This window comes from Methanoculleus sp. SDB (assembly GCA_001412355.1).
Classification (GTDB): domain Archaea; phylum Halobacteriota; class Methanomicrobia; order Methanomicrobiales; family Methanomicrobiaceae; genus LKUD01.
This window is the reverse complement of record LKUD01000006.1, coordinates 1-51,148: the sequence shown is the minus strand read 5'-3', so window position 1 is coordinate 51,148 and position 51,148 is coordinate 1. Positions and strand designations below refer to the sequence as shown.

Annotated in this window: 54 protein-coding genes, 2 tRNA genes and 1 pseudogene; 17 read left to right on the top strand and 40 right to left on the bottom strand. The window is 54.0% G+C overall.

The window, feature by feature from the left end:
• Positions 1-11: 11 nt before the first annotated feature.
• The 7 genes from APR53_07070 to APR53_07040 form a co-directional block, all read right to left on the bottom strand.
• Positions 12-179: a ribosome biogenesis protein gene (locus APR53_07070; protein ID KQC05687.1), complete on the bottom strand. Its 168-nt coding sequence runs from the start codon at positions 177-179 to the stop codon at positions 12-14.
• Positions 176-964: a translation initiation factor IF-2 subunit alpha gene (locus APR53_07065; protein KQC05686.1), complete on the bottom strand. Its 789-nt coding sequence runs from the start codon at positions 962-964 to the stop codon at positions 176-178. The genes APR53_07070 and APR53_07065 overlap by 4 nt, the downstream gene beginning before the upstream one ends.
• Before the next feature lie 201 nt (positions 965-1,165).
• Positions 1,166-1,444: a 50S ribosomal protein L44 gene (rpl44e, locus tag APR53_07060; protein KQC05685.1), complete on the bottom strand. Its 279-nt coding sequence runs from the start codon at positions 1,442-1,444 to the stop codon at positions 1,166-1,168.
• 38 nt (positions 1,445-1,482) lie between these two features.
• Positions 1,483-2,136 carry a hypothetical protein gene (locus tag APR53_07055; protein KQC05684.1) on the bottom strand — a complete coding sequence of 218 codons (654 nt, stop codon included), beginning with the start codon at positions 2,134-2,136 and terminating at the stop codon, positions 1,483-1,485.
• Positions 2,129-3,277 carry a DNA primase gene (locus APR53_07050; GenBank protein KQC05683.1) on the bottom strand — a complete coding sequence of 383 codons (1,149 nt, stop codon included), beginning with the start codon at positions 3,275-3,277 and terminating at the stop codon, positions 2,129-2,131. The genes APR53_07055 and APR53_07050 overlap by 8 nt, the downstream gene beginning before the upstream one ends.
• Positions 3,274-4,848 (bottom strand): radical SAM protein, encoded by a 1,575-nt coding sequence (locus tag APR53_07045; protein ID KQC05682.1) that lies wholly within the window; start codon positions 4,846-4,848, stop codon positions 3,274-3,276. Before APR53_07045 ends, APR53_07050 begins: the two co-directional genes overlap by 4 nt.
• Positions 4,849-4,851: 3 nt before the next feature.
• The gene (locus APR53_07040; protein KQC05681.1) at positions 4,852-5,088 is read right to left on the bottom strand and encodes a metal-binding protein; all 237 of its coding nucleotides are present in this window, start codon (positions 5,086-5,088) and stop codon (positions 4,852-4,854) included.
• 84 nt (positions 5,089-5,172) lie between these two features.
• On the opposite strand from APR53_07040, the gene APR53_07035 reads away from it, so the two are divergent.
• Positions 5,173-6,057 carry a hypothetical protein gene (locus tag APR53_07035; protein ID KQC05680.1) on the top strand — a complete coding sequence of 295 codons (885 nt, stop codon included), beginning with the start codon at positions 5,173-5,175 and terminating at the stop codon, positions 6,055-6,057.
• A gap of 6 nt (positions 6,058-6,063) precedes the next feature.
• Here APR53_07035 and APR53_07030 read toward each other — a convergent pair whose 3' ends face one another.
• Both APR53_07030 and egsA read right to left on the bottom strand, forming a co-directional pair.
• Positions 6,064-6,513, bottom strand: coding sequence for a hypothetical protein (locus tag APR53_07030; GenBank protein KQC05679.1), 450 nt, complete (start codon positions 6,511-6,513; stop codon positions 6,064-6,066).
• A gap of 10 nt (positions 6,514-6,523) precedes the next feature.
• Positions 6,524-7,603: a glycerol-1-phosphate dehydrogenase gene (gene egsA, locus APR53_07025; protein KQC05678.1), complete on the bottom strand. Its 1,080-nt coding sequence runs from the start codon at positions 7,601-7,603 to the stop codon at positions 6,524-6,526.
• 13 nt (positions 7,604-7,616) lie between these two features.
• On the opposite strand from egsA, the gene APR53_07020 reads away from it, so the two are divergent.
• Genes APR53_07020 through APR53_07010 form a run of 3 tightly spaced genes read left to right on the top strand, consistent with a single transcriptional unit; the run spans position 7,617 to position 10,469 of the window.
• Positions 7,617-8,462, top strand: a complete 846-nt coding sequence (locus tag APR53_07020; GenBank protein ID KQC05677.1) for a hypothetical protein — start codon at positions 7,617-7,619, stop codon at positions 8,460-8,462.
• Complete coding sequence (locus tag APR53_07015; protein KQC05676.1) at positions 8,455-9,021, top strand: hypothetical protein; 567 nt, start codon at positions 8,455-8,457, stop codon at positions 9,019-9,021. Before APR53_07020 ends, APR53_07015 begins: the two co-directional genes overlap by 8 nt.
• Positions 9,022-9,035: 14 nt before the next feature.
• Entirely contained in the window at positions 9,036-10,469 is a 1,434-nt protein-coding gene (locus APR53_07010) for a proline--tRNA ligase (GenBank protein KQC05675.1), read from the top strand.
• 28 nt (positions 10,470-10,497) lie between these two features.
• Here APR53_07010 and APR53_07005 read toward each other — a convergent pair whose 3' ends face one another.
• The 8 genes from APR53_07005 to APR53_06970 form a co-directional block, all read right to left on the bottom strand.
• Complete coding sequence (locus APR53_07005) at positions 10,498-10,977, bottom strand: hypothetical protein (GenBank protein ID KQC05674.1); 480 nt, start codon at positions 10,975-10,977, stop codon at positions 10,498-10,500.
• 81 nt (positions 10,978-11,058) lie between these two features.
• Complete coding sequence (locus tag APR53_07000; GenBank protein KQC05673.1) at positions 11,059-11,553, bottom strand: pyruvoyl-dependent arginine decarboxylase; 495 nt, start codon at positions 11,551-11,553, stop codon at positions 11,059-11,061.
• Positions 11,554-11,777: 224 nt separating this feature from the next.
• Positions 11,778-12,002: a hypothetical protein gene (locus tag APR53_06995; protein ID KQC05672.1), complete on the bottom strand. Its 225-nt coding sequence runs from the start codon at positions 12,000-12,002 to the stop codon at positions 11,778-11,780.
• A gap of 30 nt (positions 12,003-12,032) precedes the next feature.
• Positions 12,033-12,560, bottom strand: coding sequence for a ferritin (locus tag APR53_06990; protein ID KQC05671.1), 528 nt, complete (start codon positions 12,558-12,560; stop codon positions 12,033-12,035).
• Between the two features lie 87 nt (positions 12,561-12,647).
• Positions 12,648-13,502, bottom strand: a complete 855-nt coding sequence (locus tag APR53_06985; protein KQC05670.1) for a 2-oxoglutarate synthase — start codon at positions 13,500-13,502, stop codon at positions 12,648-12,650.
• Positions 13,499-15,166 carry a pyruvate ferredoxin oxidoreductase gene (locus APR53_06980; protein ID KQC05669.1) on the bottom strand — a complete coding sequence of 556 codons (1,668 nt, stop codon included), beginning with the start codon at positions 15,164-15,166 and terminating at the stop codon, positions 13,499-13,501. The genes APR53_06985 and APR53_06980 overlap by 4 nt, the downstream gene beginning before the upstream one ends.
• A gap of 93 nt (positions 15,167-15,259) precedes the next feature.
• Positions 15,260-16,003 carry a hypothetical protein gene (locus APR53_06975; protein ID KQC05668.1) on the bottom strand — a complete coding sequence of 248 codons (744 nt, stop codon included), beginning with the start codon at positions 16,001-16,003 and terminating at the stop codon, positions 15,260-15,262.
• A gap of 74 nt (positions 16,004-16,077) precedes the next feature.
• Positions 16,078-16,299, bottom strand: a complete 222-nt coding sequence (locus tag APR53_06970) for a hypothetical protein (GenBank protein KQC05667.1) — start codon at positions 16,297-16,299, stop codon at positions 16,078-16,080.
• A 147-nt stretch (positions 16,300-16,446) separates the two neighbouring features.
• Here APR53_06970 and APR53_06965 point away from each other — a divergent pair, with 147 nt between their 5' ends.
• Positions 16,447-16,917: a hypothetical protein gene (locus APR53_06965; GenBank protein ID KQC05666.1), complete on the top strand. Its 471-nt coding sequence runs from the start codon at positions 16,447-16,449 to the stop codon at positions 16,915-16,917.
• Between the two features lie 67 nt (positions 16,918-16,984).
• Here the strand turns inward: APR53_06965 and APR53_06960 are convergent, their stop codons facing one another.
• Positions 16,985-17,986, bottom strand: coding sequence for a hypothetical protein (locus tag APR53_06960; protein ID KQC05665.1), 1,002 nt, complete (start codon positions 17,984-17,986; stop codon positions 16,985-16,987).
• A complete protein-coding gene (locus tag APR53_06955) occupies positions 17,983-18,663 on the bottom strand; it encodes a 5-amino-6-(5-phosphoribosylamino)uracil reductase (protein ID KQC05664.1) in 681 nt (226 codons plus the stop codon). The genes APR53_06960 and APR53_06955 overlap by 4 nt, the downstream gene beginning before the upstream one ends.
• A gap of 231 nt (positions 18,664-18,894) precedes the next feature.
• Here APR53_06955 and APR53_06950 point away from each other — a divergent pair, with 231 nt between their 5' ends.
• Positions 18,895-20,727, top strand: coding sequence for a hypothetical protein (locus tag APR53_06950; protein ID KQC05663.1), 1,833 nt, complete (start codon positions 18,895-18,897; stop codon positions 20,725-20,727).
• Entirely contained in the window at positions 20,717-21,079 is a 363-nt protein-coding gene (locus APR53_06945) for a histidine kinase (GenBank protein ID KQC05662.1), read from the top strand. Before APR53_06950 ends, APR53_06945 begins: the two co-directional genes overlap by 11 nt.
• Before the next feature lie 55 nt (positions 21,080-21,134).
• Here the strand turns inward: APR53_06945 and APR53_06940 are convergent, their stop codons facing one another.
• From APR53_06940 to APR53_06905, 8 genes are all read right to left on the bottom strand, one after another.
• Positions 21,135-21,413, bottom strand: coding sequence for a molybdenum cofactor biosynthesis protein MoaD (locus tag APR53_06940; protein KQC05661.1), 279 nt, complete (start codon positions 21,411-21,413; stop codon positions 21,135-21,137).
• Positions 21,410-22,165, bottom strand: a complete 756-nt coding sequence (locus tag APR53_06935; GenBank protein KQC05693.1) for a hypothetical protein — start codon at positions 22,163-22,165, stop codon at positions 21,410-21,412. Before APR53_06935 ends, APR53_06940 begins: the two co-directional genes overlap by 4 nt.
• Before the next feature lie 16 nt (positions 22,166-22,181).
• Positions 22,182-23,954 (bottom strand): aldehyde:ferredoxin oxidoreductase, encoded by a 1,773-nt coding sequence (locus APR53_06930; GenBank protein KQC05660.1) that lies wholly within the window; start codon positions 23,952-23,954, stop codon positions 22,182-22,184.
• Positions 23,955-24,067: 113 nt separating this feature from the next.
• Positions 24,068-24,541: a peptide methionine sulfoxide reductase gene (locus tag APR53_06925; GenBank protein KQC05692.1), complete on the bottom strand. Its 474-nt coding sequence runs from the start codon at positions 24,539-24,541 to the stop codon at positions 24,068-24,070.
• A gap of 152 nt (positions 24,542-24,693) precedes the next feature.
• Entirely contained in the window at positions 24,694-25,881 is a 1,188-nt protein-coding gene (locus tag APR53_06920; protein ID KQC05659.1) for an MFS transporter, read from the bottom strand.
• Positions 25,882-26,026: 145 nt separating this feature from the next.
• Positions 26,027-27,307 (bottom strand): amino acid transporter, encoded by a 1,281-nt coding sequence (locus APR53_06915; protein ID KQC05658.1) that lies wholly within the window; start codon positions 27,305-27,307, stop codon positions 26,027-26,029.
• A gap of 655 nt (positions 27,308-27,962) precedes the next feature.
• Positions 27,963-29,255 (bottom strand): hypothetical protein, encoded by a 1,293-nt coding sequence (locus APR53_06910; protein ID KQC05657.1) that lies wholly within the window; start codon positions 29,253-29,255, stop codon positions 27,963-27,965.
• A 109-nt stretch (positions 29,256-29,364) separates the two neighbouring features.
• Positions 29,365-29,438, bottom strand: a tRNA-Phe gene (locus APR53_06905).
• A gap of 220 nt (positions 29,439-29,658) precedes the next feature.
• Here APR53_06905 and APR53_06900 point away from each other — a divergent pair.
• Positions 29,659-30,630, top strand: coding sequence for a phosphoesterase (locus tag APR53_06900; GenBank protein ID KQC05691.1), 972 nt, complete (start codon positions 29,659-29,661; stop codon positions 30,628-30,630).
• A gap of 282 nt (positions 30,631-30,912) precedes the next feature.
• On the opposite strand, the gene APR53_06895 is transcribed toward APR53_06900, so the two are convergent.
• Positions 30,913-31,701: a hypothetical protein gene (locus tag APR53_06895; protein KQC05656.1), complete on the bottom strand. Its 789-nt coding sequence runs from the start codon at positions 31,699-31,701 to the stop codon at positions 30,913-30,915.
• A gap of 44 nt (positions 31,702-31,745) precedes the next feature.
• On the opposite strand from APR53_06895, the gene APR53_06890 reads away from it, so the two are divergent.
• Positions 31,746-33,734, top strand: coding sequence for a methionine--tRNA ligase (locus APR53_06890; GenBank protein KQC05655.1), 1,989 nt, complete (start codon positions 31,746-31,748; stop codon positions 33,732-33,734).
• A 29-nt stretch (positions 33,735-33,763) separates the two neighbouring features.
• On the opposite strand, the gene APR53_06885 is transcribed toward APR53_06890, so the two are convergent.
• The 4 genes from APR53_06885 to APR53_06870 all read right to left on the bottom strand — a co-directional run bounded on the left by APR53_06885 (position 33,764) and on the right by APR53_06870 (position 35,604).
• The gene (locus APR53_06885) at positions 33,764-34,282 is read right to left on the bottom strand and encodes a hypothetical protein (GenBank protein KQC05654.1); all 519 of its coding nucleotides are present in this window, start codon (positions 34,280-34,282) and stop codon (positions 33,764-33,766) included.
• Between the two features lie 50 nt (positions 34,283-34,332).
• A tRNA-Arg gene (locus APR53_06880) sits at positions 34,333-34,407 on the bottom strand.
• Between the two features lie 85 nt (positions 34,408-34,492).
• A complete protein-coding gene (locus tag APR53_06875; GenBank protein KQC05690.1) occupies positions 34,493-34,885 on the bottom strand; it encodes a hypothetical protein in 393 nt (130 codons plus the stop codon).
• Between the two features lie 5 nt (positions 34,886-34,890).
• A complete protein-coding gene (locus tag APR53_06870) occupies positions 34,891-35,604 on the bottom strand; it encodes a proteasome assembly chaperone family protein (GenBank protein KQC05653.1) in 714 nt (237 codons plus the stop codon).
• Between the two features lie 58 nt (positions 35,605-35,662).
• On the opposite strand from APR53_06870, the gene APR53_06865 reads away from it, so the two are divergent.
• Positions 35,663-35,980 (top strand): hypothetical protein, encoded by a 318-nt coding sequence (locus APR53_06865; protein KQC05652.1) that lies wholly within the window; start codon positions 35,663-35,665, stop codon positions 35,978-35,980.
• 7 nt (positions 35,981-35,987) lie between these two features.
• On the opposite strand, the gene APR53_06860 is transcribed toward APR53_06865, so the two are convergent.
• The 8 genes from APR53_06860 to APR53_06825 all read right to left on the bottom strand — a co-directional run bounded on the left by APR53_06860 (position 35,988) and on the right by APR53_06825 (position 43,777).
• The gene (locus APR53_06860) at positions 35,988-38,765 is read right to left on the bottom strand and encodes a leucine--tRNA ligase (protein ID KQC05651.1); all 2,778 of its coding nucleotides are present in this window, start codon (positions 38,763-38,765) and stop codon (positions 35,988-35,990) included.
• A gap of 37 nt (positions 38,766-38,802) precedes the next feature.
• Complete coding sequence (locus tag APR53_06855) at positions 38,803-40,671, bottom strand: ATPase (protein ID KQC05650.1); 1,869 nt, start codon at positions 40,669-40,671, stop codon at positions 38,803-38,805.
• Positions 40,672-40,695: 24 nt separating this feature from the next.
• Positions 40,696-41,061, bottom strand: coding sequence for a phosphoribosyl-AMP cyclohydrolase (locus APR53_06850; protein ID KQC05689.1), 366 nt, complete (start codon positions 41,059-41,061; stop codon positions 40,696-40,698).
• A 4-nt stretch (positions 41,062-41,065) separates the two neighbouring features.
• The gene (locus APR53_06845) at positions 41,066-41,854 is read right to left on the bottom strand and encodes a peptidase A24 (GenBank protein ID KQC05649.1); all 789 of its coding nucleotides are present in this window, start codon (positions 41,852-41,854) and stop codon (positions 41,066-41,068) included.
• A 92-nt stretch (positions 41,855-41,946) separates the two neighbouring features.
• Positions 41,947-42,750: a hypothetical protein gene (locus APR53_06840; protein KQC05648.1), complete on the bottom strand. Its 804-nt coding sequence runs from the start codon at positions 42,748-42,750 to the stop codon at positions 41,947-41,949.
• The gene (locus APR53_06835; protein KQC05647.1) at positions 42,747-43,127 is read right to left on the bottom strand and encodes a hypothetical protein; all 381 of its coding nucleotides are present in this window, start codon (positions 43,125-43,127) and stop codon (positions 42,747-42,749) included. The genes APR53_06840 and APR53_06835 overlap by 4 nt, the downstream gene beginning before the upstream one ends.
• A gap of 45 nt (positions 43,128-43,172) precedes the next feature.
• Complete coding sequence (locus APR53_06830; protein KQC05646.1) at positions 43,173-43,400, bottom strand: hypothetical protein; 228 nt, start codon at positions 43,398-43,400, stop codon at positions 43,173-43,175.
• Between the two features lie 26 nt (positions 43,401-43,426).
• Positions 43,427-43,777, bottom strand: a complete 351-nt coding sequence (locus tag APR53_06825) for a hypothetical protein (GenBank protein KQC05645.1) — start codon at positions 43,775-43,777, stop codon at positions 43,427-43,429.
• A 483-nt stretch (positions 43,778-44,260) separates the two neighbouring features.
• Here APR53_06825 and APR53_06820 point away from each other — a divergent pair, with 483 nt between their 5' ends.
• The 7 genes and pseudogenes from APR53_06820 (at position 44,261) to APR53_06790 (ending at position 51,148) form a co-directional block, all read left to right on the top strand.
• Entirely contained in the window at positions 44,261-44,824 is a 564-nt protein-coding gene (locus APR53_06820) for a hydrocarbon binding protein (contains V4R domain) (protein ID KQC05688.1), read from the top strand.
• Between the two features lie 9 nt (positions 44,825-44,833).
• Positions 44,834-45,748, top strand: coding sequence for a F420-nonreducing hydrogenase (locus APR53_06815; protein KQC05644.1), 915 nt, complete (start codon positions 44,834-44,836; stop codon positions 45,746-45,748).
• Positions 45,748-47,163: a F420-nonreducing hydrogenase gene (locus tag APR53_06810; protein ID KQC05643.1), complete on the top strand. Its 1,416-nt coding sequence runs from the start codon at positions 45,748-45,750 to the stop codon at positions 47,161-47,163. Before APR53_06815 ends, APR53_06810 begins: the two co-directional genes overlap by 1 nt.
• The gene (locus APR53_06805) at positions 47,157-47,504 is read left to right on the top strand and encodes a dynein regulation protein LC7 (protein ID KQC05642.1); all 348 of its coding nucleotides are present in this window, start codon (positions 47,157-47,159) and stop codon (positions 47,502-47,504) included. The genes APR53_06810 and APR53_06805 overlap by 7 nt, the downstream gene beginning before the upstream one ends.
• A 5-nt stretch (positions 47,505-47,509) precedes the next feature.
• Positions 47,510-48,166 carry a hypothetical protein gene (locus tag APR53_06800; protein KQC05641.1) on the top strand — a complete coding sequence of 219 codons (657 nt, stop codon included), beginning with the start codon at positions 47,510-47,512 and terminating at the stop codon, positions 48,164-48,166.
• Between the two features lie 133 nt (positions 48,167-48,299).
• Positions 48,300-48,932 carry a hypothetical protein gene (locus tag APR53_06795; GenBank protein ID KQC05640.1) on the top strand — a complete coding sequence of 211 codons (633 nt, stop codon included), beginning with the start codon at positions 48,300-48,302 and terminating at the stop codon, positions 48,930-48,932.
• A 565-nt stretch (positions 48,933-49,497) separates the two neighbouring features.
• A pseudogene (locus APR53_06790) lies at positions 49,498-51,148 on the top strand.

Here is a 51,148-nt window from a genome sequence, read left to right as displayed (position 1 = left end):
TTGTAAAAAATTTACGCATATTGGTTCCATTGTTTCATCCTCCGACGGTAGTCCCGATACCGATCCTGCGGAGAAAAGCGTGCCGGATGCGCACTGCCCGTGGGACCGCCGCAGGCAGGACAGGCGGGGGCAAGTGTGTACGTGCCGTCACGGGTGCACCGGCGGATACGTCCGGTCATTGGGTTTTACCGGACCGCTGTTTTCGTACGAACTTTCCGGTGCCGTCTGCCCGTTCCACGACGCCGATTGCAGCACTCGCCGCCTTCTCTATTGCTTTTTCCGCCTGTTTGTAATCGGGAGCCGTTACCTTGATGGCGTATTTCGGTGCGCCGATATAGTTGATGTCAATATCAACGCCTTCGATCTTGGGGGTTGCGCTCCGGAGAGCCCTTCGGATAACGTTAACGCCGTCAGGCTTGTACGATGTGAGAATCAGGTTTCCGGTGATGGTCACCTTGGAGAGCTTGACATTCTCGTTCGCTACGGTAACGAGCGCCTGTGCAACCTTCGGATCAAGTCCGAGCCTGTGCAAGGTTCCTTTTTCGTCGAGAAGCACATCTTCAAAAACCGGATAGAGCATCCCGAATTCACGGTAAAAAATGTCTTCGATGACTGCGGGTTCAGCACCGGACGCTTCGGCGATAAAACCGATCCACATGTGGGCTTTCTGTTCGTTCTTCCACTCGTGGATTTTTTCCCGCCGCTGGTGCTCGTTGACATCCTTCAATGAGAGATCGATGTGGCCACGGTCTTTGTTGACGTGAAGGACTTTACAGACTACCTTCTGCCCTTCCCGTACAAAGTCCCGGATATATTTGATCCATCCCCGGGCAATTTCAGCGATGGGGATGAGTCCTTCGCGACCATTGTACTCGTCAAGGGTGACGAATGCGACAAAATCCTTCACATTCGTGACAGTGCAGACGACCAGTTCCCCGGTATCGGGCCAGTCTCTCTCATGCATACGGAATCACTCGAGGGTGGCCAGTATTTCAGCCTTTAATTGTGCATTTCCGCCGCGCGGTTCGGAAAGGACGTGACCGCACACGCTGCAGTCAACGACTGTGCTGGCACGCTCAAAGATTATTTGTTCGTTCTCGCAATCCGGGCATTTCACCCGGAAGAATCTGCTCCTGTTTTCCCTGTGCTGTCGTACCATAATCCCTCACTCCGTCAGTTCAAATTTACCTGCCCTGAAACCTTTCCGCAGGTGCGCTTTTCCGCATGTCGAGCAACGGTACCGTACATTAATTTTCTTGGTGGGTTTGTCGCCGCCCGGTACCTTGTTGAATTTGCCCATGTTGCCGACAGTGCTCCTCCGTGCCTTCTGCCGATCAATCCAGTTCAGGTGAAGGGTTTTCCCTTTCTTGACCTTCTCGACCTCATGGATCTCGTGTTTTCTGCAGAAAGGACAATACGTCTTGAATTTACCTGGCATTTTCATGAAATGTGCCCCGTTACATTGGATAATAAATCCCAATATTATTTACTAAGCCTGATATTTAAGGCTATGTCGCGCCCACAGAGCACTTGTGCGTTGCTCTCCGGAAGTGTTACTATATCTTCTTTCATGAGATTATATACTCTCCCGTCTTCGCCCATAAAAGGCTCCACATCCTCAAGAATACGGACGATTGAGTATCCCCACTCGCCGGCGGGCGCGTCGGCATCGCCGGATTCCCGGGTTTCTGCAGCCGGTCGGCTTTCGGGCACGGTCTCGTCCGCCCCCTCCTCCTCTTCGTCCGCAGCCTCTTCCGTGGCAGCGGGAAACGAACCGATGAGCGAATCCCTGCACTGGTGTATGGCATGGACAACGTCATCGAACAGTACCCGTTCGGGGGGCAGCATCTTTTTCAGTTCGTCGCTGTTTTCCGTCCCGTAGAGGGCGAGCGTCAGGATTTTACGGCACCTGAGCGTTACAATCTCCTCAAGAGTTTCGGCCATGCTGTGCAGTTCGGAGACGGCGTCGCGCGGCCTGCCGGCAAGAAAACGATCGAGTGAAGGCGTTTCCCGCTGCACCTCCTGGTACAGCTGTTCAACGTATTTATGCGCCCCGGAAAAGGCCTCGTGCCGAATCTGGCTCAGCCGCCCGCTTTCCCGTTCATTGAGAACAATAAGACGGAGTTCATCAAGCACGACGGGACAATCCTCCTTCCGAGAGATCGGCAATGCCCCGACAGCAGAGGAACACGGCAAGTGCTTCCGGGACGGTATTCTCACCTTTTTTCAGCGTATAGCCGGTTCCGAGCATCGGCATCGAGAGAGGAAAAGCGAGATCCACCCGGACATCCGCGTCACCGAACACAACAGCATCGTCAAGAGGGTCGAAATCATGGAGTTCGCCGACAGTGAGCGGTATGACACGCAGGCCGCTCCCCCCGTGGAGGGAAGACGGCAACCGGATCAGCCGCTTGATATCGGTCGTGACGGGTTCATCGGCACGTGCCGCCTGTTCATGCAGGATCGCCGTGAACTCGCTGTTTTCGGGGCCGGTCAGCACACGGAGCATCCGGTCGTTCAGTGCAATGCGGCGACCTGATTCAAGCGCTCCGATAAGTACTTCGAGCCCGTCACAGAGAGTTTCGGGACGTTTCGAACGGCTCATGCCCTCGAGGGTCCGGAGGCGCGATACTGCCTCCTCGCGGTCAAGCTTATGTAATCCTTTCAGATATGTGGCGAGCGCCTTCCGGTACCGATGGCCCCAGCCCGGTTGCGTGCACGGCTGTTTTATCATAACAGACGGATCGATGCCGATACCGCATACGTAATCGACGAGCTCCCTCCGCTCCTGGCTTCCCCATTCACGGATGTCAGACCGCCTGATGTGCACATGGTACCCCCGTCCGCCCGAAAAAGCGATGAATATCTCCTTCTCAGTAAATCCGAGCTCTTCGATCAGCATCCCAAGGAGTTTGATCGTTTCTTCCTTCACCCGAACCAGCATGGTGTCATACGGTCCCCGCATGAGATGATCGGCATCGAGATCGAAGATCAGGTCTGCTCCGCTCCAGACTTTATCGTTCATTGTCGCCGCGCCGGGAAGGGCATAGTACGCGGTTGAGTAGTAGACATGGGCGGGCACCATGCTTCTCATGTATGTGATCGCTTCGTCCGGTGTCTCAAACGCCATATGCCGGCGCATGCGTACTTCGGAGGATACGTCGAAGAATATGAAACCCCACTCCCGCTGTTCGATAGACGGCGGTGTCATCAGGGTACCCTTCCGGTAATACTCCGAGAAGCGCTGACGAAGAAATTCCAGCGTGGCGTGATTCATGCGAGCCTCTTTACCATATATGGTCCTGTGCGCTCATAGCCCTGCCTCTCGTAATACGGGCGGACGCCGATCCCGCTCATGACGGCGATCTTTTCGAATCCTTCCCTGATAGCCGCCTCCTCCGCATGATGCAGTAGGCGGTTTCCGAACCGCCGGTGCTGCCATTCGTCCTCGTCGGCACTGTTCCCGACGGGAACCAGCTCTCCGTAGACATGAAGTTCACGGATGAGCGCCGTGTCGATGAGCTCCTGCCTCCAAACGTCGCCGGGGAACCGGAGCCGTAGAAAACCGATCAACGCCTCGCCGGCCGTGTACGAGAGGAAGTGCTCCTCCCCTCCCGCACAGGCGTACCGGAGATCCCGGCGCCCGGGCTCTCCCTCTCCGGATGTCCTGCCGATTTCGCGGCACCTGATGCACCGGCACCTGCCCCCCGTCTCCTTCAGCCGGGCTTCGGCGAGTTGGCGAAAATTGCTGTGTCGTGATCCGGCAACAATCAATTTCGCCGGAATATCGCGCTGGATTCGCTGGAGCCGCACGTATTCGGGGAGAAGGGATTTTGCATAGGCGATGAGATCGATGAGTTCCTTCTCCTCATACGGGGCGTATTCTCCCCGTTTCCAGAGATCTTCGATTTCGGAACCGGGAGTGACGAGGGTCGGGTAAATTTTCAGGAAGTCCGGTTTATAGCGTTCGTCCGAAAACAATGTCTCGAACATCCGGCGGTCATCCTCAATCGTCGCTCCCGGCAGATTGGGCATCACGTGAAAGCCGACTTTCAGGCCGGCGTCATGCAAAAGGCGGTTTGCATCCGCCGTCTCGGCAACGCCGTGCCCGCGCCGGTTGTAGTCAAGAATCCGGTCTTCGAGCTGCTGGACGCCGATTTCCACTTTCGTAACGCCGAGGGACAGCATTCTGTCAATGTGCTCCCTCCGTGACCAGTCGGGCCGCGTTTCGAAGGTGGTGGCGATACATCGCACGTCCGCCGTCTCATTCTCCGTGCAGAGCGCCTCAAACGAACGCGTATCGCCACCATTTGTGCCCCGGTACTCGTTCATTGCCCTAATACAGGACCGCATGAACCAGTCCTGGTACCCGGGATCACGCGCCGTCATGGTCCCGCCCATGACAATTAGCTCTGCCTTGTCCACGTGATGCCCCAGCTCCTCGAACTGGGACAGGCGCGCCTGAACCTGGGAGTACGGATCATAGCCGTGCTCCCTCGCCCGCAGTGCGGCCGGTTCTTCTCCCGTATAACTCTGCGGGGATTTGAACGGATGATCCGGTCCGCCCGGGCAGGGGAGGCATTTTCCGTGGGGGCAGGGAAACGGCGATGTCATGACAGCCACCGGCGCAACCCCCGATAGTGTGCGGCTGGGTTTAATACGGAGAATCTTACGCAGCCACCTCCGTTCGTCATCAGTAGCCGCAGCGAGGATTGCAGAATTTCTGGGAATGGAAGGTAACCTGAACGTGCGGGAAACAACGATTTTTATGTGCTGGACGTCCACCGTGTCGGGATCCTCGGTGGAAAGACGGGAGATAATTTCCCGAAAAACAGTGAATTCATTCATGGATTAATGTTCAGCCGCAATCTCTCCGGATGCGGTTTCCTTGGCGTAATGTACCACGGGTGAATGGTTTTGCCTGATGTGCTGAACCAGCTCCTCACCCAGTGTCAGGATAGCCTTTTTATGACAGATTTTATTTTTATGGATATGAACAGGTGATATTTCAAGCGTGTTGTACTGTTCGGTTGAAATTTCCTCGCCGGTCACACCTTCGTAATATTTACGTACGTGAACCAGCAGCATGTGTAGATGAAGAAGCTCTTCTTTTTGCACTGTATCACCAATCCTCAAAACTTACTACTTTGCGAGACGAGATATAGTTTATTGGTGATCTTTATATTCGCTATTTCGAGGGTTGCGGGTTCTCTAATCGGATTGGCCATCGGCGACGCTTTGGGTGCGCCCCTTGAAGGCTATCCTCCTCCCCGCCGCCTGATTTCAGGGATGCGTGGTGGCGGTGTCAGCCCGCGGCGCCGGGGAGGGGTAACCGACGATACCCTTCAGGCGATTGCGATCGCCGAATCGCTGGTTATCCGGGGAGGGTTCGATCCAGCGGACATCGTGCAGCGATTCCTCGGCGGATATATCGCTCATCCCGAATATTACGGTCCGACATCAGGCGCGGTCTTCGAACTGATACGGCACGGGATGCCCGCCCCTGAAGCGGCGAGGTGTGTGCACGAGCGAACCGGCGGTTCACGGACGAATGGGAGCGTGATGCGGGGTGCCCCCCTTGGCCTCTTCTATCCGCCGCCCGTGGTTGCGGGTGTGAGTATCGCCTGTTCCCGCCTGACGCACTTTGATCGCACCGCTGCGGAGTGCTCAGCATTTTTAAACCGCATGATCAGTGAGCTCTGCAGGGGGGCCGACCGGGATGCCGCTTATCGCCATGCGCTGTCCGGCTGTCTCGACAGGCACGTACGGCACGTAATGGCGTCGCCGCACCGTCGCCCCCTTGTTTCGTCCCTCGATGCGCTCGATACGCTCCATTGCGCCGTATCCGTATTTCTCGGAGCGCCGTCATTTTCATCTGCCGTAAAAACCGCCGTCAACCTCGGCGGAGATTCTGATACTGCGGGTGCGGTCACCGGCGCGCTGTCAGGGGCATACTGGGGTATTCTCTCGATCCCGGGCGACTGGCTTGCTGCGCTTGCCATCCGCGAGGAGCTGCTGGTCCTGTCCCTGCACCTGTACCACGCCGCAATTGCCTGAAATTGTTTATACCGGCCGGAGTTCTACGAGTTTGAGGGTTCGGCCCCGCTCACACCCCTCGGGAGCATTGCCGAGGATCTCCCCTACGATGTAGTACGCTCCTTCGATAATGCCTTCGGGATGGCAGAGCTCAAAACTTTTACATTCCATTTCGGAGCAGGACGTATCAAAAAGGATCTTTGAGTTCACTATGGCCCGTTCCGATTTGATCAGGGCAATAATGGGGGCCTCGATCACTTCGACGGCACAGGCACCGTCATGGTGGACGTGGCATTCGTGAATAGTGCTCCCCCGGATCCCGACGATGCGATACCGTTTATGCGGTTGCAGATTTGTGCATACCCGCTGGAGTTTACAGCCGTTGCACTCGGGAAGAGGTCCCTCGTAGACAAACTCGAGGTCCGGCCGGGCTAGGTCTCTGCCGATGAGGGTAATTTTAACTTTATTTTCGCTCATAGACACTGTGTCACTCCTTGTAGAGCATCCTGATTAATTCTCGTGCAGATTCTTCGGTCAGGCCCATATCGAGGATCGTGAAACGCTCGGGCCGGATGTCCCGTGCCGCCATGAGCGCCCGCACCGCTGTTTCGTCATCGATTCCGAGCTCTCTCGGTGTTGTCGGCGCCCCGATTGTCCGGAGCGAATTCCTGATTCCACGCCAGTCCCCGCTGTGGAGAAACATCGTAATAATGGAACCGATCCCGCACTGTTCTCCGTGAAGCCCCTTTCCCGGGGCAAGCCGGTCGAGTGCGTGGCTGAACTTGTGTTCGCCGCCGCTCGCCGGGCGCGAGGATCCGGCTATACTCATCGCGACTCCCGACGAGACGAGCGCCTTTGTCACGATCCAGGCGCTCTCTTCCTGGTGCGGTTTGATAAGAGCCGCGTTCTGCACCAGCATCTCTGCGGTCATGCGGGAGAGTGCAATGGCATATTCGCTGATCGTTTCCCCCCTGATGCGATGTGCGAGTTCCCAGTCAAGGATTGCCGTGTAGTTGGAGATGATATCGGCGCAGCCTGATGCGAGGAGGCGGTGCGGTGCCTGTGCGATGATCCCCGTATCTGCAACGACCGCAATCGGGGGGTGCGCCTGAAGGGATACGCTTCCGTCATCCATCGGCACCGATGCCCGTGCGGAGGCGATGCCGTCGTGGGATGCCGCAGTCGGAACGCTGATAAACTGGGAGTCGCGGTTATAGGATGCAATTTTCGCGGTATCGATGACTTTTCCTCCGCCCACGCCGATGATGAAATCAGCCTCCTTCGCGGCCTCTTCGGCCTCCAGAATGACCTCCGGGGAGATCTTTTCCACGGGAAAGTGATTCACCGTATACTGGCGGGCAAGCATTTCATTGACCTCCCTGCCTGCCACTTCCTGCGTTCGCGGGCCGGAGATGATGAGCACAGAGTCACCGAGTTTCAGATCCTCGCAAACCTTTGGAATATGTGACAGGGCATCATGCCCGATCACCACATCCCGCGGAAGTTGCATCCATTTGGATTTATCGAATATTTTTGTTTTAAGTACTTTTATACCGTCTGCACTCATTTTACTATCATACATGATTGGGGATTTTATATACAAATATTACGTGGGTCCCATTGTCAACGGCGAAGCCTATACTATTGTCGACACCCTGACATATGCCGCCATCCTGATCGTATCGGTATATCTGGTGTACCGGTGGCTTAACCGCACCGGATTACCGATTGACAGGGAATTCACCTATGCAACAATACCCTATGTCATTCTGGGAGGCCTGCTTCGGGTGGTCGAGGACACCGGCATGATCCCGTCACCCTGGCATGTCCTTCTGGTAACCCCGCTAATCTTCTTCGTTGTTTTCTTTATTGCGGTGATTGCACTCATTCTGTCGCGTACGTGTGCCCTGCGCGGCTGGATCCGGAACTACTGGATCGGATACGGGGTCACCGGTGGTGTGGCGTGCGGCATTGTCCTTCTTGTTCTGGCTGCATTTGGTCTTACCGTTACCCGGATCGCTCCCGAGATCTTCCTTATTATTACAGGCATGGCTGTGGTTGCCACGCTCGTCGTTCTGGCGATTCTCATGCGCGGAGTCGGCTGGACTTTCCTCTCCGATCCTCTCTACATACTGCTGATCTTCGGCCATATGCTTGATGCAAGCGCGACGAGCTACGGTATCGATCTGCATCCTCTCATATATATTGAACAGCATGTGGTTGGATCGGCCCTCATTCAGGCGACCGGCACGGCCTTTTCGATGTTTCCCCTGAAACTTGCTGTCGTGATACCTGCGCTCTACGTACTTGAACTCTATCGGAAAGACGGGAACAGAGCGCTCTGGCACCTCGTAATCCTCGCCATGATTATGGTTGGCCTTGCTCCGGGCATCCGCGATATGATGAGAATGGTACTGTATGTATAACAGGCAGCTCCTTCGCGCGTTGACAGTTTCAGTTCTTTGCTTTACTGTGGCGGTCGCAATGGGGGTGGTTGTCGTTCTGCAGGATCCAACCGTCGGAGAACAGCTGATCGAGACGATTGGACGAGAGATCGTCTCACAGATTATGGACGACTCGCCATGGATTGTTGCGGGTAAAATTTTCATCAATAACATACAGGTAAGCCTGATTCTGTTTGCAGGGGGGGCTACGTTCGGTGTGCTCACGTGTGTTCTCCTTGTATCAAACGGCCTCGTTGTCGGTGGCGTGATAGAGCTTGTGCGACAGCAGCACGGCCTTCTGTATGCCGCGGCCGCGATCCTGCCCCACGGCATCTTTGAATTGCCGGCGATTCTCACTGCCGGTGCGCTCGGTATTCGCCTTGGCGAATTGTTATGGCGCGAACTGCAGGGGAGTGGCGATGCAGCCGCCGGGGCGATCGTGCTGGCACGCATTTTTTGTACTGTCATTATTCCGGTTCTCGCCGTTGCTGCTTGTGTAGAGGCATTTATTACTCCGGAAATCATAAAATTAGTAATTTGAGGTGTGTCTGTACAATGGAAGAAGAGGGCGGCTCGCTTCCCGCAAAGAAAGACTTCAGCGCATGGTATAACGATATTTTGTGGCGGGCAGAAGTGATGGATGTCCGCTATCCCGTCAAGGGGCTGTATGTCTGGTATCCGCATGGATTTGCCCTGCGACGTGCCGTCTACCAGTCGCTCCGCGATCTCCTTGATGTCGACCATCAGGAGGCGCTATTCCCCCTTCTCATCCCGAAAACGGAGTTTATGAAAGAGGCGGAGCATATCAAGGGCTTTGAGGAAGAGGTGTACTGGGTTACTCACGGAGGTCTTAACGAGCTGGACATCCCTCTTGCACTTCGCCCCACAAGTGAAACGGCCATTTACCCGATTTATGCCCTCTGGGTGCGATCCCACGCAGATCTGCCGATGAAACTCTATCAGATTGTCAACACCTTCCGGTACGAAACGAAGCATACCCGGCCGCTGATCCGGCTGCGGGAGATCACGTCGTTTAAGGAGGCGCATACCGTTCATGCCACGTGGGAGGACGCCGAGCGCCAGGTTGAAGCTGCAGTGGAACTGTACCGGACCTTTTACAAACGGCTGTGTGTCCCTGTCATCGTGTCACGGAGGCCGGACTGGGACAAGTTTCCGGGTGCCGACTACACGCTTGCCACCGATACCGTCATGCCGGACGGGCGTACACTGCAGATAGGCACCGCACACCATCTCGGCGATCACTTCTCCAAAACGTTTGACATTACATACGAGGATCCCGACGGTAATCAGCAGTATGCGTACCAGACCTGTTACGGCATCTCAGAACGGTCGATTGCCGCGATAATCAGCATCCACGGCGATGACCGCGGACTGGTCCTTCCTCCCGACGTGGCTCCGGTACAGGTTGTCATCGTCCCCATTATTATCGGGAAGCGCGGCGAAGAAGTGCTTGCGCACGCCGCGGCATGCGAGGAGGAGCTGAAGCGGGCAGGATTCCGTGTCAGGACCGATTCCCGGTCTCTCCGCCCCGGTGCAAAATATTACCACTGGGAGATGCGCGGGGTGCCGCTCAGGATTGAAATCGGGCCCCGTGACATAGATTCCGGTTCTGCCGTCACCGTCACCCGCCTTGGAGAGAAAACCACGGTGGCGAGGACGGGGCTTTGCGACAGTATCGCCCGGTTGCTCGACAGTTTTGCGGCAACCCTCCGGAGCCGTGCCGAAGAGCGGATGAAGGAGTGCATCACCCCCGTGACGTCGCTGGATGAGGCGGCGTCAGCCATCGAATCGGGCATCGCAGTGGTGCAATGGTGCGGCGCCCCGGACTGCGCGGAAGAGGTCGAACAGAGAGTAGACGCGAGCATTCTCGGTACGGATGTTCGATCGCCCTATATCTCCGACACCTGCGGGCCCTGCATCGTCTGTGGAAAAGAGGGAAAACCGGCCATTCTCGGCAGAAGTTACTAAAAAAGTGTTCAGAAGGTACGGATCGCAGTTATTCCTGCGTTCCGGACGTTCTGCTACATGCCGGGCAGAGGTACCTGACGTCCTGTGACGGTGACCTGAGCAGACCGGAGATATGCTTTTTTCCGGATCTCACGAAAAGTTTCCCGCAAACGGAACAGCGTTTCGGACGGAGTGCATCCGAGAGCCGCATCGGAATCTCCAGATCAAAGGGGATGTCGCGGGTTGCCGCTTCGCCCGATGCGAGCTGCTCTTCGTACCGGGAGATCAGGTGCATTATCTGGACCGGCTGAGCCCCGAGGCAATCCAGTTTTCTGAAAAAGAAATATTGAAACACCATCCAGGTAAGATCCGACCGGCCTATCAGTTCATCGAATTCCGAGTCGATTTCTTCTCCGTTTTCCAATGAACATCCGCAAAGGGGGCATCGCCCGCCCACCAGTTCGTCGAGATAGACTTCTTCCTTGCAGCTGGGGCATGTTGTATGGGGGGCATGTATGCGCGTTGTCATAGGGAAACTCCATGATCACTGGAGATTGCATACGTAATAAACGCCGGGTAGTGGGCAGTACCTGCAGCACTCCCGGTGTGGTTACTCCATCAGAAATATGGCGGCGGCAATAACGGTGGTCCATTCACCTTCATCGCTGACTTCCGCGGATTCGGTAATATTCAGGGTTTTCTGGGGCAGTTTATCGGTAATACTCTCATACATGTCATACGCGAGTTGTTCGGCATACGCGCCCGCCCGCTTTTTATCCTGTCCGAAAGAATGGTGTTCCGCGAAATAGCCCCACTGAACCTCCATATTTTCCGGGATTGCCACTCCGACTGAAGTAGCAACGCGACGGGATGGTTCATTTGATGAGAGGCGTGACATGACGGTAAAGACGATACTGCCGGCTTCCAGCTGTTTGAGCCCCTCTTCCTTTGAGATTATCTGGCATTTCGGCGGGAGAATCGAGCTGACTGTGACAAGATTGTAGCATTCGATTCGGGCATCACGAAGTGCCATCTCAAAGGAAGCAAGACGTTCCTTGTGTTTACCAGCTCCGGATGTGAAAAAAACTTTCTTCGGCACGAACATTCCCGTCACTCATACATCACCTAACAATTTGCCACATAGGTTTTCTGCTGGCTACTTAAATGTAAGTATCGTACCTTGTTTTAAACGGTTATTATTCAATTTGAACTTCTTTAATCGAATTATTACTAATTTTGCCCTTAATTATGCTTTTAATTTCATTTTAAGCTTAATTAATTCAGTGGATTTACATTTGGGGAATTTTTAGAAGACGGTCAAAACTGCCCTTAATCATTCGGTTGCACAAGAAACGGCTCCTTCCGGTGGCGGTTGTTCACGGTGTGAAGGGTGAAATGGTATCTGCCGGTGTATCTATGCCGTTTCATGCTTTCAATTCCCTCAAATTCGCAATATCGGCCGTTTTTCATACAAATCAGGCGCGCGTGGCCGGGTGCATGTAACGATCCGAAAAATTCGGTATAACACCGGCATTCGGTGATCAGTTCGCACATTTCCGTCCCGAAAAAAAGGATCTCGTGTCGTTACGGCGTGCCCTTCACCGGTGCGGGAGGCGTGAAGACACGTGTCGCCAGCTCTTTATCCAGCATGTAGAGCATCCCGCTTCCCCCGCCATTCTCTATCATCCTGAGTTTTTCGAGGATTTCAGTTGCATTTGCCTCCTCTTCGATCTGTTCGTCGATAAACCATTGAAGCATGTTGTAGGATGCATGATCCTTTTCCTTGAGGGAAAGATTAACGAGATCATTGATACGTTGGGTAACAAACCGCTCATGTTCGAGTGATTGTTCGAATGCCTTGGTTGGTGACGTCCAGTCTGCAGCAGGCGCATCGACGGGCTGGAGGATGACTCTCCCACCCCGGGAAATGACATAGTCGAAGAACTTCATCGCATGCGCAAGCTCCTCCTGTGCCTGTATACGCTCCCAATTTGCAAAACCACGGAGTCCGATGGATTCATACCACGAGGACATCGACAGATAGAGGTACGCGGAATAGAGCTCCCAGCGAATCTGCACATTTATTTCCTTCTCAACCTTTGCGTTCATCATGTCGCATCACTCCCCTCCGGCGGGGAATGATTGCAGTGTTGCGAAAAAATTGTATTTATGCATTGTGCCGCACAAAGGACGGATTGGTTATCGGCCGATACGGCGTTCCAGCAGCTTCCTGACTGCCTGTTCCCTCCCCTCACCGGGTTGCCGTGTGATCCGGAACTTATCATTAAACACCGGTTCCACCGATTTATAGAAAGTACCCAGAGCAATCGGTGCATCGGCGGAATAGTCCCATTCCCGTACCTTCTGCCACGCTCTCCAGAAGTCAGAGCTGTCGTGTTCTTTAATGGTATAAACGCGTTCGTTGTAGTAATCTGTCATATTAAAGAAACTCGCGCAAATCTGGAGTACGTCAATAAATGCAAAGCCCGGATGTTCCATCCCCTCACGGATGACCGCCTGCAGATGATCGAGCTTTCGTGTATAGGCCCGTGCCACCATCGTCGCGCCTGAAGCGAGCATGAGCGCAGGCGGATTGAGCGGTTTTTCCTCTGTTCCGCCGGGAGTTGACCGCCCCTTGAAGTGTAGCGGCGATGTCGGCGTATATTGTCCGGTCGTGAGGCCGTATACGCGGTTATTATGAACGATCATCGTCAGATCGATGTTCCGTTTGGCAGCGAAGATGAGGTGGTCGAGCCCTTCTGCGTAGCAGTCACCGTCACCCGCACAACAGATGACACAGAGGTCGGGATTGGCCAGTTTGATCCCGGTTGCGACGGGTATCGTTCTTCCGTGAATGGCATAAAAACTGTTTATATCGAGATAGTCGGCAATTTTCGCGTGACACCCGATGCCGGTGACGAGAACAAACTTTTCGGGGGGGAATCCTTCCTCTATCCGTGCTGCGATGACGGTTTTCAGCGCATGCTCGATGGCAAAATTCCCGCATCCCGGACACCACGTATTCCGGGCTTCAGTGATCAGTGAACGGCTCATGCCCCCACCTCCAGGACACGGTCGCGCAATTCTTCGAGTGCGTGGGGCCGCCCGTCATACCTGAGGATCTGCGCACTGATATCAATTCCGTGAGCACCGGCGAGGGAGGCGAGCTGCCCTTCCGCGTTATCTTCGACGGAAATGATACGGGAGACACCCGCAAGAGCATCCCGAAGAGCCCGGGCCGGGAACGGGGAAAGGACGACAGGCTGAACTACCCGCAGCCCGATGATATCCGCAACTTCCCTGCAGGTTCCGGCCGTGGAGCCCCAGCAGAGAATTGCAGTTGAAGCGGTCGGGTCTCCCGATATGCCAACAGGATGTAACGCTTCGACTTCCGCCAGCATACCCGGGCTTTTTTGCATTCGCTTCTCGACAAGCCGTGCAATCAGATCCCGGTCCTCTGTAGTAATGCCGTCCTCGTCATGGGCGTAACTGTTTACCTTAACGACGGCACCTGCGGTTGGCACGTGACAGATTGGTGAAACTCCGCCCTCGCTCTCTGCATACCGGCGGTAGGGGTGCGTTCCGTCCCAACACGGAATCGGGTCCTCACCTGTCCATTCGGGCTCTTCGGGATCAAAGCTGAATGTCCCTTCGCTCAGTGTTTTATCGACGAGAATAAACGACGGAACCTGATATTTCCACGAGAGGTTAAGCGCTCGTCCCGCCCATTCGAATGCCTGTGCCGGATCAGCGGGGGCAAAAACAAACCGGGGGAACTCTCCCTGTCCTGCACTGAGTACAAATGCAAGATCTCCCTGTGCGGTATATGTGGGAACGCCGGTGCTCGGCCCCGGACGCTGGGAAACAACGATCGTAACGGGCACCTCCGTCATTCCGGCCATGGAAACTCCTTCTGTCATCAGGCAGAAACCTCCTCCGGAGGTACCGACGGCCGTGCGGCTGCCGGCGAATGCAAATCCCTGTGCCATGAGTATCACGGCTATCTCGCTCTCCGGATGGATGACTTTCAGCCTGGTTTCACCGGCAACTTCTGCAAGAAAATGCAGAATGCCCGAGGAGGGGGTCATCGGGTACGAAACGTATGCATCAAGTCCGGCCTGAAGCAGACCGAGGCTGATGGCCTCATTGCCGGTTATGAGGGGCACTTCCGGCGCTTCCCTCTTCGGCAGGATGTACCGTTCCTGTACCGCATCGAAGCCGCGCCGGGCGATTGACAGGTTTTTTTCCGTTTCCCGGGGCATTTCCTCGCCCAGTACCGTGGCGGCTATATCCCACGGGATGCCTGTTGCACGGCAGAATGCGCCAATGAGGCACGAATTGGCCATAATGGAAATGCCGTCCTCTTCCTTTGTGATCGTTTCCAGGGGCACTGCCAGACCGGCTGCGGGAGCCCCGGCTTTCACCGAGTCGCTGTTGAAGATGGCTATTGTCGCGGGCGTTTGTCTCCCCGCATGCCTGAGGAGAGTAGCCTGATCAAGGGCAAGAATGCAGTCGACCGTAAAGTGGTGAGATGCAATCCCGGTATGTCGGGATGCCCGAACGATCGCAAAATTATGTCCTCCGCGGATGAGGGACGGATAATCGTAGTACATATAGATGCGATAGCCCATTCGGGAAAGGATTCTGCCTATTACAAAGCCTGCCCGGTTGATCCCGTCCCCTGCTTTACCGCCGATAAGAACTGAAAAATCCTCCATTATTGCTCACACAACCGATGATGATGCTTAAGAAGGTGATAAGGATTGCGCACTCTCTGCCGGAAATGCCGGCAGAGGTATGTCAGCGGACGTTTATTGCCTGACGATAGCGGATGCCTCACTGTCGAAGGGATTGGTACGCATTGCAAGCGAAAAGAGGTACGGATAATTGTCTTTCAGGTGATGCATGTAATCGACCCACTGGCGGACGAGAAGTCCGTACACCCGTGTAATGTCCCCTGAGAGGTGAGCGTAATCGGACTCGGGAAGGCCGGCTAGCGTATCTCTTCGTTCCAGCTCTTCGGTAAGATGAAAAACGGCACGCAGGAGTTCGGTGAATGATTCGTGCTCCAGCAGCACGGGATTTTCGAGAAGCCGGAGCAGGAAGTTACGCTTCTCCTGGAGGTAATCCTTCATTTCCTGCAGACGCACCCGCGTGATATCGATCTCATAGGGATGGACGGTGAGACATTCGTTTACCCTGTCGAACTCCTGCTGCACCCAGTCCGATTGTACGACCAGCTTCTCCCTGATATCGGAACTGCAGGGATCATACTCGGACAGAACAGTCAGCAGACCTGTTCCGACTTCTGAAAAGAACGTCCCGATGACCATATTGAGTTTCTGAAGTTTTTCCCGTCTTGACCGGATCGAGAGCAGAGAATTCAGAACGATGGTCACGAGAAGCACATTGATCGGCAGGAATCCGAGCGCATTAAACACGTAATAATACGTATTCTCCGGATCGCCCAGAAAAATAAATTTTATCGTGTAAATCGCCGCTGATATCGCTACAAGGAATATTCCGAGTTTCATTTCCCAGCTCATTCTGGTCATTGCTATCACATCCTGATATTGATGGGGGCACCGATGCGCATAAATGATTCCCAAAACTGTGCAGCGAAGCGATCTCATACGATATGCACGGAGAGGCCGAGGGCACCGTGCAAGAGTGCAAGGGCGATAGATATTTTTGCCATGGTAAAATGCCAGCGAATAGGGATTGTCCGCATGCCGCGGCGGTTCATACCAGCTATCGCGGCAGTCGCACATAAACAGAGCAGCGTGATAATGCCCATCACGACAAGAAACGGAAGCCCGAATACGGAGTAATATGCCAGTTCATGAATCATATCGATCCAACCGATACGGGGATATCCACAGGATGTCTATTTATTCCTTACCCGGGGGGGCACGCGGTTCATCGGGAGGTCAGGTATTCGTTCTTATTCCAGCTGACTGCCACAATCCTCAAATATGTGGTCTTCATATGACTTCGTATGAATAAAATGGCAACTCTGCTGCTAGTGCTTTTCGTCGCAATGCTTACCCTCGGGGCGGCATGCACCACTTCGTCAGACACCCAGACGCAGACTCCCACACCCGTAGCGCCGACGCCTGCACCCACCTCGGTGCAGACACCGCAATCACCGGAGCTCCAGCCGCAACCTACCGATATTGTCCCGACACAGAAGGCCGTTACGGTCGATGTCAGCAAGGATCCCATCTACGGGACGATTACCGTCACGTTCCGTGGGGGAAAAGGACAGTACGCCGTATCGACCCTTACCGTGAAAGCGACGCTTGCGGATGGTGAGATGCATATCCAGGACCTTGTTCCCGAAGTGAATATGGAAGCTGAATTCCCCGGAACGACAGGAGCCGACCGGGTCGAAGTGACCGCTTTTTTCAACGACGGCACGTCGTATAAGATCTACGATGACATTCTGGAATTGAGACCGCGTCAGTAAACCATTTCTTTTTTTTACGTGGTATGCCGGGGCGGCATAAAGCCATGCAGATACTCTGCCGGAACGACTACCCGAGATCCCGAACTGCCCGTCTCGCGGGAGGCTTATCCCGGAACTCCCGACATGCAAGCAGTGCCAGAAAAGGAACAATCAGAATCCAGTAATGCAGATACTGCCGTATCAGCAGTGTTGCCATGAATAATGCTGCAAGGAATGCGACAGTACGTTCTTCGGGCGTCGCAAGCCCGTTTCTGATGATGCTCCCCGCTGCAAAGACCAGTGTGGGAAGGACTATCGTAACGCTCAGTATCAGGTTCGCGGCAAACGAGAGGATATTGTCGGGCAGGTAATCGGGGACGGCCGACAACGAGCCGGTGAGATATGCCGGACTCACTCCGAATGTCCAGTATAAAGCGGCCACAACGGCTTCGGGGCCGTATACGATGAAAATGACCAGAAAGGGTATCCCGAGGGCGGCGATGAATCCCCCTACCATGGCAGCATGATTCCGGTCTCCGCGGATCCACATGAGGTAGAGCAGCGGTATGAGCGCAACCAGAGCATACTGCTTGAATCCGCCTGCAAGTCCTGCCATCACACCCGCCCGGGTGTAATGGCGGCCGATGGCACAGTGCAGGCCGAGGAGGAGAAACAGAGCGGCAAATTGTTCACTGAAGAGAAGGTAACCCTGTGCTGCTGCCGCTGCAACGAGAAAAAGAAGCCCCGATGTGAATCCCGATACCCATCCGTACCGGTCATGCCCGATTGTGAAGAGCACCATTGCCGAGAAGATGTTCACACCGGTTACCAGGACTATGTCCGGTGTACCCGGAGGAGCGAGTCCATCGAATGCGGCAACGGTTCCAAACAGAAGCGGCGGTTTGGGATCCACGAAATCCAGGTACGGGGTCAGCCCCGCAATGATTGCCGCCGCCATCGCATGAAACCGGTGAGCGTCATAGGTGAGCCAGATACAGTCGCCATGGGTGAGTACCATCATCAGTGCCGCGATAGTCGCGGCAACGACCGTATAGACGCTCAGCACCGGCCATGTTTCCCGGCTGATCAATCGTGCGAAACAGCCCACGTTATGAGCACCCCGTCGTCACAGGGACAGATATCCGTGAGGGTAAGTTTCGGGAAGAGCGCCTCCCGGATAAATCCTGCTCCGTCCGCTGGGGTCGGCGCGTCCTTGCCGCCGATCACCATATTCCCTATGTAGGTAATGAATTCATCAACCAGGTCGTCGCGAAAAAGGGACCATATCAGAGTTCCGCCTCCCTCCACCATCACTCTCTGTACTCCCTCTTTATGGAGGTATGCAAGAAGAGCGGGAAGATCAACTTCCTGATCCCCGAACGCCATGACGTCGGCACAGCGGGCGAGATCACGAGTCCTTTCGGCGGGTGCCTGGTGCGAGACGGCAATAAGCCGTTTTCCGGGTCCCTTGTGAAGGATATCGGCATCTGATGGAGTTCGTCCGCGACTGTCCACAACAATCCTGAGCGGATTTTCAAAAACACCCATGTCCCGACGCATGTGCCTGAGTTCGGGGGACTTCACGGTCAGCGACGGATTATCAGCGAGCACCGTGCCGATTCCGATCATAATCGCATCGCTTGCAGCCTTTATCCGGTCGACCCGGGCAAAATCCTCCCTGCCGGAGATACGCACCTGCCTTCGCTCCCGGGTTGAGAGTTTGCCGTCTGCACTCATTGCGAGATTGACAACGACGAACGGGCGCATACCACTAGGTATGCCTGATTCGTTTTTGAATGTTTTTAATTCCCGGGACGCGATTTATCGGGTGGGATCACCTCGGGGTGTGACCATCTCAATCCGATTCCGAAGGTCCACACAACGGATTCCGGAATTCTCGATTAGTGCTTTTTATCGAATCCTTTCAGCAAAATTCGCTATTATTTCGCTTCAAATCAAAAGTCATATATATGTCTGCCGGAATAAACTATTATTATCATGCCTTCCGGGGTTTTTCCGACGCAATCGTTGCGGGATCTTGGTCTGAAGGAGGCCGATCTGGTAAAAATCTGGGTTATTGCATGTTTTATCATGGTTTCCATGCTGGTGACCGTATTCTCCTTTGCGGTCCCGGTCGGAGCGATGTACCCGGCGCTGATGTTTCTCTTCCCCCAGCTGTATTACATCCCGATTATCCTCATATCCATCTGGTATCCGAGACACGGGCTGCAATGTACGATATTGCTGGTGGTTGCATTCCTGGCGATTACCTCGTATTATTATCTCGTCGGGGCACTCGTGGATCCATTCATATTCGGCGTGAATGCGGCGATGTACCTCTGGGTCGTCATCGCGACGACACAGCTTGCCAAGGAAGGCGGCCTTCTCAATGTTAAATACTGGAATGTGTTTAAAAACGCCGAAGCAGGGATGTTCCTCCTCAAAGACACGAATATGAAAATCGTCGATGCGAACCAGAAGCTCGGCGAAATACTGGGATACGATCCTCTGGAATTGAGGGGGCTTCCCGCCGGGGAGCTCTGGGAAAACCCGAGGGACGGCGTGAACGTACTGGAGGAGTGCAACGGTCAGGGACCGGTGTTCGAACGCAGGATGCGGTTCCTCGGGAAGTCAGGAAATATAAAAACCGTGCTTTTTTCATGCAAACAAACTGCTGAACAGCCATTTATCGAATGCACGGTTTTTGACATTACAAAGATTGAACAGAAAGAGACCAATCTTATCGAGGCGAAGGAACAGCTCCAGTCTCTCGTCAATTCGTCGCAGGATCTTATCTTTATGCAGGACAGTGCCGGACGGTTCCTGCAGTTCCACTGGGCAAAGGCCGAAGATTTCGGGATTGATCCCGTGAATATGATCGGAAAAACACTCTCAGATTTCTTTCCCGATACCGTTGCTGAAGCCCACAGCCGGCGTATCCGGGAGGTGTTTAAGAGTGGCGAGACAATAAATTACGAATTTTCCGTCACACTGAATGGATCCGAGCAGACATTTTCCACGCTCCTCGGCCCGGTACTTGACCCCGGAGGCAAAACGATCGGTGTCATCGGTACGATGCGGGATGTCACGAACGGTCTCCAGCAGGATCTGACGTATATGCAGCTGGAACGCGAGCTTGATCGCTGGCGCAACTTCATCAACACCGCCGCACATGAGCTGAGGACACCGCTCCAGCCAATTCTCGGCTATCTCCACCTGATTCTTGAAGATCCGTCAAGTTATGCTCTGGATTCGGAAACGGTAAAGCTTCTGCGGCTCTGCCTTGAAAACGTGGAGCGCGAGCGCAGGGTTGTGGACCGTATGCTGGAGCTCGGTATTATGGACTCCTGCAAGATAAACCTCAACCTGACTGATTTTTCACTCCGACAGCTCATCAGTACGGTGACCCGGATTGGCGGCTATGATCTTCAGGCTGAAATCAAATGCAGGATGTCACCGGATTTGATGATCTGTGCCGACCGTGACCGGATCTATCAGGTTCTCGACGGAATTATCTCAAATGCCGTCCGGTTCAGCGAGCCGCCCCGTATTGTGGAGATTACATATCGTGGTGATGAGCAGTATCACTACATTTCAATCAGGGATAACGGCATAGGCATCGCACAGGAATCGCTGAATAATATCTTCGAACCGTTTTATCTTGCCGACTCGGAAAAACTCGCCCGGGAGTACGGGAGAATCGGTCTCGGCCTCTCGATTGCACAGAAATACGTTGATATGCATCAGGGCAAAGTCCTCGTGGAGAGTGAGCCCGGAGTCGGAAGTACATTCACCGTGAAGTTGCCGAAGGTGGTGTGTAATGAGCCGTAAGGTCATGGTCATCGATGATGACCTCCCGACTCTTGAAGTGATGAAACTTCTCCTCCCCCGCCTTGGCTGGGAACCGATAATGGTGAACAATGCGCTGGAAGCACTTGAAATACTCGAGAAGGAGCAGCCGCGTCTCATCCTCCTCGATATTATGATGTCGCCCTTAAACGGCTGGGAGTTCTTAAAAAGGCTTCGTGGGAATCCGGCAATGAAGGATATCCCCGTGCTCCTTTTTACGGCAAAGCATATCTGGCCCGAGGAATTCTCCCTGTACGCTGATGGCGTGGTGGGCGTGCTTGAAAAACCTGTACTTCCTTCTGATCTGCGCCGGGCTCTTGAGCCGTTTGCATGATCCGGCGCGGGCAACCAGCCGCGGTATGGTCTTCACGACTCGGTACCGCCCTCCCCTAACCGCCGCCGGTGGGAGGGAACAGGGCGATAATATCGCTCTCCCTGAGCCCGGTATTAAGATTGTCGATGAAATGGATATTCCTGCCGTTTATAAGGATATTTACATAAGGCAGGAGCACGTCCGGGGATTCAAAGAGAGCTGCCGACAGATCCGGATACCGTCCTGACAGTTCATCCAGCAGGTTTTTTATTCTCGCTCCCTCCGGAAGCGTAACAAGGACTTCCCTCTCCATAATATCTCGCAATCCCGCAAAAACCTTCACTGATACCTTTATGGCGTCCCCCCCCTCCCCGCGGAAGCATGCTCTCCGCCGCAGCCGATGCAGCGGGGTGCCCGGTCGACGACGAGTGTATCCGTTTCACTGCGAAGCCCGTCCCAGAACAACAACCTCCCCGCGAGCACGCCGCCGATGCCCAGACGCAGTTTGATTGCCTCTGTCGCCTCGATGCACCCGATGATGCCTGTCGTCACCCCGATAATCGGGACCGGGCCCGCAGGCGGGGGGACCGGTACAATACACCTGAGACAGGGTGTTTTATAGGGAATGATTGTTGAAACCTGCCCGTAAAAGCCGTTAACTCCTCCGTGGACGAACGGAATGCCATATTCGAGTGCTGTCCCGTTGAGTATGTACCGGGTGGGGAAGTTGTCCATGCCGTCAAGAATCAGGTCCATCCCCGCGGCAAGATCGCGGATGGTTTCCTGACTGATAACCTCACATATCCCTTCCACACGAATCCGGGGATTGAGTGCGCAGAGTTCTTCCCCTGCCACATCGGCCTTGAAGCGGCCGATGTCTTCATCCCGGTACAGGATTTGCCTGTTCAGATTATGTTTCTCGATGCGGTCACTGTCGACAATGCGGATATGCCCGAAACCCGCTCCGGCCAGACATGCTGCAATTGTTGAGCCGAGACCTCCGGCACCGGCGACGAGGGCATGGGATCGGGAAAGGATTCGCTGCCCCTCAGATCCGGTGACGGGCAGCTGCCGCGCATATCGTTCGTCATCTGCTGGATCGGGCATGGGCATGCAGCTCTTTTCACAGGCCCAGCTCGGCACGTTTTTCAGGCGTCGGAATTCCCTCGCTGTCCCATCCTCTGGCGCTGTAGTACTCATCCAGCAGTGGCTGGCGCTCCCACACGCGCCCGGCGGGCGCCCCTTCCTTCAGCGGTTCTGTCAGGAACCGTTTGGGGAGCGTATCGTTCTCCTTCGTATATCCCACCTTCAGATTGAAGAGTTTCTGCATATTCCAGATGCGCTCTCCGATGCGGAGCAGCTCCTGTGCATCGATATCCATGCCCGTCGCAGCAGCAATTGCTTTCGCATAGTCGGCTGCATCAAGTGCAAAGGAGGAGAAAAGGCACATTCCACTGGAATCAATCGCAGCGGTGAGATCCTGGAATGTCTTCGTCCATTCCGCCTTACCTTCGCTTGTATAGGGATCCAGTTTTTCGGGGGAACCGAGAATTTCCGGTGAGATCATGTACCCGTACACGTGATCGCCGCCGCGGACCGAGGTCGCATACTGCAGTCCGTGCCCCTGCAGCCCCCGCGGATCGTATGCGGGGAGCTCCTGCATTTTCACGCTCATGGAGAGTTCCGCATGCCCGTGCTTTTCCGCAAAACGGTACGAACCCTCTGCCAGTTCGTCACCGATGCCCTCCCGGTATCCTATCTTGCTCACCATCTCCAGCATTGCATTGGCATCTCCAAAGCGGATAGGCTGGCTGACATACCCTTTTTCAGCCATCTCCATCAGGCAGGCGATGGTCGCTCCGGCTGATATGGTGTCAAGGCCGAGTTCGTTGCAGAGATAGTTTGCCTTTGTTATCATTTTTATATCTGAAATTCCGCAATCCGCCCCGAAAGCCCAGTCGCTTTCATATTCCGGCCCTTCACCGGTAACGCCGTCCACTTCGCTCAGCCGCCCGCACTGGACGATGCAGGCATAGCATCCTTTCGGTTTTTTCAGGATCGTCTTAGCGATTTCCTCGCCGGATATCTTATCCGCCTCGGTGAAATGAGCGCTCTGGAAGTTCTTCGTCGGCAGGATGTAGTTTTCATTGATGATATTGACAAGGACAGCGGTACCGTAGGTATGCAGCGCCTGTTCGATTCCGTTTTCGGTGATCTTCTTTCTGAAGTCTTCTTTTACGGTATTAAAGCGTTCTTCATCTGCTTCGGCGATAATCTGCGTCCCGGTCGCAGCAATGGCCTTGAGGTGTTTGGAACCCCAGACAGCGCCGATGCCGCCGCGTCCTGCCGCCCGTGTTTTCTCGTTGATTACGCACGAAATACGACTGAGCTTCTCGCCCGCGGGGCCGATGCAGGAAACACGTGCACCTGCGTCCCCCATGTCCCGTATGATGGCGTCGGTTGTCTCACCCGTTTTCATACCCCAGTAAGACGTCGCATCTTTAATCTCGGCATTGCCGTCTGTGAGCAGGAGATAGACGGGTGTTTCGGACTTACCGGTTATTACGATGGCGTCGAATCCTGCTTTTTTCATCTTCCACCCGAATACCCCGCCGCTGTTTGCGGATGTCAGCGTTTCATTGAGTGGGGATTTCGTAATAACCTCGTACCTGCTTCCCAGCGGAACCCCGGTGCCTGTCAGGGGGCCCGAGGCGACTACAAGCACGTTATCGGGACTGAACGGGTTGGTTGACGGGTCCATCATGTCTGTGATTATCTTAACACCGAATCCCCGTCCTCCGAGCCAGAGTCGTTTGATATCCTCCGGATAGGGTTGGATTTTAAGGGTTTTTTTTGTCAGATCCACAGTCAGTATCTTTCCGGCATAGGCATCCATGCACATCACCACCCGAGACTTATCATCAGATGATTTATAAGTTTGTACACCGGCAATCCCGGGAGCATTCGCTCGTGGAAGCACAGGTGCTTATCCATGCACGCCCCGGGGGGTCACTCGGCCGGTCTGGCAAGCCGGAGAGCAGCTGAATTCATGCAATACCGTTTATACGTCGGCGGAGGTCCGTCATCGAATACATGTCCCAGGTGTGCGTCGCAACGGCGGCACAGGACCTCGGTTCGCGGGTACCCAAGCTCGTAATCGATTGATGTCGAGAGGTTTTCCTCCGCAACCGGGGCCCGGAAACTGGGCCATCCGGTCCCCGAATCGAATTTTGTATCAGATGAAAAGAGATCGGTACCACAACAGGCGCACCGGTATATTCCCGGCTCCTTACAGTCATGATAAGCGCCGGTAAAGGGTGCTTCGGTCCCCTTTTTCCGGGCTACCCGGAACACTTCGGATGAGAGCAGACGGCGCCACTCGTCATCCGTCCGGATTATTTTTTCCACCTGCTCAATGGTTCCTGTCCGTACAACATAAATCGACACTCTCTGAATGGAATCTTCCGCAACGGCAGTCGTCACATACCGTGATGTCCCGCAAGAGAATATTTTGGTTTTGGTCGGATGAGGGAGGGGGGGAATCAGAATGGAAGAGCATGTCAGCCCCCCTCCGTGCACCGGTACGGAGGACACATTGTGCATGCGGGATGCCTGCCCGCACCGACTGATCGTGTTCAGGACTTTTTCGGGTGTATTTTTTGCATCGCAAGGAAAAGCGCGATGCCTGCACAGAGTTGCATAACGGTCAGAAATCCGATGACGAGGGGGAGAAAGGTCTCGTAGGCCCATCCTATGAACACGCTTCCGATAAACCAGGCGGCTCCGTATACCGTGTTGAAAATCCCGTATGCGGTGCAGCGCTTGCTGATATGAGTATAATCTGCGACCGCAGCCCTGAGAATCGTCTCCTGCACGCCCATCGCTGCGCCCCACAATACGACTGCGATGAAAACGTACAACGCGGAGGTTGAAAAAGCTGCAACGGGGATAACGAGGCCGAGCAGCGGGAGGATGAAAAGAACGGATACACCGAAGCGGTCGTATGCGCGTCCGACGATGAGAGCGACAACAGCATCGACCCCCATTGCGATGGCGTAATACAGGGGGATTTCCGCATCGGGCACGATGCCGGTCGCGGTGAAATGATAGGCGATGAGCGGGAAAGCCGCGAATCCCGCCATGGTGAAAGCGGTAAAAATCGCAAAGCGCAGCAACGCGCCGGCCTGTGTTTCCTGCTCCTGACAGGTGAGTGCCGATTCCATCGAAACCGGATCGGGCACGTTGCGGCGTGCGATTACAAGGGCCGTTATCATCAGGAAAAACGGGATGAAGAGCAGAATGAAGGCAACCTGAAAATCTCCCCTGAGTACGAACGCGGCGGTGAATATGAGGGGGCCGATGATTGCCCCGATCTGATCCATCGCCTCGTGAATGCCAAATCCCCAGCCCCTGCCTACGGTGACGGTGATGTTGGAGAGAATTGCGTCCTTTGCCGGTGCCCTGATGCCTTTGCCCATTCTTTCCACGATGAAGAGCGCAGCGGCGATTTCCCACCTGCCTGCAAATGCAAGAAAAGGCACGGCGATCAGCATCCCGTACCCGAGAAATGTCACCGCCCAGTACCGCCCCGTCGTGTCGGTGACATACCCCGATACGAGACGGAGGGCGTACCCGAGAAACTCTCCCAGCCCTGCGACAATCCCGACAACAAGAGCACTCGCACCAAGAACATAGAGGTAAGGGCCGGTAACGCTTCTCGCGCCTTCGTAAATAATATCGCCGAACATGCTGACGATACCGAAAAGAATGATGATCCCGTAGGCGGCGCGGCGCCGGGACGGGGAATCAGGAGAAATGCTCATGGGCGTCATTTCTCAGTCGTCTGAGGGATTGATATTTTCTGCGGTTTGTTACGGATCGCTTTCGTATGGCAGTGGACACTTTCATCATGTCCGCCGTGTCCGGAATCCTTATCGCCGGAGGTCGGGTGCGAGAAAATCGTCTGCGCTATATCCTGCGGAGAACGAATCCGGCACTGGAAGCCAGTATGATTATCAGTGCACCGATAAGAAGGATTTTCACATCCATCTGAAAGAGGAAGAAGAGACAGGTGATGACACCGAGGACGGGCAGCAAAGGCACCCTGCAGATCGAACCGGGAATCCGGAAGGGCCGGTTCCGGCCAGGTAACTGAAAGCGCAGGAAGATTACCGCGGCATTGATGACTGCGAATGTGACGAACAGGGTGAAGTTGGCCACGAGTGCGACATCCCTGATATTTCCGAGGGAGAGAAAGAGAACTGATGCGACAAACGCCACGACGATCGCCACCAGCGGTGTGCTGGTGCCGGGGTGCACATAGCCGATTGCCTGCGGAAGTGACCGTGACCGGGCCATACCGAACATAATTCTGGATGACGAAAGCAGCATGAGAAGGGCGGTATTCGCCGTGGCGAAGAGGGCAATGAGGGTAAAAGCCAGAAACGCTTCCGGCCCGAGCGCTTTCTCCGCGACGACTGCAAAGGGTGCCGATGATCCTGCCAGGGCCTGCCATCCGGCCACACTCACTGCGGCGAGTGCGACGAGGACGTACAGCACGATCGTAGTTGCCAGCGCCAGAAGAAGCCCTGTAGGGACTATCCGTTCGGGTTCGATTGTCTCATCGGAGAGCTTCACGATCTCCTCGAAGCCCTGGTATGCAAAGAATATGAGTGCGGAGGCCTGGAGGACACCCGCGATGCCGAGCGGCATCTCAAGATAGTCGACGGATCCGAGATAAGGAAATCCGATTGCAATGATGCCGATGAGGCCACCTGCCTCAATAAGCGTAAACGTAATGATAAACGCTGCGGACTGCTTGATCCCGGTGAATATTATAACTGAAAGCAGAAACAGCAGGAGTATTGCGGTCGGCATCATCGGTATGCCGGTAATTCCCGCGAAATATCCGGCGAAACCGAGTGAAACCGTTGCAGCCCCCACAATCCCTGACAGAATGACGAGAATCCCGACCAGAAAGGCAAGTTGCTGTCCGAACGCCCGGGACGTATATTCATATTCGGCGCTCGCAATCGGAAACATGGAGGAGAGTTCGGCATAGCTCAGGCCGGTGAATGCCGCGATGGCAGCCGTGAGAAGGAATGCCATCCAGATTGCATTTCCTGCAAGACCGGCGGCTTCTCCTATGAGGGCATAGATGCCGGCACCTAAAATGACTCCGATCCCGGATAAAACAACTTCTCTGAGGGTAAGAACCCGTTTCAGCTGGGCCTGATCCTGATCAGCCATACTACCGTACCTCCATTAAAGTGCTTGTAGGAAGGATGTTTTAGATATTCGTTCTGTTCTGATTCCCTGGTTATGTTCGCGTACTGCCCGGTTTCCCCGTGGTATTCCAAATTAGGTGCCGAAGGCATCCCGGCGGACATCCGGTAGGTCTGCGTGCATTCGATGCCGAACTTTCATGATCGGTCCCGGCCTCGGAGACCTTTCCAGCAGCGCTTTCATAAAAGGCAGGGGAGGAGAAAATTTTACATGATAAATAATTATATATGTGTGGCGTTTTTATACAAAAGTATGAATCCTGTGCTACGTCATGACAGCGCATGCCCCCTTTGCCAGGCTGCAGAACGAGTCCCCATCAAACGACTCAGCGGAACCCTCGGGCTGTACTGTCCGGCCTGTAAATTCGTCGAGGACGTCGGATCGTTTGTGGATATCGACGCTCTCCGCGATAAGCCGGAAATATAGACGGCCCGTCTGGTATTCGTCCTGAAAATATTGTCAAGAAGCCCCGGTGGCGCCTTGTGCATATGCCTGTCATTTTTACCATACCGTGCATATGCCGCTGTTTTTCCCCCTATCGTTCATAATGAATGCCGGCGGGAATCCCTTTTTGAATCATGCAATACTTCTCCGCCGGTTTCGTGTGAACCGGTGTATTTCAGCCTTCTCCGCTGCGGGTGCGATAAAGTTCTTCCGGAACGATAATCTCGAACCTGATACCCCCATCCGGTGTGCCGGTCTCGCGAATTGAGATTCCCGTGATGTCCAGGATTTCACGAACCATAAACAGATCGCGATCCCGGGAGTAATCCGGGCTGAAAATCTCCTCTTTCCGGGCTTCGATAATACCTTCCCCATCCTGTTCATAGATCAGACTGAGGGCGCCGGATCCGCCGCTCGTGAAGAGTATTTTGTGGACATCACCGCCCTTGCGGATGGCGAATGCAACCATGGCCTGAAGCGCCTTTTCAAGGTGCGAGTCCGCATATATCTCGATCCCATCCATCCTGATATCACGATGTATGGAGCTCATGTCGAGATGAGAAATTGCCAGCAGAAATACCTGTTGAACATTTTGCCATACCGGTGGTTTTTCACCGAGATCCTGATAATTCCTGGTGAACTCAACTGATGTGGCCATGGTTTCAACTGATGACGTAATATTCGCGACATAGTTACTTTGTTCCCTGTCATCGGCCTTTTCCGCGAGAAGCGCAAGGAATCCTTTCAGGATAAAAATCTGGTTTTCAAGATCGGTCCGGGTGATTTTCGAGAGCAGGGTGAGCTTTCGGTTCACCCGCCGCAGTGCTTCCTCATATCGTTTCCGCTCGGATATGTCCCTGATTGTAGCGACGAATGTAGTCCGTTCGTTCAGGATGAAAGAGTTGGCTGTTATCTCAACCGGGAAAAGGGTCCCGTCCTTTTTCCTGTGGTATCGCAGCGGAATCTTTAATTCCTGGGGTTCTTTCAATACCTGAAGCGATTTTTCGGGCTCGGCGGATATGTCGGCTATCCCGAGGTTCAGGAATTCGTCGCGACTAAACCCGTATAATTTCAACGCCGCACTATTGACCTCCATGAATTGTGTGGATTTTGTATCGATAACGAATACGGGGTCCATTTCAGCTTCAAAAAGTGCCCGGTATTTTTCTTCGTTCTCACGAAGTGAGAGTTCCACGTGTTTTCGCTGGATGATACTTCGGCCTGTTTCAAAGACTCCGATTGTTGCGAGCACGTAGGCAGCCGTGCGGATGATGATGAGAAATGTTTCGAATTGTTCCCGCAGTCCGATTATCGTCATGAAATGAGAAATGCCGAAAAAACCGAATGCTGTGCCGATAAAGAGCGGGATGGTGCTCTGGATCCTTACAGCACTCCAGTAACTCACGATAACGATGAGAATACAGAGTATCAGGTTGATTATGAGAATCGGATCACTGAGGAAGGCCATGAGTTAATTCTTCTCATATAGGGAAGTGAGAAATAAAGATTTCGGTTTATTTCATCATTCCACGAATATTTCTAAAAGATACGGAGAAATTTCACAAAGAGAATAAGTATGCCCCCGCCCGGATTTGAACCGGGGACAACCAGATCTTCAGTCTGGCGCTCTCCCAGACTGAGCTACAGGGGCGTTGGATATCAGTATACGTAATGCATCTACATAAAGGATTTGTTTCGGTTTGCAGGCATGGACCAGTTGGGTATTTTTCGGGTCCGTGCCGGGGAAATACTGCAGTTACGTATCCGCACTGCCGCCGCCGTACAGCACCGCCTCTCCGTCTCCGACCGGTGTAGGGCACGTCTCACGATCCGACCTATTTATGGAGGTTCAGCTCCATCATATTCCTGATATGGTCGGGCGGAACAACGGCGGGATGAATGACAACGGAAATATGATGAAGGCGCTCTCGAACAGGAGCCAGCATGTCGTACACCTGACTCACAACGATCTCGATGCCGTGGGCGGCGATGCAATCCACCGGATGCGGTATGATACGGAAGGAGTTTTTACGATCTTTTCATCGGTGGGAAAATTCTCCGCTCTGCTCAGCACGGTGGCAGGCAGTCCAGGCCGGGGCGACCTGCTCTCGATTTCTGATCTCGGTTTCCAGAAAGGGAGTGTCGAGAAGCTGAAAAAAGCGAAGTCCAACGGCTGGCGTATTGAGTGGCGGGATCATCACCGCTGGACGGAAGAGGAGGCGGCCGCGGTCGAAAAAGCGGGTGTGCTCCTTCACATCGATACGGAAATCTGTGCAACGGCGATTGTCGCCCGGGATCTCATGCCGGGAGATGCGAAGGCTGCCGAGGTGGCGCGGGTTGTCTGTGACTATGATCTCTGGCGGCACACCGATCCCCGGTCGAAGGTGCTCGGGCAGGTTGTGATGCGAAAAGAGTACCGCGACCATGTCAGGGACGTACTCATCCGCGGGGTGTTTTCGGATGCGACAATCGAGGCGGAATATGCATCGATCATCCGCGAGATGGAGGAGCAGATCGAGCACAGCATCCGGCATACGACTGTGCTCGGCACGAAATACCGGATCGCCTTCGCTCCGCTCTACGGGTACCCGAGCGAAACCGCCCACACAATACGCGATCGCCTCGGCACGGACATCGAAGTGATCATCTCCGACAACGGCCGTTTTTCCATCCGGTCGGTACCTCCGATAAGCCACCTGATCGCTCGGGAATTCGATGGCGGCGGCCATCCGCCCGCAGCAGGTGGAACGTTTCAGTTCACCTTTTTTGACAAGGTTCGTTTCTTCCTCCTGAAGCGGACCCGGCATTTCGATGATCTGGTCCGGGTTGCTGAATCCCTGTAAAGACAAAAATTTCAGCGTTAGGGCGCCAGAGTGGACTAAATTGCCTGTTCATTCGGGATCCATCCTTCAGCAGTATACGTACTCCGGCTGTATTTTCTCCCGGAAATGAAAAAAAGGGCAGATTCTGTCAATCTTTCCGGCACATGGCGGCTGCAAGCCCGCCGTACTAAATCATACGTCCTTCAATTGCATCGATCAGTTCCTCATGCTATGCACCCGCCGGCAGATCGAGGAGGGCGTCCACCGGAAAAAAAGTCCCTGAAGTTCATTCCACCGTTGGTTCTATTCCTGCAGTGTCCATGCCCGCTCACCCATCTCCTTCCAGTAAGCGGCGCACCCGCCTGTGCAGTAGCCCCCTGCGTATATATTTTCGGGATCGAAGTGCCCGGTCGCTGCAGCATAGTCTTCCGGTCCCGCATCGATGAGAGCGACCCGGCGCACGTCATACTCTCCCATGAGGTGCAGGAGCTGCGGGAGAAAACGGGCGGGGACGGCAACACTGTCCTGCACTTCCAGGATCCGCTCAATTGTCCTTCCGGTTCCACCCGGCGCGAAAAAAAACACCTTTTTCCCTGCAAGATCCTCGAGTTCGATCGATGTGAAACCATCACCGATGAGTACATGGCCGGCAACTCCGGAATCCCGCATCTCACGCATCAGCCGGGCGAAGACATGACAGAGTGCGTCGTAAAAATCCGCAGTATCTCCGAAATGCCGATCCTCGATTCCGAGGGACGAGGGGCCGGGCAGTGCGCACCATGCATGTTGACGAAGCGCATGTATCCGCCGCGCGTCCTTGATTACCCATGAAGCGTCGATATCGGGTTCGGCGGTAAGCACCCGATCCCTCAGGCCCAGGATCGACCCCAGCCAGCGATCCCCGTAATAGCACCCGCCGGCGCACGCCGTTGTGACGGCCTCCTGAACGGCGAGAGACCGTTCGAGGAGGAACGAGATAAGATCGGCATCCGTTCCGTGCTGTTTTCCTGTCCAGTCGGCAAGTTCGGAGATCGAGGGCACGTCCTCTTCTGCACCGAATGCCCTCGTCTCAAAATTCAAACGTTTTTTCATCTGATATTATGATATTTATATCAGCAATGGCTAAAAGCATAGGGATGAGCGACACACCGATGCTGGTGACCTGCGGGCTCCCTTATACAAACGGTCCATGCCATATCGGGCACCTGCGGACCTATATCCCTGCCGACTTTTATGTTCGCTATCTGCGGCGGGCAGGCGAGAAGGTGGTCTTCATCTGTGGTTCCGACAACCACGGCACTCCAATTGTAATCAGCGCAGAACAGCAGTCTGTTACCCCCCGTGAGATGAGCGAGCGGTATCACCACCACTTCGACACGACATTCAAACGGATGAATATCGGATTCGATCATTTCGGGATGACCGATGATCCGACCAATCACCATCGCACCCGGTCCATCGTCCAACGGCTGAATGACAACGGGCATGTATACCGGAAAACCATCAGCCAGAGCTACTGTCCGCAGTGTGAGCGGTTCCTTCCTGATCGCTATGTCGAAGGGATCTGCCCGCACTGTGGGGCAATGGCGCGGGGTGACGAGTGCGATCAGGGGTGCGGGAAACATCTGGAACCCGGTGAACTCCGCAAACCGGTCTGCAAGGTGTGCGGAGGAAATGCCGAATTCCGGGACCAGGAGCATTTTTTCTTCAGACTGGGAGATTTTTCTGAATTTCTCGAGAGTTTCCTCCCGAACCTCGGGGGGACTTCCAACGCCCGTAACTATGGCCTCGGTTGGGTTAAAGAAGGGCTCCATGACTGGTGCATTACACGGACTCTGGACTGGGGCGTCAAATTTCCGGGTCGGGACGATCTTGTGGTGTACGTATGGATCGACGCTCCCATAGGGTATATCTCGTTCACCGAGGAGTATATGAACGCCGAGGGCGATGACTGGAAACGTTTGTGGTGCGGCAATGGCAGGATCACGCATTTTATCGGTCAGGATATTATCTATCACCACTGCGTTTTCTGGCCGGCTCTTCTGAAAGGCGCCGGATACGGCCTGCCCCATGCGGTTGTTGCGAGTGGAATGGTAAAAATTGACGACCGCACGTTCTCCAAGACACGCGGGTACGTCGTATGGACCAACGATGATTACCTCGACCAGGGCATGTCAGCCGATTATCTGCGTTATTACCTGCTCAGCTATACAAGCCACACAAAGGAGCTCAATTTTTCGTGGCAGGTTTTTCAGGATCGCGTCAACAACGAGCTAGTCGATACGCTGGGTAATTTCCTCTACAGGACAATGCATTTTGCGCAAAAAAAACTCGGCGGCATTCCCGAATGCGAGCCGGACACTGCAATTATTGAAGAAATTGAGAAATCCATCCTCACTGTGGAGGACTATGTCCGGACCTACGAATTCAAGAATGCCATCGATGCGATGATGGCCCTTGCCTCGTTTGGGAACACCTATATCCAGACGAATGCACCGTGGAAGCTCATGCGGGACGACCCCGGCGGGGCAGCGCAGGTGATCCGTAACTGCCTCCAGCTTGTCAAGGCGCTTGTCCTGCTCTTCGAACCGGTGATCCCCGGGAAGGCGCAGATCGCCTGGGAGATGCTCGGGTATACGGATGCCGTCGCCGCTCATGCCATAAGGGAAGGCATCGCCGGATTTGAATCCGCAACTCTTCCGGCGCCCTCGATTGTCTTCGAAAAGATCGAAGACGAGCAGGTGTCACGGCTTGACGAACTCCTTAAAAAGCGGGTGAGTGATGCAAAAATGAAAGAAAATAAATCGGAAACAATCTCGATAGAAGAATTCGCAAAGATGGACATCCGCATTGCCCGGATTGTCGCCGCCGAGCATGTACAGGGTTCTGAGAAACTTCTCCGTCTAACCGTCGATCTCGGCGACGAGCAGCGGCAGGTGGTGAGCGGGATAGCCCGGTATTCCGCACCCGCGGATCTTGTCGGCACCGATGTCGTACTGCTTGCCAATTTAAAACCGGCCAAAATTTTCGGAATCGAGAGCAACGGCATGATCCTCGCCGCAGGTGACGAAGCCTCACTTCTCATCCCCCAGAAGCCGGTAAAGGCCGGTACGAGGATCAGATAACTCTTTTCGGGGAAGGAAGATCACACCGATTACAGATCGATGGTCTCTTCAATTAGTGTCCTGCCGGTGTTTTTATTGACAAGGACGAATTTCCATTTTCCGGGCGGAGAAAACACTCCGATGCCCTGATGGTAGGATGTGCCGAAGACCATCTCCGGTTCATCAGTAATCCAGTAATCAGTTGCTTCCGGATCGTCATGATCAAAGTAGAATACATACCAGACATCGCCCTTCTGTAGTACATCGTCGATGAGCACCGCTGCCCTCACCGGGTGCGATATACGCCGGGGATCAACGACGTCAATACGTGTCTGGTTCAGGGGGATAGGTGCGCCTTTTTCATAGGACAGCCGGATGACAGGTGTATCGGTAGAGCCTGTTTCTCCCAGTCCCATCACGACATCCACGTCAAATGCCGGCTCTTCGACCAGGGTCTCGCTCCCGCTGAAAAGTCCCGACAGGACGGAAAAAATAACGGTGGCGAAGATAACCGTGGCAATGATGGCGAGCATGGCAGCGGCATTTTCCGATATGGCGCGTTCATCCATTGCAGTCCAGAATATGCCATTACTATATCATCAATTCACCTGAAAAAAGACGGACCTGGAGGGATTCGAACCCCCGGCATCCGGGTTAGAAGCCCGGCGCTATATCCTGGCTAAGCCACAGATCCCCTGGGCACGGTGTCAATAATATTGGTGGGTTTGAGGTATTAATCCTTCACTCTCCGTTGGGTCCGTTGCTTTTCCGAGGCGGCTTTACCCGGCATGGTAGCACGAGCCCTTGATGACCTCTACAACCGTTGCTTCGCTCCATGCTTTCCCCTCAATCTCTCTGACGATGGTGCTGTCCATATATTTCACCTGGACGCGGGCGGACATCCGTTCCCGTTCCTCGTAATATAACGGGTTGACGAACTCGACGATGCGTTTCATGTTGATCGTGATCGATATCACATGAACGATAATACCCGCGTCACCGGCCGAGAGATCATCGAGATCCACCGAAGTCATGAAGATGCAATCTCCCGCCTTGCTCCCCATCAACGTGATGATATTGTGGGCACTCTGGAGTTCAAGGGTTCGGGGTTTGCCGTATTTAATTTCCGAAATGACGGCGGGCGCAATTCCTGTCAATGCGATGCACTTCATGAGTATCACCCGTACATCGGCAGTTGCTCTTTCTTCGGCAGCTGCTCCGTCTGTTGTACCTGTTCCGCCATCTTCGACATTGCGGCTTCAATCTCGGTTGCCTGTTCAAGAAGTGCATCGATACCGATGTTCAAATTGTACATCTTGTTTATCACAGTTATAGCCGAAGCGGCGGCACGCGGATCGGGAGTGTTCACCGTTTCACCGAGCAGCCCGACAGCGGGAATATCCCTGACCTTGCACTCGGTAAGGATGCTGCCCGCGATACCCGAAATGCTTCCCATCGGAAGAATGACGGTCTTATCTTCGATGAGTTTTAATGACTCGTCGGTCGTTGCAACACCGAATACGCGTTTTTCCGGTTCGTTGGTGATGATGCCGGCAATGGTGACAATTTCCTGGATTGCGAACTGGGACAGCCAGTCGATGATGCCGTTAGCCACTTCGTAGCAGATCATAGGATGAATGGGGATGTCGGCAACGACAGCAAAGAAGTCCTCTTTCTCATAGAACCGCACGGGTACGTTGATAACGCCCTTCGCCATGATCGCGAGCGGGGGGAAGTATTTGCTGGTCACGTTTCCGATATGCTCGAATTCCATCTGGTCAACCATGTACTGCAAGGCAATACTGCCGACAAGACCACTGCCGGGAAATCCGATGAGCACCTTTTTTCCGCTTCCGGTAAGCGGTTTCGAGATAATTTTAATATCTTCCACAGGATCACATCGCTACACTCGCATTAATTTAACATACACCGGCATCCCAAAAAATAGTATGCAAGAATATCCCATCAAGCGCGGGTTCACCAAGGGGTTCGAAATCCGGATGGTTGAGGGGCTGAAGGACTGTTTCGATGTGGCGCCGCAGGAATCCGGCGGCACCTATACACTATCGTACGGTGCGCTAAAAAGGCTTGAAGTCTGCCTTGGCCCGAAAGGAAAGACGATCGTGGTCGGCACCGAATCGGATACCTCCGTGGAGGACGACGAGATCATTCTTGACACGAACAGAAGGTTTCGCAGGTACCTGGAGTACGTGACCGGATACAATTCAAAGGAACGGGCCAAAAAAGCAAAAAAAATGGTCGAGTGATTGTGAATTATTCGATGACAATTGCGGGTTTGAACGGGAGCGCCGCTGCGGCTTTCGGGTGTGTGCTCTCACCTGCAGGCACGATGGTGACCGGAACGGCGTATTCCCGCTCGAGAAACTCCGTCGCTTCCTGAAAGATTGCAATTTCGCCCGGCACCGATTTCGCAAGCTCGGCGACAAGGTGCGGTGGGAAGCGGTGAATAAGGGTAGTCGTTTGTTTTGCCGCGTCCGTTGCAGCTTTACCGCGTTTCTTCATCGCTTCATCGGTCATAATCTCCCGAATCACCTGTTTTTTATCCACGGAATTCGCGATAGTGGTAAAAATATCCCATTTCCACGATGGCGCGATAAAGAGGGTGATCCCCTTCGGTTCGATCTGGATGAGTTTCATAATTGATTCGATATCTTCGACCGTGCGGGAGAGCAGCTCTTCGGCAAGCTCGGTTTCCTCATCGATTCTCCCGGTGTCCGGTTCGGGGAAGGGTGCAAAGGCAACGTCTTCCGCCCCGCCGATCTCTGCCCAGAGCGTTTCGGATGTGAAGGGAATAAACGGTGCAAGCAGCCGGATCCATGTGCTGCTGACCTCGCGGAGTACTGCCGACCCGCGGATCTCCGCGGGAAGGCGGCGGCGATACCACTTCAGGTCCGCTTCGATGCCGAAATATGCCTCCTGGAGAGCCTGCCGGGTCTGGAATGACGCAAGTGCATCATTCGTTGCGGCGATCCTTTTTTGCAGTCTGCTGATCAGCCACCGGTCGATGGGGAATGTTCCTTCGGCTGCCATGCCCTCGGAGACGGTGGTGTAGAACCGTTCGATCTGTTTTCTCGTGGACATGACGAATTCCTTTCTCCAGTCAAAGTCCTGCCACGGTTCGGCACTTCCCACCAGAAACATCCGCACGGTATCGGCACCGAACTCTTCAAGGGCGTCTTCGAGGAGGAACACGTTGCCTTTGCTGGATGACATCTTCGCCCCGTCAAGCAGGCCCATACCGAATATTACCATCCCCTTGGGCTGGAGGTTTTCCGGGAAAAGGGCGGCGTGATGGAAAAGCTGGAACGTCAGGTGGTTGGAAATGAGATCCTTTGCCGAGAAACGGTAATCGTAGGGATACCAGTACAGGAACTCTTTACGGAGATCATCGAGTTGCTCCTGTGGTAGTGATGATGGGGTCCCGGTGCCTCTGAATATATAATCAAAGACCTCGGGAGTCAGTTTTGCCGGATCAATCTGTTTCAGTTTGTGGGCGATTGTGTAATACGCCATGTAAATGGTAGAATCGGAGAGAGGCTCGACGAGCCATTCCTTGTCCCACGGAAGTTTTGTTCCGAGCCCGATTCTTCTCGTGCAGGCCCAGTCCTTCAGCCAGTCGATCGTTCGATCGAACTCTGCCCGCACTTCGGGCGGAACGAGCGCTATTCCGTCGAGCTGCGTATGGATCTGCGCCTTCCATTCGGGATCACTGTACTGGAGGAACCACTGGTCATGGAGAATGCGCACGAAGACTCTGCTGCCGCACCGGCAGACGACCGAGCGTGAATCAAAGTCGTACATCACCGCGGAACCATACCGCTCGACCATTATCGCCGATACCTCGTCCCGTGCCTCACGCACCGGTTTTCCACCATACTTGGGAAGCATGCGGCCGCGTGAGAATTCGGCGTTGTAAACTTCCTGCGTGAGGACTTCCATCGCGGGATCGTTCTGGTTCTTCACACCCGCACGTTCGACGGCGTCTTTTGCCGGCATCTCTCCGTATCCTTCGACCGTGATCAACGGGACGGGGACGATGCCGGTAAACATTCCCTGTGCCTGCAGATCCCGGAGTGCAATGTAGTCAAAGGGTGCATGGGCGGGCACACTCATGACAATCCCCGTTGCCATGTCGGGATCGACGAAGGTTGCAGGGAGCAAGGGGATATCACCCGAGAACGGATGAGATACCGTTAGTCCGATCAGCTCTTCGCCCGGGATTTCGCCCTCGACAACGACGGTATGATCCTGCAGTCCGATCTTCTCCGCGGCCTCGCGGGAGAGGATCCATTTCTGCCCGTCCACCGTTACCTTTAGGTATGGTATACCCGGATTTACCCAGAGGTTCGTTACGCCGTATGTCGTTTCAGGCCGGAGCGTGGCGCACGGGAGTTTATAGTCGCCCCAGGAAAACATCACGAGGACGAATTTGATAATCTCGGCTTTGTCCCCTTCCAGCAAATCGTGGTCGCCTACGGGATTATCACACTGCGGGCAGTATTTGACGGGATGAGCCCCGCGGATGACATGGTTATCCTCGTGGAGGTGCAGGTACTGCCATTCGATGAACTTGCTGTACTGGGGATCCACCGTCGTAAACCGCCGGCGCCAGTCGATCGATAACCCGCAGTATCGCATGATGCGCTCGTACTCCCGGCTGAAGTAACGGACGATTTCCATGGGTTCGGTGAACCGGTTAAGAGTTTCCTCCGGCACTTTGTAGAGATCCCGGTACAATCTGATGGTCTTCTCATCTCCCTGGGAGATCCTGCGTGAAATGCCGATCACCGGTGTCCCGGTGACGTGGAATGCCATGGGATAGAGCACCTGCCGCCCCTTCATCCGCCAGAATCGGGCAATAACATCCGGAACAATGTATGTTCGGCCATGGCCGACATGCATCGCCCCGCTCGGATAGGGATAGGCGACCGTCAGGTAGAACTTCTCACTCTCGACCGGATCCGCCTCGAAACTGTGTTCCCATTTCTTACAGTATTCATCCTCGTTTTTATGGATTTCAAATCTGCTCACGCTGGTTTCCTCCGTGTCATCCTCAACTCATCCCGGGTTATACAGGCCGGAGCCTGATTACCTCGCCTTCATTGTATCTTCGGATCATCTCCTGGGCAATACTGCTGTTCTTTGCCAGATGAATCTCGCCGTTGTCGTCTACCGTTGCCGTGAACAGATACTCCTTTCCGGCGAATACGTCCACGATCTTCCCGCTATGCTCGGGATCGATAATGGACAGCTGCTTCTTATCCACGCGGATCCTGATGTTTCCTTCCGGTGCGGGCGCCTGCATTGACTCCTGAGGCTGCGCCTGCTGCCGCTCAAGCTCGCTCCGTGGCTTGATATCTATCCCAATGCTGAGTTTGTTGACGATGCTAGCGACATTCTTTCCGCCCTTTCCGATAGCGGCCGGGACATCGCGATCATCGATGTAGACAATCGCCTTGTTGTCACTTTGCATCCGTACATCGACGTAGCCGTCGGTGAATCGTCCGATTTCCCGCTGGATTTCACGTTCGGCAAGTTTCCACGACAGTTTCTCATCTTTCTCCGGTTCGGCATGCGGTCCCGCTCCGATCATATGGGTGGGCATCACGATGTTTTCTCCTTCGAACCGGAATATTTCGAATTCCGGTCTCCGGGTCGCATGGTCGGTCACCGTGATCACGGGGCGCATGTGCAGGTCTCCTCCCATTCCTTCCGGAACCTTGAAGCTGAGGCTCACGTCGTAGATCCGTATAATCTCGCCGACATTGACGAATACGATCGTATTGATAATCTGGGGCAGGACGCTGAAATCAACGCGGTCGATAAAACGCTGGAGGGCATCCTGTGCCTGCATCGCATGCTCGACCCCGATCATGCCCACCCCGGAGAGGCGCATGTCCGCAAAAATCCTGAAATCCTCCTGTTTCCGCATTTCATCGAATATTACGTAATCAGGACGGACAAGAAGCAGAACTTCGGCCGTGTTTGCCATACTCCCGTCGAGCGTGGTATACTGTGTGATATGGTCGGGCACCTGAAGGTCCCGGGGAGCTTCCATCGTCTTGACGACAAAGCTGTGATCGGCAAGGAATGTCGCAATGCTCTGTGCCAGCGTCGATTTTCCGGATCCTGGCGGCCCTGCGATTAACAGACCGCGTTTTTCCCCGAGAATGCGATTTTTAATCACGTCGGCCATATTGTAGCCGTCAAGCTCGATGTCAACGATGGGCCGTACCGCCGTAATCTCCATTCCGTCGGAAAACGGCCTTCGCGCAATGGAGATGCGAAGCGATCCGATCTGCACAACGGTGATTCCACGTTTTTCGAGCTCGATAAATCCGTCAGGATCACGTTTTGCACGTTCGAGGATTTCCTGCGCCATTGTTTTGAGTTCATGTTCCGTAAGCGGATCCTCACGGAGGTTGACTAGACGCATCTCTTTCAGCGTTCCTTTTTTTGCGACGGGCGGCACCCGGTCCTTCAGGTATACGGCGATGGTGTGCTCATCAAAAAACCGGTCGATGCCGAGCGGTGAAAAATCTCCAATCTGCGGGCGGAGATACAGGACATCGAGACCTTTTGCTTTTGCCACTTCGGCCTGTACGATATCGCTCGTGATAAATTGTGCATCGTTTTCAATGGCAACATTGCGGATGAGTGCATCGATCTCCCCCCCACTCGCAAGTTTCACCTGTTCAAGGGAGGGTCGCTCTCCGATGAACGAGAGTTCGATGATACCCTCTTCCGCCATCTGACATAATTCCTGAAGTTCCGTCAGGCCTGAAAATCCGATTTCACGTCCCTGATTTGCCTGGGATTCCAGCTCTGCGATGACTGCTTCCGGTATTATTATTGTTGCCTGCGTATATTCACCTTTTTTTATCATTGAGGTGATTCGGCCGTCTATTACAACGCTCGTATCCGGTACTAATTTCATAAAAAATCACCATATAGTAGAATGTCATTCTGGTTTATTAGCATATACCTCGTCCGGATCAAACACTTTTTCTGCAATAATTTCGCCTTCCAGCGTCCGGTAAAAACAACTTCGATACCCCGTATGGCAGGCGGCTCCCTTCTGTTCAATCAGATAAATCAGGGCATCTTCATCACAGTCCGTGATGATGCGCACGACCCGCTGGGTATGCCCGCTCTCTTCACCTTTTTTCCATAGCTTTTTCCTGCTTCTGCTGTAGTAATGGGCAAATCCGGTTGAACGGGTAAGCTCCACCGCCTCGCTGTTCGCATAAGCGAGCATGAGGATCTCTTTCGTCGTGGAATCCTGTGCGATGACAGGTATCAGTCCGTTATCGAAATGCAGTGAAATCATATCAAACTCCTGTGACCATCGTCAGTATCGTATACAGCAGGTCTCCCATGAAGATCGCCGTGATAAATCCGGCGGTAATGGGGATGATGAACGGGACTCCGTACGATATCCAGACCATCCCTGCCTTTCGGTAAAGTGCGAGTTCGCGAGTGTACTGTTCGGGAAACCGTTTCAGATCCCGTGTATACATGCGTCTCTGGCCTGCCACCATTCTTCGGATGGCATTCCGGACGGAGAGGAACCTGCGGGTGAGGTGTCCGTCTTCCTCGGTAAACTCCTCGATAATGAAACCGAATGCATCCTCGATATGCGACCCCTCGACAGGGAATCCGATAAACATATAGGGAAATGGTGCCCGGTTTCCCTTCATGACGTTCATGGCGAATATCCCGAATGGTGTTGCAAGGTTGAGCAGCATCGCATTGACAAGCGATGATAACGGGAAAAAGGCGAGGGCGGGATAGCCGAAGTACGGTTCTACGGGAAAGAGCGGGATGCATGCGGTGATGAATATTAGCGCCCATGCATCTGCACCGCCAAAGAGGTGCAGGTATGCCGCGAAGACGTAGAAGAGGACGCAGAAAACAATACCCAGAATGATATAGCCGGATGCAAGCCGGAAATCCTGGGCAATGAGTGAGATGTACGTCCATGCCGCCATCGGTATCGCTATGACAAGCATCGGGTACCATGTCCTGAACGGTACGCGGCGTTCCCTTATGTCGCGGTATGATGCGTACAGGAGCGTGATCCCGATTGCGGTGGCTGCGATGACCAGCGGTTCAATCATGGGTATAAAAAAATGGCATTTCGTGCTTTTATGTGTGGCGATTGTCCGCCGAAGGGGGATGTCCCGCCGGGCGGCGGTAACGAATCGCGGCTTCAGTCCTGCAGGCGCTGCTGAATGTCGGACAGGATGTTTCTAATCTGCCCGAGATGAATCTGGTCGGTTGCCAGGATACAGAGCATTGCATTCCGGTATGGTTTGATGATGACCGTGCCGGACGGAAGTTCGATGGTTATCTGAACAAACCTCCCGCGGCCTAGAACCGATGACAGATCGATCGCCGCCCTGACGGCATCCTCACCAATCGCTACGACGCCGTCCAGTGGATGGTCTCCGATTGCCTGAAGGTTCAGTCCGTTATCAAAGATTGAGGCTGCTTTCACGCCCGGCCATGTCAGAATATGCCGGAGCTCGGCACGTTCCTCGGATTCGGGCGCCTTCACGGGAGGTGCGGACGTTTCAATCTCGGGAATCAGAGCGGCTGCCGGGGGCATCGTACCGGCATCCACGTCAGCCGCGGGCGCCGGTTCAGGGGCTTGTAAATCGTTGATATCCTCAGGGGGTGCCTCTTCTTCCCCGTACGGCTGCTGCGCCGAAACCGGTTCGCCCCGGGCGAGTGCGAGTGCGTTTTCGAACTCCTCAGCGGTGTATTTCCGCATGTCGAAGTCGATTAGACGTTCGTTGGCGAAATATTCGCGTGCGGCTTTGCCACGCAGCGTATTCGTCCCGGAAATGAAATAATAGACAAGCGGCTCACCGCGCTGGATGAGAATGTATCCTTTTCCGTCCTGAATGCGCACGAAAACCACACCCATGAACCGGGACGTATGAGAATATAGCCAGTCCATTGATGCCTGCATCGTCCCGATATTTATTCCCTGGGGCATTTGTTCGATCATAGGACAGATATGATGAGATCTTTGTTTTTCTTCAGTTCGTACCGGATCCTGCCGATATTCGCATTACGTTCGGCAATGACCGCGAGATAGGTAACCTCACTCAGGGGTGTTTCCCCCGTCAGAGGTATTGCAAGGACAAATGAGTCTCCGAATTCGCAGAAAGTCATAGAAAATGCCGGGTCACCCATCTCCGTGGCAATAGCGGCTGATGCCAGTATAGTTTCCGCGAGGGGGGATCCGATGGCGGTGAAATTGTTCATCCCCCCTGTGGCATGCTCGATGAGCGTTCCGTCACTCTGGAGTACGAATGCCGCCATCACGCCGGCCAGGTTCAGGAATTTGTTCAGAACCATCCGCAGCATTGAAATATCATTCATTTGTCATTTCCCCTCTCTCTGCATGCTATGTGCTCCGGGTAGTGCTCACTGCCTCATGGCGAGCACGTGTCCGCGGACGCGTTCCGCATTCGGAACTCCTATACTCTCTGCGACCCCCTGGTAGAAACACTCGGCAAGCACGCTGATGTCGCCGGGCACAATTTCGTGAGATGTGCGCCCGAGTCGTTTTTTACAGCATTTTTCAAGAAAAATGGGTGCCGCAGGACCGAGATCCTGCTGGAGTATCGTGAGTATATCGTCCCTGAGGCTCATAGGTACTCTTTACACCTTCACGCACATTAATTCATGTCTTCCCGGGCAAGCGTATCGAGAATCTTGTATGAGTTCAGCAGCCGGTTAAAGGCAACGGCAAGCTCGCCTATCTCATCATTGCTCAGGACGTCGATTTCGGAGTCCTTGAGATTGCCGGTACTAACACTGTTCGCAACCTGCGAGAGCTTGACAATGGGGCTTGTAATGCTGCTCGCAAGGAAGAAACTCCACATGACGACGATGGCAAGCGTAACCAGCGTCAGTATAAAAATAGCATTCTGCATTCCGATTCCCGAAGCAAAGCTCTGGGTGTCTCCCATGAAAACCATGCCAAGGAGGCCGAGGGGGAGGACTGCGACAAAGAGCATGCTCACCATCAATTTGTAGAAGATGGGTATCTGGAATGCGATTCCCGTACCCTGTACTGCAGGGTCATTCTTACTCGTCTCTGGCATATGGGATTAATTCTAACTCTAAATTATTTAAAGATATCGCACTATGGTTATCTGAGATGTTAGGCTGTAGTGTATATTGTTATAGTTAATCAGTAAAAGATACTTTTAAATAGATAAAAACCGAAACCCACAAGTATACCTGACCGGGGGGATTCCTGACATGATTGAGATTTTCGTTGATGAAAATGCGTGTAACGGATGCGGCCTTTGCGTTAAGGACTGCCCGATGAAAGTCTTTGAGATGGGATCGGGGGTGCCGGTCCCGCGCAGGCCTGAAAATTGCATGGGGTGCCTCTCATGCCATGAGATATGCCCTGCACAGGCCCTGGAGCACCGGGGAGTGGTCCCGTCACGAAGGATGTACATCAGCAGTAAGGTATGCTCTATGCTGAACAGGGTGATTTGATGAGTAAAAGTTTCATTGAGGAATCCAAACAGAATTTTAATCACGACCTGATTTTCAGGACCGAGGATGTACCCCTGAAATGCAACCCGCCCGCTGCGGAACTGGAGCAGACGCTTCACGGGCTGATGCAGATGAACGGGTACATCATTCGTTCACTTGAAGAGATTGCCGGTCGCGGTGCGAATGCCGTTACATTCCGTGCAGGTAAAAAATTCGGCCATGAAGTGGCGAAGTATTTTCAGAAGAAAGACGATGTCGAGGAAGCGTTGAGGGAACTCTCCTATATTCTGTACGGGCAGTATTCATTCGAACCCTGGAAACCCTCGGACAAGGATCATTATATTGTGGAGGAGGACGGGTCGACTTTCATTTATCTCGTTTTCCACGACTGCATCGTCCGGCAGACATTACGCCGCATTGGCCAGGAACAGTCCGGGCCGCTGTGCCAGACGCTGTGCGGGTATGTGGTAGGCGCAATCGAGGAGATCACCGGCCGGCGTGCGAAACTGGAGATTGTGCACACGGGCCCCAACGCCTGCCTGAAAAAAGTGATACTGAAGTGAGGTGCCGGGATGAAGATTGCAATTGAAGAACTTGCCGGGTGTTCGGGATGCAGCATCGCGATTCTCGATCTCCACGAAACGATCCTCGACATCCTCGAAAAAGCGGAGATTGTCTACTCCCCCGTCCTCATGGATGTGAAGGAGCCTCCGGAAGGGATTGATATTGCGTTTGTAACCGGAGCTGTCAGAAACGAAGAGAACCAGGAGCGGCTCAGGCGTATCCGTGAAAGGTCCAAAACCGTGATCGCTCTCGGTACATGTGCATGCTACGGAGGAGTGTCGGGTCTTTCGATGCTCTCGAGCCAGGAGGCGCTCTTCCGGTACGTCTACCGGGAAGTGGATACGGTCTCCCCGGACAATGTCATCCCGAAGGATGTTCCACCTTTCTTATACCGGGCGTTCGCGGTCGGGGATCTGGTCAAGGTGAACTGGTTTATCCCGGGATGCCCCCCCAAGGAGGAGCGTCTCAGACAGATTATCCCCCCCCTGGTCAACGGCGACAGGGTGGCGTTGTCGCGGAAATCCATCTGTTCGGAATGCGACCGTACAATGGGCCCGATAGAGAACTGGTCACTGAAGCGGAGGCACGAAGGGATGCCCGAACGCGAGCACTGCCTTCTCGGACAGGGGTACCTCTGCCTCGGCCCCGTCACGTTCTGCGGGTGCGGGGCGATGTGCCCGAAGAAGAATGTCCCGTGCCACGGCTGCAACGGCCCTTCACTGGATATCCTGCGTGAACCCTGCCGTGATATCTATAATATGATGGTACGGCGGATTGCCGACATGACCGATCGTCCCGAGAAGGACATCGAACGGGAGCTCTATGACGTCGCCCATACGATGTACGCGTTTACCATGGGAAGCGAAGTGATGGAGGACAAGGAGATTACCAAGATACGCGACCTCATCAAGGAGGGAAGCTGATGACACGGATCACGATCAGCCCTGTGACGAGGATCGAGGGGCACGCCGAAGTGCGCATTCACCTTGATGAGCAGGGGAATGTCGAAAACGCTCATTTCAACGTTGTGGAACTCCGCGGGTTTGAAAAATTCCTGATCGGATCCGCGATTGAGGAAGCGCCGAGGATTACTCCCCGGATCTGCGGTATCTGCCCAACGTCACACCATATTGCGGCAGCTAGGGCATGTGACCAGATCTACGGGGCCGAACCGCCGGAGACGGCACGCATGCTGCGTGAGCTGATGATGGTCGGGCAGTATGTGCATTCCCATTCGCTTCATTTCTTTATGCTTGCCGCTCCCGACTTTTTAATCGGCCACGATGTGCCGGCATCTGAACGAAATCTGATGGGCCTGGTCAGGAAAATGCCTGATATTGCAAAATCTGCAATCGAAGTGAGAAAATTCGGCCAGCGCCTGACCGAAGCAATCGGCGGAAAACCGATTCACCCCTCGACGGCAATCCCCGGCGGCATCTCCCAGCCCCTGCCCGAGGACAAGCGCTTAAAACTGCTTGAAATGGCAAAAAAGGTTCAGGAGATCGCATTTCAGGGCTGGGAAACGGCCCGGACGCTCCTTGACGAAACCGATCTGAGCTTCGGATCGGTTGACACGGCCTTCATGGGAATGGCCTCTGATGGTGCATTCTCCTTTACGGAAGGACCCGTCACACTTCTCGGCAATGAAGGGAATGTAACCGGTTCTTTTTCCGGCCCGGGATATCTGGATTATATTGAAGAATATTCCGAGGACTGGTCCTACCTGAAGTTCGCCCGGTTAAAATCAGGCGAGTATTACCGTGTCGGACCGCTCGCCCGCCTCAATGTCGTTGAGCGCATGGGGACGGATCTGGCCGACGCCGCGCTCCGTGAATATCGATCAGGATACGGGCGGTTCGTTCAGACAACGCTTGCCTATAATATTGCACGGTATGTGGAGTTCCTCGGAGCAGCGGAGAAAGCAGTCGAATACCTCTCCAATCCCTCAGTTACCGGAAATGACATCCGGGTGCCCGTGGGTGCGGTGCAAAACCGGCGTGGCGTTGGAATTATCGAGGCTCCCCGGGGGACGCTTATCCATGATTACACGGTTGATGACAGAGGTTTCATTGAGAAATGCAACCTGATCGTCGCCACCTGCCAGAACAACTATGCGATGGACCGGGGGGTGGAAGACGTCGCCCGCAGGGTCGTCAAAAACGGCGCCCTTGCCGACGATGCCGCCAACCGTATCGAGATGGTTATCCGGGCATATGACCCCTGCATCTCCTGTGCGACTCATGCCATCGGCAGAATGCCCCTTTCCCTCGAACTCATTCGACAACATGACATGACCGGAAAAAAAAGAGATTCAGAAATCGGGTGTAAACAATGTTAAAACAGATTTTAAGTGAATTTTTACGCCTCGACGGCGTTTCAGCCGCAGTGGTTGTAGGGCGCGACGGATTCGTCATCGAGAGCGCTGAAACCGGTTCCATCGATACGGAAGCGCTTGGTGCAATGGCGTCTACCGGAATGGGTACATCTGAGGCGATGGGTGCCGAGCTTGGAAAGGGGGAAATGGCGCAGATGATGGTGGAATTCGATAATGGCCCCATCCTGCTCTCCCCTCTTTCAGAGGACGAACTGATTGCGATTGTTGCGGAAAAAGAAGTAAATATCGGCCGTATTCGATACGAACTCAAGAAAAACCGCGAACGCATTATTGCCGCACTGTGACGCCCATGGAACCCGAAGAAAAACCAGCTGAAACGATTCAGTGCCCTGTCAGCGAACTGCTGTTGAATACCGCCCGTGTCGCCGCATGCGTCCAGGTCACCGGTTTCGGCGGCAGAGGAGTTTTCCTGATAGAGAAGGGCGTTGTCCTTGCAGCGTATTTCAGGGACGATTACAATCTCTATGCCGGGGAATCTGCAGTTGACTTTCTCCGGGCAAAACCCCTTCTCGAATGGCATGTGCAGCTTCTTGAGGCGGGCGAACTCTCGGAAATGCATGATCGGGCGATTGCGGACGAGTGGGCTGTCGCCGGGAGTTTGGATGCACCAAACAATAGTCCTGAGGCCGTGGACGAGGAGAAGCTGCTCCGCATTGCCCGGCAGCCCGGCGTGATTACCGTTTCGGCGTTTTTTGAGGGATTTCCTGTTCAATCAGTCGGAAAAGGCGATTTTGAGCACGTATCGGCGATTGCCGAGGATCTTCTCAAGGAGGGTACCCTTGTTGCACATGATCTGGGTTTCGGGGATCTTGATCAACTCATCCTCGAAACAGGGGCAGGCAAATTCATCATCGCGCCATTCGGAGACCTCTTTGTCTGTGTCCACACGGCGGCGGATGCGAATCTCGGCCTTATCAGAATGGCGCTGAAGGGTATACATCAATGAGGGCGTGAAAGGGACATGACGAACCGAACGATGTTCACTGAAAAAAACACCAGGTCCGTTAACCGGAATCATTCCGTACCTGGTGGATCGCGGCCAAGCGCAACGTCAGGAAAAACAGTCCGGGGTGATATGCATGCATATTGCGGATCTTTTTGATAAGGTAATCAGCAGCTCGAAATATGCCGGCAACTATGCTTTTGATGTATTGCTCGGATATATGCGCGAAAACCGGCAGAGCGGCCTGGCACTTGCGGAGAAAGGGAAAAAGAATTTTATTCTTGTCTTCGTAAACGGTGAACCGGAAGGGGCGACCCTTATTGACGATACAGGGATGCTTTTCGGCGACAAGGCCGTATACCTGCTGGAACACAATGAGATATTCAAGCTGTTTTTAATTGACCAGAGGTTCGGAGAATCCCTTGCGGCACGGTGTAAAATATACGAACGAAGCCATCTCAGGAAGCAGCTCTCGGTGGATCTGCCCACCATTGGCGGTAACCAGCAAACACTGGGACAACTCTGCATTGTCGTGAAAAAGGATGATACGTTGCAGTCGGGCATGCGGGTTTCAATCCGGAAAGGCAGGCAGGTGCTTGCGAGTGACATGACGACGGTCGATGGCAAAGTCTGCTTCAAGCTGGTAAACGGCATGTACGACTGCGTTGTGGAGGATCGGTCCCAGTCTGTCAGCAGGTTTGTTGTGGATTTCCATGAACGATATTCCGAATCTGTAATTGATATCGGGGGGAGAACAGATGATGAGTGAAAAACGATCGTTGAGTGATATTATTCGAAAAATCAAACAGAATGATGAAAAAACACCGCCTGGCGAAGAAACTGCGGCTCAAACCGCTGGAGATCATGATCTCTCTCCGGGTGAAATGATTGCCGGTGGGGAAACCCGGTTTCCGGAAATGGGATATGAATCCCCTGCGACGGTTTCGGATGATCCCGGGCAGCCGGAAGAACAGGTGTCCGAGGATGAGCTGAGCAAACTCGGAAGTCTGGTCCGGAAGATGAAGGGCTTCGAATCAGGGGACGATGGCGGCACGTCCGCACAGCCCGAAATAATGAAACCGCGCCCTGCAGAGAAGTCCGTTCCGGAACCGGAACCCCCCGTGGAGAACGAGGAGACCTTCCGTTCTCTTATCGACGATCTCATACGATCCCATGACGAGGTGAACGGGGGAATAACACCGCCCGAAGATCCGGGAGCAGAGATGATCAAAGATGTTCTTGGCGAGGAGGTTGATTATACTCCTGATAATCTTCAATCATCCGATGCGGCACAAAAAACACGATGGTCGGGTAATGATGAAGGAACGGTGGATTCGGAAGGCGTTGTGACCGTCGACGAAGTGGACGACTACGCAAACATGATCCTCCCCCGTGGCGCCACATTTGAGGTTGAAGAACTGCATCTCACCAGTTCAAGTGCCTTTGATCTCGTCGACAAGAGCAGCGTGCTCTCGGAAATCGATGAGATATGGAAGCCTGTTTTTCCCACAGACGGTATCGATGAACCGGATTTCGGCGGTATAGATGCAGAAGCCGAAGAAGAGAAAAAAGGCCGGGGCGCATTCAAATTCTTAAAGGGAATAAAGTCCATCTCCAAGGAACGGGGCAAGATCATCGAGTATCAGCCGGCTATTCACGGGCCGCTCGTCGATCTTTCGTTTGAATCCGCGGCCGGACAGGAGGAAGTGGAACTGTACCCGGTGAACGAGCCCTTTGCCTATGTCCGGATTATCTACGACAACACAAACCACACATACCTCTACAAGGTCATCGAACCGGAACTTTCTGCCGCCGAGTCCGAACTTGTTCTCGAACTGGAGCAGCGGCTGTTCGAGACGCTTGATGTCAATACGAAGGATATGACCCGCGAAACGGCACGAAAGGCCCTTCGTGATGCGATCGATGAGATCATTGTCGATTACGGGATTAAACTCAGTCCTGCAAACCGGGAAAAGATTCTCTACAACATCGAGAAGGCATTCCTTGGAGACGGGCTGATCGATCCGGTCATGCACGACAAATATATCGAAGATATTTCGTGTGACGGCCTGAATACCCCGATATTTATCTATCATACCAGTTACGAATCCATCCAGACGAGTCTGATGTACACAGACGCGACCGAACTTGACAGTTTCGTCACCAAACTCGCCCAGAGGGCAGGGAAGTACATATCCATTGCAGAGCCGATGCTGGATGCGACCATGAGCGATGGTTCGCGTATCCAGATGACCCTCGGACAGGAGGTAACCGCCCATGGTTCGACATTTACCATCCGTAAATTCCGTGACGAACCGATCACTCCGACGGATCTGATCGAATGGTCGACATTCTCCCCCCTCTCGATCGCATTCATCTGGCTTGCCGTCGAGAACGGGAAATCGTGCATTTTCTGCGGAGGAACGGCATCGGGAAAGACAACGTCGCTCAATGCAATTTCACTATTCATTCCTCCGCTCGCTAAAATCGTCACGCTCGAGGATACCCGGGAACTCAAACTCCCCCACCCGAACTGGATCCCGAGTGTAACGCGGGAATCCTTCGATTCGGCAGGTAAGGGCTCGATAGATATGTACGAGCTGCTCCGTGCCGCACTGAGGCAGCGCCCTGAGTATATCCTGGTGGGCGAGGTCCGTGGCCAGGAGGCGCAGACCCTCTTCCAGGCAATGAGTACCGGCCACGTGACGTACGCCACCATGCACGCCGACTCGGTTTCGAGTGCCGTGCACCGTATGGAAAACCCGCCGCTGAATGTTCCGCGGAACATGCTCACAGCGCTTGATCTGGTCAGTATCCAGGTTCAGGCCCGGATTGGTGGCCAGAGGATTCGCAGAAACAAGCAGCTGATTGAAATTCTCGATATTGACCCCCGTACCAATGAGCTGATCACGAACGAGGTGTTCAAATGGCACCAGGCGACGGATGAGATACGATATTCCGGGAAATCCTACATTCTGGAGGAGG

Bases quoted from the DNA above. Each gene is read 5' to 3' on its own strand.
- APR53_06915 (KQC05658.1), bottom strand. From the start codon at position 27,307: ATGGCTGATCAGGATCAGGCCCAGCTGAAACGGGTTCTTACCCTCAGA.
- APR53_06900 (KQC05691.1), top strand. From the start codon at position 29,659: ATGGTCGGGCGGAACAACGGCGGGATGAATGACAACGGAAATATGATG.
- APR53_06910 (KQC05657.1), bottom strand. From the start codon at position 29,255: ATGGCCTTCCTCAGTGATCCGATTCTCATAATCAACCTGATACTCTGT.
- APR53_07050 (KQC05683.1), bottom strand. From the start codon at position 3,277: ATGAATCACGCCACGCTGGAATTTCTTCGTCAGCGCTTCTCGGAGTAT.
- APR53_07005 (KQC05674.1), bottom strand. From the start codon at position 10,977: ATGACAACGCGCATACATGCCCCCCATACAACATGCCCCAGCTGCAAG.
- APR53_06805 (KQC05642.1), top strand. From the start codon at position 47,157: ATGTTAAAACAGATTTTAAGTGAATTTTTACGCCTCGACGGCGTTTCA.
- APR53_06845 (KQC05649.1), bottom strand. From the start codon at position 41,854: ATGATTGAACCGCTGGTCATCGCAGCCACCGCAATCGGGATCACGCTC.
- APR53_06970 (KQC05667.1), bottom strand. From the start codon at position 16,299: ATGATTCATGAACTGGCATATTACTCCGTATTCGGGCTTCCGTTTCTT.
- egsA (KQC05678.1), bottom strand. From the start codon at position 7,603: ATGAGTGCAGACGGTATAAAAGTACTTAAAACAAAAATATTCGATAAA.
- APR53_06955 (KQC05664.1), bottom strand. From the start codon at position 18,663: ATGCGCCCGTTCGTCGTTGTCAATCTCGCAATGAGTGCAGACGGCAAA.
- APR53_06800 (KQC05641.1), top strand. From the start codon at position 47,510: ATGGAACCCGAAGAAAAACCAGCTGAAACGATTCAGTGCCCTGTCAGC.
- APR53_06810 (KQC05643.1), top strand. From the start codon at position 45,748: ATGACACGGATCACGATCAGCCCTGTGACGAGGATCGAGGGGCACGCC.
- APR53_06935 (KQC05693.1), bottom strand. From the start codon at position 22,165: ATGCCCGATCCAGCAGATGACGAACGATATGCGCGGCAGCTGCCCGTC.
- APR53_06815 (KQC05644.1), top strand. From the start codon at position 44,834: ATGAAGATTGCAATTGAAGAACTTGCCGGGTGTTCGGGATGCAGCATC.
- APR53_06995 (KQC05672.1), bottom strand. From the start codon at position 12,002: ATGTGCGAACTGATCACCGAATGCCGGTGTTATACCGAATTTTTCGGA.
- APR53_06890 (KQC05655.1), top strand. From the start codon at position 31,746: ATGAGCGACACACCGATGCTGGTGACCTGCGGGCTCCCTTATACAAAC.
- APR53_07045 (KQC05682.1), bottom strand. From the start codon at position 4,848: ATGAATGAATTCACTGTTTTTCGGGAAATTATCTCCCGTCTTTCCACC.
- APR53_06945 (KQC05662.1), top strand. From the start codon at position 20,717: ATGAGCCGTAAGGTCATGGTCATCGATGATGACCTCCCGACTCTTGAA.
- APR53_06830 (KQC05646.1), bottom strand. From the start codon at position 43,400: ATGAGCCTCAGGGACGATATACTCACGATACTCCAGCAGGATCTCGGT.
- APR53_06985 (KQC05670.1), bottom strand. From the start codon at position 13,502: ATGAGCCGTTCACTGATCACTGAAGCCCGGAATACGTGGTGTCCGGGA.
- APR53_07030 (KQC05679.1), bottom strand. From the start codon at position 6,513: ATGAGCGAAAATAAAGTTAAAATTACCCTCATCGGCAGAGACCTAGCC.
- APR53_06975 (KQC05668.1), bottom strand. From the start codon at position 16,003: ATGACCAGAATGAGCTGGGAAATGAAACTCGGAATATTCCTTGTAGCG.
- APR53_06980 (KQC05669.1), bottom strand. From the start codon at position 15,166: ATGGAGGATTTTTCAGTTCTTATCGGCGGTAAAGCAGGGGACGGGATC.
- APR53_07040 (KQC05681.1), bottom strand. From the start codon at position 5,088: ATGCTGCTGGTTCACGTACGTAAATATTACGAAGGTGTGACCGGCGAG.
- APR53_06965 (KQC05666.1), top strand. From the start codon at position 16,447: ATGAATAAAATGGCAACTCTGCTGCTAGTGCTTTTCGTCGCAATGCTT.
- APR53_06930 (KQC05660.1), bottom strand. From the start codon at position 23,954: ATGGATGCCTATGCCGGAAAGATACTGACTGTGGATCTGACAAAAAAA.
- rpl44e (KQC05685.1), bottom strand. From the start codon at position 1,444: ATGAAAATGCCAGGTAAATTCAAGACGTATTGTCCTTTCTGCAGAAAA.
- APR53_07000 (KQC05673.1), bottom strand. From the start codon at position 11,553: ATGTTCGTGCCGAAGAAAGTTTTTTTCACATCCGGAGCTGGTAAACAC.
- APR53_06875 (KQC05690.1), bottom strand. From the start codon at position 34,885: ATGAAGTGCATCGCATTGACAGGAATTGCGCCCGCCGTCATTTCGGAA.
- APR53_07020 (KQC05677.1), top strand. From the start codon at position 7,617: ATGATTGGGGATTTTATATACAAATATTACGTGGGTCCCATTGTCAAC.
- APR53_07015 (KQC05676.1), top strand. From the start codon at position 8,455: ATGTATAACAGGCAGCTCCTTCGCGCGTTGACAGTTTCAGTTCTTTGC.
- APR53_07010 (KQC05675.1), top strand. From the start codon at position 9,036: ATGGAAGAAGAGGGCGGCTCGCTTCCCGCAAAGAAAGACTTCAGCGCA.
- APR53_06820 (KQC05688.1), top strand. From the start codon at position 44,261: ATGAGTAAAAGTTTCATTGAGGAATCCAAACAGAATTTTAATCACGAC.
- APR53_06795 (KQC05640.1), top strand. From the start codon at position 48,300: ATGCATATTGCGGATCTTTTTGATAAGGTAATCAGCAGCTCGAAATAT.
- APR53_06855 (KQC05650.1), bottom strand. From the start codon at position 40,671: ATGAAATTAGTACCGGATACGAGCGTTGTAATAGACGGCCGAATCACC.
- APR53_06865 (KQC05652.1), top strand. From the start codon at position 35,663: ATGCAAGAATATCCCATCAAGCGCGGGTTCACCAAGGGGTTCGAAATC.
- APR53_06835 (KQC05647.1), bottom strand. From the start codon at position 43,127: ATGAATGATATTTCAATGCTGCGGATGGTTCTGAACAAATTCCTGAAC.
- APR53_06885 (KQC05654.1), bottom strand. From the start codon at position 34,282: ATGGATGAACGCGCCATATCGGAAAATGCCGCTGCCATGCTCGCCATC.
- APR53_06840 (KQC05648.1), bottom strand. From the start codon at position 42,750: ATGATCGAACAAATGCCCCAGGGAATAAATATCGGGACGATGCAGGCA.
- APR53_07065 (KQC05686.1), bottom strand. From the start codon at position 964: ATGCATGAGAGAGACTGGCCCGATACCGGGGAACTGGTCGTCTGCACT.
- APR53_06950 (KQC05663.1), top strand. From the start codon at position 18,895: ATGCCTTCCGGGGTTTTTCCGACGCAATCGTTGCGGGATCTTGGTCTG.
- APR53_06920 (KQC05659.1), bottom strand. From the start codon at position 25,881: ATGAGCATTTCTCCTGATTCCCCGTCCCGGCGCCGCGCCGCCTACGGG.
- APR53_06825 (KQC05645.1), bottom strand. From the start codon at position 43,777: ATGGTGAGCATGCTCTTTGTCGCAGTCCTCCCCCTCGGCCTCCTTGGC.
- APR53_06895 (KQC05656.1), bottom strand. From the start codon at position 31,701: ATGAAAAAACGTTTGAATTTTGAGACGAGGGCATTCGGTGCAGAAGAG.
- APR53_07070 (KQC05687.1), bottom strand. From the start codon at position 179: ATGACCGGACGTATCCGCCGGTGCACCCGTGACGGCACGTACACACTT.
- APR53_06990 (KQC05671.1), bottom strand. From the start codon at position 12,560: ATGATGAACGCAAAGGTTGAGAAGGAAATAAATGTGCAGATTCGCTGG.